At 68.1% G+C, this 56,739-nt stretch carries 53 protein-coding genes and 4 tRNA genes (2 of these 57 running past the window's edge); 24 read left to right on the top strand and 33 right to left on the bottom strand.

The window, feature by feature from the left end:
- Both thrS and RS85_RS07255 read right to left on the bottom strand, forming a co-directional pair.
- A protein-coding gene (gene thrS, locus RS85_RS07260; protein ID WP_046012850.1) for a threonine--tRNA ligase crosses the window boundary here: on the bottom strand, nt 1–1,907 show its 5' portion. It extends 40 nt beyond the left edge of the window; only the first 1,907 of its 1,947 coding nucleotides appear in the window; it begins with the start codon at nt 1,905–1,907; the stop codon falls past the left edge of the window.
- 158 nt (nt 1,908–2,065) lie between these two features.
- Nucleotides 2,066–2,839 carry a GIN domain-containing protein gene (locus tag RS85_RS07255; RefSeq protein WP_046012763.1) on the bottom strand — a complete coding sequence of 258 codons (774 nt, stop codon included), beginning with the start codon at nt 2,837–2,839 and terminating at the stop codon, nt 2,066–2,068.
- 119 nt (nt 2,840–2,958) lie between these two features.
- On the opposite strand from RS85_RS07255, the gene RS85_RS07250 reads away from it, so the two are divergent.
- Both RS85_RS07250 and RS85_RS07245 read left to right on the top strand, forming a co-directional pair.
- Complete coding sequence (locus RS85_RS07250) at nt 2,959–3,354, top strand: DoxX family protein (protein ID WP_046012762.1); 396 nt, start codon at nt 2,959–2,961, stop codon at nt 3,352–3,354.
- 49 nt (nt 3,355–3,403) lie between these two features.
- Nucleotides 3,404–4,747 carry a cryptochrome/photolyase family protein gene (locus tag RS85_RS07245; protein WP_046012761.1) on the top strand — a complete coding sequence of 448 codons (1,344 nt, stop codon included), beginning with the start codon at nt 3,404–3,406 and terminating at the stop codon, nt 4,745–4,747.
- A gap of 9 nt (nt 4,748–4,756) precedes the next feature.
- Here the strand turns inward: RS85_RS07245 and RS85_RS07240 are convergent, their stop codons facing one another.
- The 4 genes from RS85_RS07240 to RS85_RS07225 all read right to left on the bottom strand — a co-directional run bounded on the left by RS85_RS07240 (nt 4,757) and on the right by RS85_RS07225 (nt 6,495).
- On the bottom strand, nt 4,757–5,215 hold the full coding sequence (locus RS85_RS07240; protein ID WP_046012760.1) for a BLUF domain-containing protein: 459 nt from the start codon (nt 5,213–5,215) through the stop codon (nt 4,757–4,759).
- Complete coding sequence (locus RS85_RS07235) at nt 5,212–5,472, bottom strand: hypothetical protein (RefSeq protein WP_046012759.1); 261 nt, start codon at nt 5,470–5,472, stop codon at nt 5,212–5,214. Before RS85_RS07235 ends, RS85_RS07240 begins: the two co-directional genes overlap by 4 nt.
- Nucleotides 5,473–5,553: 81 nt before the next feature.
- Nucleotides 5,554–5,826 carry a hypothetical protein gene (locus RS85_RS07230; protein WP_046012758.1) on the bottom strand — a complete coding sequence of 91 codons (273 nt, stop codon included), beginning with the start codon at nt 5,824–5,826 and terminating at the stop codon, nt 5,554–5,556.
- Nucleotides 5,827–6,177: 351 nt separating this feature from the next.
- Entirely contained in the window at nt 6,178–6,495 is a 318-nt protein-coding gene (locus RS85_RS07225) for a hypothetical protein (RefSeq protein WP_052703471.1), read from the bottom strand.
- 99 nt (nt 6,496–6,594) lie between these two features.
- On the opposite strand from RS85_RS07225, the gene RS85_RS07220 reads away from it, so the two are divergent.
- The gene (locus tag RS85_RS07220; protein WP_046012757.1) at nt 6,595–6,957 is read left to right on the top strand and encodes a hypothetical protein; all 363 of its coding nucleotides are present in this window, start codon (nt 6,595–6,597) and stop codon (nt 6,955–6,957) included.
- A 55-nt stretch (nt 6,958–7,012) separates the two neighbouring features.
- Here RS85_RS07220 and RS85_RS07215 read toward each other — a convergent pair.
- The 3 genes from RS85_RS07215 to RS85_RS07205 form a co-directional block, all read right to left on the bottom strand.
- Nucleotides 7,013–7,084, bottom strand: a tRNA-Val gene (locus RS85_RS07215).
- Nucleotides 7,085–7,113: 29 nt separating this feature from the next.
- Nucleotides 7,114–7,184 (bottom strand) — tRNA-Cys (locus RS85_RS07210).
- 53 nt (nt 7,185–7,237) lie between these two features.
- Nucleotides 7,238–7,309 (bottom strand) — tRNA-Gly (locus RS85_RS07205).
- A gap of 150 nt (nt 7,310–7,459) precedes the next feature.
- Here RS85_RS07205 and RS85_RS07200 point away from each other — a divergent pair.
- Nucleotides 7,460–7,535, top strand: a tRNA-Val gene (locus RS85_RS07200).
- A 31-nt stretch (nt 7,536–7,566) separates the two neighbouring features.
- Here RS85_RS07200 and RS85_RS07195 read toward each other — a convergent pair.
- From RS85_RS07195 to RS85_RS07185, 3 genes are read right to left on the bottom strand one after another with little or no spacing between them, the layout of a single operon-like run.
- Nucleotides 7,567–8,661 carry a PQQ-dependent sugar dehydrogenase gene (locus RS85_RS07195; RefSeq protein ID WP_046012756.1) on the bottom strand — a complete coding sequence of 365 codons (1,095 nt, stop codon included), beginning with the start codon at nt 8,659–8,661 and terminating at the stop codon, nt 7,567–7,569.
- Nucleotides 8,662–8,686: 25 nt separating this feature from the next.
- Nucleotides 8,687–10,351: an alpha-amylase family protein gene (locus tag RS85_RS07190; RefSeq protein ID WP_046012755.1), complete on the bottom strand. Its 1,665-nt coding sequence runs from the start codon at nt 10,349–10,351 to the stop codon at nt 8,687–8,689.
- Nucleotides 10,348–11,313 (bottom strand): TIGR03885 family FMN-dependent LLM class oxidoreductase, encoded by a 966-nt coding sequence (locus RS85_RS07185; RefSeq protein WP_046012754.1) that lies wholly within the window; start codon nt 11,311–11,313, stop codon nt 10,348–10,350. Before RS85_RS07185 ends, RS85_RS07190 begins: the two co-directional genes overlap by 4 nt.
- A 65-nt stretch (nt 11,314–11,378) precedes the next feature.
- On the opposite strand from RS85_RS07185, the gene RS85_RS07180 reads away from it, so the two are divergent.
- From RS85_RS07180 to RS85_RS07170, 3 genes are all read left to right on the top strand, one after another.
- Nucleotides 11,379–12,023, top strand: a complete 645-nt coding sequence (locus tag RS85_RS07180) for a Pr6Pr family membrane protein (RefSeq protein ID WP_046012753.1) — start codon at nt 11,379–11,381, stop codon at nt 12,021–12,023.
- Between the two features lie 53 nt (nt 12,024–12,076).
- Nucleotides 12,077–12,511: a hypothetical protein gene (locus RS85_RS07175; RefSeq protein WP_052703470.1), complete on the top strand. Its 435-nt coding sequence runs from the start codon at nt 12,077–12,079 to the stop codon at nt 12,509–12,511.
- 102 nt (nt 12,512–12,613) lie between these two features.
- Nucleotides 12,614–12,805 carry a hypothetical protein gene (locus RS85_RS07170; RefSeq protein ID WP_152642357.1) on the top strand — a complete coding sequence of 64 codons (192 nt, stop codon included), beginning with the start codon at nt 12,614–12,616 and terminating at the stop codon, nt 12,803–12,805.
- 98 nt (nt 12,806–12,903) lie between these two features.
- Here RS85_RS07170 and RS85_RS07165 read toward each other — a convergent pair whose 3' ends face one another.
- Nucleotides 12,904–13,290: an SPW repeat domain-containing protein gene (locus RS85_RS07165; protein ID WP_046012751.1), complete on the bottom strand. Its 387-nt coding sequence runs from the start codon at nt 13,288–13,290 to the stop codon at nt 12,904–12,906.
- Between the two features lie 217 nt (nt 13,291–13,507).
- Between RS85_RS07165 and RS85_RS07160 the strand changes: the two genes are divergently transcribed.
- Nucleotides 13,508–14,671, top strand: coding sequence for a DUF1611 domain-containing protein (locus tag RS85_RS07160; RefSeq protein WP_082087526.1), 1,164 nt, complete (start codon nt 13,508–13,510; stop codon nt 14,669–14,671).
- Here the strand turns inward: RS85_RS07160 and RS85_RS07155 are convergent.
- From RS85_RS07155 to zapE, 3 genes are all read right to left on the bottom strand, one after another.
- Nucleotides 14,637–15,224, bottom strand: a complete 588-nt coding sequence (locus RS85_RS07155) for a type II toxin-antitoxin system PemK/MazF family toxin (protein ID WP_046012750.1) — start codon at nt 15,222–15,224, stop codon at nt 14,637–14,639. The two genes, RS85_RS07160 and RS85_RS07155, sit on opposite strands and share 35 nt — an antisense overlap.
- 19 nt (nt 15,225–15,243) lie before the next feature.
- On the bottom strand, nt 15,244–16,482 hold the full coding sequence (locus RS85_RS07150) for an ammonium transporter (RefSeq protein WP_046012749.1): 1,239 nt from the start codon (nt 16,480–16,482) through the stop codon (nt 15,244–15,246).
- A 134-nt stretch (nt 16,483–16,616) separates the two neighbouring features.
- Nucleotides 16,617–17,654, bottom strand: coding sequence for a cell division protein ZapE (zapE, locus tag RS85_RS07145; RefSeq protein WP_046012748.1), 1,038 nt, complete (start codon nt 17,652–17,654; stop codon nt 16,617–16,619).
- A 146-nt stretch (nt 17,655–17,800) separates the two neighbouring features.
- On the opposite strand from zapE, the gene RS85_RS07140 reads away from it, so the two are divergent.
- Both RS85_RS07140 and RS85_RS07135 read left to right on the top strand, forming a co-directional pair.
- Nucleotides 17,801–18,694 (top strand): sulfurtransferase, encoded by an 894-nt coding sequence (locus RS85_RS07140; protein ID WP_046012747.1) that lies wholly within the window; start codon nt 17,801–17,803, stop codon nt 18,692–18,694.
- A 19-nt stretch (nt 18,695–18,713) separates the two neighbouring features.
- Nucleotides 18,714–19,145 (top strand): SufE family protein, encoded by a 432-nt coding sequence (locus RS85_RS07135; RefSeq protein ID WP_046012746.1) that lies wholly within the window; start codon nt 18,714–18,716, stop codon nt 19,143–19,145.
- Here the strand turns inward: RS85_RS07135 and RS85_RS07130 are convergent.
- Nucleotides 19,129–20,283, bottom strand: a complete 1,155-nt coding sequence (locus RS85_RS07130) for an alpha/beta hydrolase family protein (protein WP_046012745.1) — start codon at nt 20,281–20,283, stop codon at nt 19,129–19,131. The genes RS85_RS07135 and RS85_RS07130 overlap by 17 nt on opposite strands.
- 25 nt (nt 20,284–20,308) lie before the next feature.
- Between RS85_RS07130 and RS85_RS07125 the strand changes: the two genes are divergently transcribed.
- From RS85_RS07125 to RS85_RS07110, 4 genes are all read left to right on the top strand, one after another.
- Nucleotides 20,309–20,890 (top strand): DUF3000 domain-containing protein, encoded by a 582-nt coding sequence (locus tag RS85_RS07125; protein WP_052703469.1) that lies wholly within the window; start codon nt 20,309–20,311, stop codon nt 20,888–20,890.
- Nucleotides 20,883–22,076, top strand: coding sequence for a ribonuclease D (locus tag RS85_RS07120; RefSeq protein ID WP_046012743.1), 1,194 nt, complete (start codon nt 20,883–20,885; stop codon nt 22,074–22,076). The genes RS85_RS07125 and RS85_RS07120 overlap by 8 nt, the downstream gene beginning before the upstream one ends.
- A 73-nt stretch (nt 22,077–22,149) precedes the next feature.
- Nucleotides 22,150–23,355 carry a thiolase family protein gene (locus tag RS85_RS07115; RefSeq protein WP_046012742.1) on the top strand — a complete coding sequence of 402 codons (1,206 nt, stop codon included), beginning with the start codon at nt 22,150–22,152 and terminating at the stop codon, nt 23,353–23,355.
- Nucleotides 23,355–25,496 (top strand): 3-hydroxyacyl-CoA dehydrogenase NAD-binding domain-containing protein, encoded by a 2,142-nt coding sequence (locus RS85_RS07110; protein WP_235282367.1) that lies wholly within the window; start codon nt 23,355–23,357, stop codon nt 25,494–25,496. Before RS85_RS07115 ends, RS85_RS07110 begins: the two co-directional genes overlap by 1 nt.
- Nucleotides 25,497–25,584: 88 nt before the next feature.
- Here the strand turns inward: RS85_RS07110 and RS85_RS07105 are convergent, their stop codons facing one another.
- From RS85_RS07105 to RS85_RS07095, 3 genes are read right to left on the bottom strand one after another with little or no spacing between them, the layout of a single operon-like run.
- A complete protein-coding gene (locus RS85_RS07105; RefSeq protein WP_046012741.1) occupies nt 25,585–27,219 on the bottom strand; it encodes an FAD-dependent oxidoreductase in 1,635 nt (544 codons plus the stop codon).
- A complete protein-coding gene (locus RS85_RS07100; protein WP_046012740.1) occupies nt 27,216–28,121 on the bottom strand; it encodes a diacylglycerol kinase family protein in 906 nt (301 codons plus the stop codon). Before RS85_RS07100 ends, RS85_RS07105 begins: the two co-directional genes overlap by 4 nt.
- Before the next feature lies 1 nt (nt 28,122).
- On the bottom strand, nt 28,123–29,757 hold the full coding sequence (locus RS85_RS07095; protein WP_235282366.1) for an FAD-binding oxidoreductase: 1,635 nt from the start codon (nt 29,755–29,757) through the stop codon (nt 28,123–28,125).
- A gap of 20 nt (nt 29,758–29,777) precedes the next feature.
- On the opposite strand from RS85_RS07095, the gene RS85_RS07090 reads away from it, so the two are divergent.
- The 3 genes from RS85_RS07090 (at nt 29,778) to RS85_RS07080 (ending at nt 32,646) form a co-directional block, all read left to right on the top strand.
- Entirely contained in the window at nt 29,778–30,386 is a 609-nt protein-coding gene (locus RS85_RS07090; RefSeq protein WP_046012739.1) for a TetR/AcrR family transcriptional regulator, read from the top strand.
- Nucleotides 30,383–31,852: a glycerol-3-phosphate dehydrogenase/oxidase gene (locus tag RS85_RS07085; protein ID WP_046012738.1), complete on the top strand. Its 1,470-nt coding sequence runs from the start codon at nt 30,383–30,385 to the stop codon at nt 31,850–31,852. The genes RS85_RS07090 and RS85_RS07085 overlap by 4 nt, the downstream gene beginning before the upstream one ends.
- Before the next feature lie 95 nt (nt 31,853–31,947).
- On the top strand, nt 31,948–32,646 hold the full coding sequence (locus tag RS85_RS07080) for an SPFH domain-containing protein (RefSeq protein ID WP_082087525.1): 699 nt from the start codon (nt 31,948–31,950) through the stop codon (nt 32,644–32,646).
- A 3-nt stretch (nt 32,647–32,649) separates the two neighbouring features.
- On the opposite strand, the gene dxs is transcribed toward RS85_RS07080, so the two are convergent.
- From dxs to dut, 5 genes are all read right to left on the bottom strand, one after another.
- Nucleotides 32,650–34,590, bottom strand: coding sequence for a 1-deoxy-D-xylulose-5-phosphate synthase (dxs, locus tag RS85_RS07075; RefSeq protein WP_046012737.1), 1,941 nt, complete (start codon nt 34,588–34,590; stop codon nt 32,650–32,652).
- A 156-nt stretch (nt 34,591–34,746) separates the two neighbouring features.
- Nucleotides 34,747–37,611, bottom strand: a complete 2,865-nt coding sequence (locus RS85_RS07070; RefSeq protein ID WP_046012736.1) for an aconitate hydratase — start codon at nt 37,609–37,611, stop codon at nt 34,747–34,749.
- 153 nt (nt 37,612–37,764) lie between these two features.
- Nucleotides 37,765–38,499 (bottom strand): DUF3159 domain-containing protein, encoded by a 735-nt coding sequence (locus RS85_RS07065; protein ID WP_046012735.1) that lies wholly within the window; start codon nt 38,497–38,499, stop codon nt 37,765–37,767.
- On the bottom strand, nt 38,496–39,083 hold the full coding sequence (locus RS85_RS07060; protein ID WP_046012734.1) for a DUF3710 domain-containing protein: 588 nt from the start codon (nt 39,081–39,083) through the stop codon (nt 38,496–38,498). Before RS85_RS07060 ends, RS85_RS07065 begins: the two co-directional genes overlap by 4 nt.
- A complete protein-coding gene (dut, locus tag RS85_RS07055) occupies nt 39,080–39,550 on the bottom strand; it encodes a dUTP diphosphatase (protein ID WP_046012733.1) in 471 nt (156 codons plus the stop codon). The genes RS85_RS07060 and dut overlap by 4 nt, the downstream gene beginning before the upstream one ends.
- 12 nt (nt 39,551–39,562) lie before the next feature.
- Between dut and RS85_RS07050 the strand changes: the two genes are divergently transcribed.
- Nucleotides 39,563–40,024, top strand: coding sequence for a DUF3093 domain-containing protein (locus RS85_RS07050; RefSeq protein ID WP_046012732.1), 462 nt, complete (start codon nt 39,563–39,565; stop codon nt 40,022–40,024).
- Between the two features lie 94 nt (nt 40,025–40,118).
- Here the strand turns inward: RS85_RS07050 and RS85_RS07045 are convergent, their stop codons facing one another.
- Nucleotides 40,119–40,412: a DUF4193 domain-containing protein gene (locus RS85_RS07045; RefSeq protein ID WP_046012731.1), complete on the bottom strand. Its 294-nt coding sequence runs from the start codon at nt 40,410–40,412 to the stop codon at nt 40,119–40,121.
- A gap of 198 nt (nt 40,413–40,610) precedes the next feature.
- Between RS85_RS07045 and sepH the strand changes: the two genes are divergently transcribed.
- Nucleotides 40,611–41,669 (top strand): septation protein SepH, encoded by a 1,059-nt coding sequence (gene sepH / locus RS85_RS07040; protein WP_046012730.1) that lies wholly within the window; start codon nt 40,611–40,613, stop codon nt 41,667–41,669.
- Nucleotides 41,670–41,688: 19 nt separating this feature from the next.
- Here the strand turns inward: sepH and RS85_RS07035 are convergent, their stop codons facing one another.
- Nucleotides 41,689–42,810, bottom strand: a complete 1,122-nt coding sequence (locus RS85_RS07035) for an alkaline phosphatase family protein (RefSeq protein WP_046012729.1) — start codon at nt 42,808–42,810, stop codon at nt 41,689–41,691.
- Nucleotides 42,811–42,854: 44 nt separating this feature from the next.
- On the opposite strand from RS85_RS07035, the gene RS85_RS07030 reads away from it, so the two are divergent.
- Nucleotides 42,855–45,296, top strand: a complete 2,442-nt coding sequence (locus RS85_RS07030) for a DNA gyrase/topoisomerase IV subunit A (protein WP_046012728.1) — start codon at nt 42,855–42,857, stop codon at nt 45,294–45,296.
- 182 nt (nt 45,297–45,478) lie between these two features.
- Here the strand turns inward: RS85_RS07030 and RS85_RS07025 are convergent, their stop codons facing one another.
- On the bottom strand, nt 45,479–47,623 hold the full coding sequence (locus RS85_RS07025) for a DNA gyrase/topoisomerase IV subunit B (protein WP_082087523.1): 2,145 nt from the start codon (nt 47,621–47,623) through the stop codon (nt 45,479–45,481).
- 181 nt (nt 47,624–47,804) lie between these two features.
- On the opposite strand from RS85_RS07025, the gene RS85_RS07020 reads away from it, so the two are divergent.
- Nucleotides 47,805–48,023, top strand: a complete 219-nt coding sequence (locus RS85_RS07020) for a DUF7455 domain-containing protein (RefSeq protein WP_046012727.1) — start codon at nt 47,805–47,807, stop codon at nt 48,021–48,023.
- Between the two features lie 87 nt (nt 48,024–48,110).
- On the opposite strand, the gene RS85_RS07015 is transcribed toward RS85_RS07020, so the two are convergent.
- Together RS85_RS07015 and RS85_RS07010 are read right to left on the bottom strand one after the other, a co-directional pair.
- Entirely contained in the window at nt 48,111–49,148 is a 1,038-nt protein-coding gene (locus tag RS85_RS07015; RefSeq protein WP_046012726.1) for an alanine racemase, read from the bottom strand.
- On the bottom strand, nt 49,145–49,849 hold the full coding sequence (locus RS85_RS07010; protein ID WP_235282365.1) for an alanine racemase: 705 nt from the start codon (nt 49,847–49,849) through the stop codon (nt 49,145–49,147). The genes RS85_RS07015 and RS85_RS07010 overlap by 4 nt, the downstream gene beginning before the upstream one ends.
- A gap of 81 nt (nt 49,850–49,930) precedes the next feature.
- Between RS85_RS07010 and RS85_RS07005 the strand changes: the two genes are divergently transcribed.
- Nucleotides 49,931–50,947 (top strand): sugar-transfer associated ATP-grasp domain-containing protein, encoded by a 1,017-nt coding sequence (locus RS85_RS07005; protein ID WP_046012725.1) that lies wholly within the window; start codon nt 49,931–49,933, stop codon nt 50,945–50,947.
- A gap of 84 nt (nt 50,948–51,031) precedes the next feature.
- Here the strand turns inward: RS85_RS07005 and RS85_RS07000 are convergent, their stop codons facing one another.
- From RS85_RS07000 to RS85_RS06990, 3 genes are all read right to left on the bottom strand, one after another.
- Nucleotides 51,032–51,727 carry a coenzyme F420-0:L-glutamate ligase gene (locus tag RS85_RS07000; protein WP_046012724.1) on the bottom strand — a complete coding sequence of 232 codons (696 nt, stop codon included), beginning with the start codon at nt 51,725–51,727 and terminating at the stop codon, nt 51,032–51,034.
- Nucleotides 51,724–52,959 (bottom strand): RNA polymerase sigma factor, encoded by a 1,236-nt coding sequence (locus tag RS85_RS06995; protein ID WP_046012723.1) that lies wholly within the window; start codon nt 52,957–52,959, stop codon nt 51,724–51,726. The genes RS85_RS07000 and RS85_RS06995 overlap by 4 nt, the downstream gene beginning before the upstream one ends.
- A 168-nt stretch (nt 52,960–53,127) precedes the next feature.
- Nucleotides 53,128–54,069, bottom strand: a complete 942-nt coding sequence (locus tag RS85_RS06990; RefSeq protein WP_046012722.1) for a proteasome assembly chaperone family protein — start codon at nt 54,067–54,069, stop codon at nt 53,128–53,130.
- Nucleotides 54,070–54,182: 113 nt separating this feature from the next.
- Here RS85_RS06990 and RS85_RS06985 point away from each other — a divergent pair, with 113 nt between their 5' ends.
- Together RS85_RS06985 and lpdA are read left to right on the top strand one after the other, a co-directional pair.
- Nucleotides 54,183–55,670: a leucyl aminopeptidase gene (locus RS85_RS06985; RefSeq protein ID WP_046012721.1), complete on the top strand. Its 1,488-nt coding sequence runs from the start codon at nt 54,183–54,185 to the stop codon at nt 55,668–55,670.
- 3 nt (nt 55,671–55,673) lie between these two features.
- Nucleotides 55,674–56,739 carry the 5' portion of a dihydrolipoyl dehydrogenase gene (lpdA, locus tag RS85_RS06980; RefSeq protein ID WP_046012720.1) on the top strand. 308 nt of this gene lie beyond the right edge of the window, so only the first 1,066 of its 1,374 coding nucleotides appear in the window; it begins with the start codon at nt 55,674–55,676; the stop codon falls past the right edge of the window.

Below are 56,739 nucleotides of genomic sequence, written 5' to 3'. Positions count from 1 at the left end.
TCGATGGCGACGCGGATGCGGGCGACGGCATCCGCGATCGGTACGCCGTTCTCCTGCGTGCCGTCGCGGTAGCGGAACGAGACGGTGCCGGCGGCTCGGTCCTGCTCCCCCGCGATCAGCAGCAGCGGAACCTTGCCGGTGGTGTGATTGCGGATCTTCTTCTGCATCCGTTCGTCTGACGTGTCGAGCTCGGCGCGCACGCCGGAGTCCCGGAGCGTGGAGATGATCTCGCCCAGGTAGTCGGCGAACTCCTCGGCGACGGGGATGCCGACGACCTGCACGGGCGAGAGCCACACCGGGAAGTCGCCCGCGTAGTGCTCGAGCAGGATCGCGAAGAACCGCTCGATCGAGCCGAACAGCGCGCGGTGGATCATGATCGGGCGCTTCTTCTGCCCGTCCTTGTCCATGAACTCCAGGTCGAAGCGCTCCGGAAGGTTCGGGTCGACCTGCACGGTGGAGAGCTGCCAGGTACGGCCGATCGCGTCCTTCGTCTTGAGGTCGATCTTCGGGCCGTAGAACGCCGCCTCGCCGGGGACCTCTGTGAGCTTCAGACCGGATGCCACGGCGACGCGGCGCAGCGCATCGGTCGACGACTCCCAGAACTCGTCCGAGCCGATCCACTTCGACTTCTCGTCATCCTTCATCGACAGCTCGAGCTCGAAGTCGCTCAGACCGAAATCGCGGAGCATCGAGAGGATGAACTCGAGGACCTTCGCGACCTCGCCTTCGAGCTGGTCGGGAGTCACGAAGAGGTGCGAGTCATCCTGCGTGAAACCGCGCACGCGGGTGAGTCCGTGCAGCGCCCCGGACAGCTCGTTTCGGTAGACCGTGCCGTTCTCGGCGAAACGCAGCGGAAGATCGCGATAGCTGCGTGCGCGCTCCTTGTAGATCAGGATGTGCATCGGGCAGTTCATGGGCTTCAGGTAGTAGTCCTGGCCCTGCTTGGTGATCTCGCCGTTCTCGTCGCGCTCCTCGTCCATCACGATCGGCGGGAACATGCCCTCCTTGTACGTGACGAGGTGGTTCGAGGTGAGGAAGAGATCTTCCTTCGAGATGTGAGGCGTGTACACGTAGGTGTAGCCGCCCTCGATGTGGCGCTTGCGCGCGTGCTGCTCCATCTCGCCGCGGATCATGCCGCCGCGGGGATGCCAGACCGACAGACCCGACCCGATCTCCTCGGGGAACGAGAAGAGATCCAGCTCCTTGCCGAGCCGGCGGTGGTCGCGTTTCGCGGCCTCTTCGAGCCGGTGCTGGTAGGCGCGCAGCTCGTCCTTGGTCGGCCAGGCCGTGCCGTAGATGCGCTGCAGCTGCGGGTTCTTCTCGCTGCCCCGCCAGTAGGCGGCGGCGATGCGAGTGAGGTCCCAGCCGTTGCCGATCATGCGGGTGTTCGGCAGGTGCGGTCCGCGGCAGAGGTCCTTCCAGACGACCTCGCCGTCGCGGGTGGTGTTGTCGTAGATCGTGAGCTCGCCCTCGCCGACCTCGACAGAGGCGCCTTCCGCGATCTCTTTCTGGGTCCCTGAGCCTGTCGAAGGGCCCTTGAGTCCGATCAGCTCGAGCTTGAACGGCTCGTCGGCGAGCTCTGCGCGCGCCTCCTCGTCGGTGACGACACGACGGACGAAGCGCTGACCCTCACGGATGATGCGCTGCATCTCCTTCGTGATGGCCTTGATGTCCTCGGGGGTGAATGGGGTCTCCACGCCGAAGTCGTAGTAGAAGCCGTCGGTGATGGGCGGGCCGATGCCCAGGTTCGCCTGCGGGTTGATGCGCTGCACCGCCTGCGCGAGCACGTGTGCCGCCGAGTGGCGGAGGATGTTCAGCCCGTCCTGGCTGTCGATCGTGACCGCCTCGACCTCGTCAGTCTCGGTGACGGTCGTGGCGAGATCCTTGAGATCGCCGTTGACGCGCATGGCTACGACGTTGCGGTCGGTGAACAGGGCGAAGCCATCGTGCGGCCGGGCGTTTTCAGGCACAGAAACTCTCCATCTGGGTCGGTACCCAGGTTACCCGTACGACCGCCGGCTCCGGACCGTCAGCCGACGACCACGATGCCATCAGGCTCGCTCGCTCAGCGTCGGGCGACGTCGCCCGATCCGGAGACCTCTTGGGTCACGCGGGCGCTTCCGCCGTAGGAGATGTCTGCGGAGCCGTCGATGATCGCTTCGAGCGTCTTCTCCGCGGTCACGGTGGCGCTGCCCGGGCCGCGGATGGTGACGGACGTATCGCTGCTGCGCAGGCCCTCGGCGTCGTATCCGCCGGCCCCGCCGATCTCAACCCTCTGTGTCGTCGTCGTGCCGTCGATCTCCACCTCCCCCGATCCGTCGATGCGTACCGTGAGCGTCTCCAGGACGGCGTCGCGCACAGCGATCTCACCGGAGCCGTCGATCGTGAGCGCGGCACCCGACGCATCGATGCCACGGGCTTCGACATCGCCCGATCCCCGGATCGTGATCGTCGGCGCACTCGCACCGGTGAAGTCGACCGAGGCGTCTCCGGACCCGAACACCGCGAGCGACTCGAGCGACGACACCGTGAGCTCGTACCGGATGTCGCCGGACCGGAGCGGCGGCTCGCCGTCCATGCCCAGCCGCAGCACCCCGTCGTCGACCTCAGCGGTGAGGCTGTCGATGATGCGCTCGCCGGCGGTCACCCGGAGGGACGGTGTCGCTCCCGATGTCACCGTGAGGTCGCCGGAGGTGTCGAGCTCCACGCCCGTGACGTCGGTCACCTCGCGGTCCTGACTGACGGCGGGACCGGGACCGAACGCTGCGCACCCGGTGAGCGCGGAGGCGGCGATGACGACGACGGTGATGACGGAAACAAAGAGGAGACGTGAGCGCATGGCCTCAGCGTAAGGAGGGGGGCGACAGCCCCGACAGCTACGCCGGTACTGACTTCGTCTGCCTCCCCGGTATGAGTCCGGAGACGGCGAAAGCGCGTGCCATCACGTAGCGTGAAGACATGAGAGCAGTCGCCCGATGGATCCTCGCGATCGCCCTCGGCGCGATCGGCGTCATGCACTTCACCTCGACGCGCGGTTTCCGCGTGGTCGTCCCCGACTGGGCCGTGGAGATCACGAAGCTCGACAAGAACGACATCGTCCTCGCGTCCGGTGCGGCGGAGATCGCGCTCGCGACAGGGCTGATCGCGCTGCCACGCGAACGGCGACGGATCGGCTGGGCGACGGCCGCATTCTTCGTCGCCGTCCTCCCCGGGAACATCCATCAATGGCGCACCCAGCGCTCGACGCCCGGGCTCGATACTGATGCGAGGCGACTCGGACGCCTCTTCCTGCAACCGGCGCTCGTGGTCTGGGCGCTCTGGGCGACGAGCGAGAAGCGTCACCGACGTCGCTGACGATCGCCGCGTCGCGCGCCGGGCCTCTCCGTGTCGGAGAGAATGGGGCATGGCCTCCCCCTCGATCGTCTGGTTCCGCGATGACCTGCGGCTGGCCGACAACCCCGCCCTGCGCGCCGCGATCGACCGCGGCGAGCCGATCATCGCGCTGTACGTGCTCGACGAGGAGTCCGAGGGCGTGCGGCCGCTCGGCGGCGCGGCGCGCTGGTGGCTGCACCACTCGCTCGCGTCCCTCGGCGAACGTCTGCGTGAGAAAGGGGCGGCTCTCGTCCTGCGCCGCGGCCCGGCCGATCGCGTCGTCCGAGACGTCGTGGCGGATGCCGGAGCAGGTGCCGTGTTCTGGAATCGTCGGTACGGAGGAGCAGGTCGCGCCATCGACACCGGACTCAAGTCGGCGCTCCGCTCCGACGGGGTGACCGTTCAATCGTTCGCGGGATCTCTGCTGCACGAGCCATGGACCGTGACGACGGGCAGCGGCACGCACTATTCGGTGTTCACGCCGTTCTGGCGCGCCTGCCGCGCGCTCCCCGCTCCACGGGGACCGCTCGTGGAACCGAAGGAGATTCCCGGCGCCTCTCAGCCGCGGGCATCCGATCGACTCGATGACTGGGAGCTGCTGCCGACGCAGCCCGACTGGGCCGGCGGGTTGCGCGAGACCTGGGAACCGGGTGAACCGGGCGCTCGGCGGCGGCTGCGCGAGTTCCTCGACGACGACCTCTCCGCCTACGACCGAGCACGCGACGAGCCCTCGGCTGGGGCGACATCGCTGCTCTCCCCGCGCCTGCGTTGGGGCGAGCTGAGTCCGTTCACCGTGTGGCATGAGGCCGTCGGCGTCGACGGCGCCGGCCGCTTCCTCTCCGAGCTCGGATGGCGCGAGTTCGCCTGGCACACGCTCTATCACTTCCCGGACCTCGCGACGAAGAACCTTCGCCGGGAGTTCGACGCCTTCCCCTGGCCGCCGCTCGACCCCTCACAACTCGACGCCTGGCAGCACGGCGAGACCGGTGTGCCACTGGTGGATGCGGGCATGCGCGAGCTCTGGCACACCGGCTACATGCACAACCGCGTACGGATGGTCACGGCATCGTTCCTGATCAAGAACCTGCTGATCGACTGGCGACTCGGCGAGGAGTGGTTCTGGGACACGCTGGTCGATGCCGACGACGCCAACAACCCGCTCAACTGGCAGTGGGTCGCCGGCTCCGGAGCGGATGCCGCGCCCTACTTCCGCGTGTTCAATCCCGAGCTGCAGGCGAAGAAGTTCGACCCGCAGAGCCGCTACATCTCGCGGTGGGCAGCGGATGCTCCGACGGAACCGATCGTCGACCTCGGCGAGACCCGGAAAGCGGCTCTCTCGGCCTACGAGCAGGTCAAGCGAGCGCCGCGGGCCTGATCCCTTCAGTCAGGCGTGCACTTCCTGGTCGGCGCGCACCCGGAACCACATGGTGAGCTCGGCCAGGGCGCGCAACGTCGTGGAGCGCTCGGAGCTGTCCTCCAGATCGGCGAACGAGTCGCGGAAGCCGTCGGGGACGTGCGCTGCCTCGCTCTGAAGAGAGCGATATCCCATCGTCCAATCCGCGAAACGGCGTTCGTCGAGCGGCTCCTCGAGGAGGACGCGCATGCTGTGATGACGCGGATCCCTCTCGATGGTGCGCGCCAGCCGACGCACGACGTCGGCAGGGCCCTCGAGCACCTGGATGAAGCGCTCGCCGCGATACAGCAGCATCCCGGTCAATTCCTTCGCTTCGTTGAGCGCACGGCACTGAGCCAGCAAGTGGTCGAGTGCCGTCGCCCGGAACGGCGCGGATGCTGTGCTCGTGTAGACGAGGGAGGTCAGCTCGGTGCTCTCGGTCGAGGTCACTGGACAGCTCCCTTCAGCTGCGCTTCGGCATCCGCGTCCGGTGATCCGGCTGCGGGAGCGGTCGAGACGGCCGTCGTCGCACCATCGAGCGTGAGGAAGCTTCCGAGAGGACGCGACCGCGCGTCGAATGCGGAGTAGCTGCCATCCGACTGGCGATCGACGTACCCGAGGAAATCGCCACCGCGGCTGCCGACATGGAATCCTTCCTCGACGCACGCCCAGAGGACGTCGGAGGAGAATGTGTGGGGATCGTTCACTCGTGAACACTATGAGAGCGACGCGATATTCTGCTTCCCCCTTGCGCGGCGGCCGTTCGCTGTGCGACGCCGCAGGAGCGGTCAGACGTGTCGGACCGAGAGCATCTGCCAGCCTTCGGGGACCTTGGCTTCAAGGGCAGCCATGTCATCCGCTTCGATCTCTCGGGGCTCCTCGCGACGCTGAAATCGGCCTTCGACGATGCGGATGCCGCCCGGCTTCATCTCGACGTGGGCGGAGGCCATCTCCCATCCGGCAGGAGCCTGCGCGAGGAGCTGAGCGCGGAGCTCCGGGATCTCGGTGCCCTCGACGGTCGCGGTCTGCTTTTCGGCGGGGCGGATGAGGGCGACGAGCATGAGACAAGACTAGGCGACCGTGGAACGAATCAGCGTTCCGGAGGGGGTGGTCCCGACAGGTCTGGGGAACCCTCGGGACCACCTGCCGGTGTTGCTGGGGACTTCACCGGACCGTGGATCGCCTTTTCGTGCGATCTGAGCGCCAACATACCGGTTCGGTGCGGAGCGCGACAGGCCCGAGGGCGCGGTGCTGCCGTTTCTTGCACTCCGTCGAGATCTAGACGCCCGCCCGGCGAGAGCGTAGCCTTCGTGCCAGAGCGGCGGGGATGCGGGAACTGGGGACGATCCGCACCTGAGCTCTTGCCTTCCGCCTCGCGAGTTCTGGGGTGCTCGCGGGTGGAAGGCACCTCATCACTCCCCCGGTGCCCTGCCGGCGCTGTCCTGTGCAAACTCGAAATCGAAGAGGCCGCCCCAAGGCGTGCGCTCGTCTCCCGTGTCGCGAGGGTCGTACTGGACGGTCGAGGTAGAGATGACCACACGCGATCGCGGCGTCACCAGCACGCGCATGCGTCGGTTCCCGACGACGATGAAGTCTATGAACCGCGCCGGACCGTTGGCCGCCTCGGAGATCCGATCCAGCAACTCGTCCAGGTCTTGTTCCTGTGCGAGGTGCGCGGCAACGCCGTCGATGAGGATCTCGGTCCTCTCCATGGTCTGCATTTCGTCCATCCCAGCACGTTAGTACGATCCGCTGGAGAGAGAACGGGGTTGCATCGCGAACGTCGATTTGCGCCATGACATCCTGATCCGAGACAGAGAGGCACTTTCATGAACCCGATGTTCCCGAGCGGGAGCGATGCGCTTGCTCCGCCCTTGCAGGACGTGCGCGGCTCAGCCAAGCGCGCTATCAACTACTTCCACGTGCTCGTCGACGAGCCAACGGGGAGCGGCGCCCCGGGTCGGCATCATGTGCAGTTGATCGGCGCAGCGGATGCCGATTCGCTCCGCGAGCCGCTGTCGTACGACGCGTTCGAGATCGAGAGTGACACCGTCGCAGAAGGTGGCACGTTGCGGGTCCGCTCGATGATCGCGGAACTCGTTGCTCGTTTCGGCCTCTACCTCGACCCCTCTTCCTGGTCCAACGAGGAAGGCGACGAGGAACAGGTGGCGGCGGTCAGGCGCGCCGATTGAAACGGCCGTCCGGCCCGAACACGAAAAAACCCCCGGGATTCCGGGGGTTTCAGTGTGCGCGATACTGGGATCGAACCAGTGACCTCTTCCGTGTCAGGGAAGCGCGCTACCGCTGCGCCAATCGCGCCTGTACAGGCTTTTCAGTTGTGTGCGACGAGGTGGCGACGGGATTCGAACCCGTGTAAACGGCTTTGCAGGCCGGTGCCTAGCCGCTCGGCCACGCCACCGTGTGGATTGACCCCACGTGCTTCGAGTCTCCAAGAGAAACTCACTGCACTCGAGCGGATGACGAGATTCGAACTCGCGACCCTCACCTTGGCAAGGTGATGCGCTACCACTGCGCTACATCCGCATTTGCTCCCGGTCGACCCGGGCACTCATGAAACATTAGCCGAAGATCGGCGAGGGTCCAAACCGGAATCGAATCCCGCGCGTGTCCGCCGGAGTGGTCCTCGCGGCGTCCGAGCGTCGGGTAGTATCTGTTGACGTACCCCGCGGGTATGGGCGATTGGCGCAGTTGGTAGCGCGCTTCCTTCACACGGAAGAGGTCATCGGTTCGAGTCCGGTATCGCCCACCACATCTCGGTCTTTCCCCGCCGCCGCCGTGAGTCACTCAGGCTTGTCGAGCGGAACCCGGATGACGCGATCGTCGTCGTCGGACGGCGATCCGCGGCCGTCACGGTTGTTCGTCAGCATCCACAGGGCACCGTCAGGCGCGACGACGACGTCCCGCAGACGGCCGAACTCACCGACGTTATGCTCCGACGCGACGGTGAGATCCTCGATGGGCACCTCGCGGAGCCGCTCGCCCCTGAGATTCGCGATGAAGATCGCTCCGCCGGTCACGGCGATGCCGCTGGGACTCGCCTGATCAGGGCGCCACTGCTGCACCGGATCGACGAAGCCGTCGCGGTCGGCGATGCCTTCGACCTCCGGCCAGCCGTAGTTGCCACCCGCTTCGATGATGTTCAGCTCGTCCCAGGTGTCCTGCCCGAACTCGCTCGCGTAGAGGACGCCGTCCTGGCCCCAGGCGATCCCCTGCGGGTTCCGGTGCCCGTAGCTGAACACCACAGAACCCTCGATGGGGTTGTCGTCCGGCACATCGCCGTCAGGCGTGAGGCGGAGGATCTTTCCGGACAGAGAGTCGAGGTCCTGCGCTCGCGAGGGCTGTCCGGCGTCGCCGACCGTGGCGTAGAGCATCCCGTCCGGGCCGAAGGCGATGCGCCCGCCGTTGTGATTTCCGGCGACGTCGAGTCCGCTCAGCACGGCTTCGGCCTCTCCCAATCGCAGCGCCCCTGCAGCACCCGAGATCTCGTACCGCTCGATGCGATTGTCCGACGACGTCGTGAAGTAGGCGTACAGGTACCCCTCCCCCACGGCGATCCCGAGCAGACCGCCCTCGCCGCGTGGAGCGACACCATCGATGACGCCGACCTCGCGCACGATACCGTCTTCACTCACCTCGACGATCCGTGCAGTGTCGCGCTCGCTGAACAGCGCAATGTCACCGTGGAACGCGATCGACCACGGCACGGCGAGGTTCTGCGCGATCACCGTCGCCTCTCCCGTCGCCACGATCGAGGAGCCGGATCGCGCGGGTGTCGGCGCGCCCCCGCTCGAGGGTGGCTCGCTCGCGCAGGCGGTCAGCGCCAGCAGGAGCGCGGCGCCGCCCGCTATCGCACTTACCTTCCGTCCTACATCCACAGCGCCCCCTGCGGTCCGCGACGGCTCACGTGACACGCCCGTCCCCCGGTCGCGAGACCCGCAACCAGCGATAGCCGTACCCCGGGACCTCGAGTTCGACGTCGCCGGTCGGGCTCACCTCGACCCGCGCCGAGTCGAGAAGGTCGACGAGGGTCGTGCCTTCCGGCTCGTCGGCAAGGCGGAACGCGGCATCGACGGGAACCTCCGAGAAGTTGTGCAGCGCGATCATCCGCCCCACGTCCGCTGCGAGCGAGTGCACCAGCAGCCCGGGCGCCGACTGCTCGATGATCTCCAGCCGTCCCCAGCCGAGCTCCGGCGAGATGCGGTATCGGGAGGTGAGATCACGGAAGAAGTGCAGCATCGAACCGCGATCCTCCAGCTGGGCCGCGACGTTCACGTGCTGCGGGGCGTAGCCGTCGGCGGGCGGGCGGGCAACCAGTCGTGAAGGCGCAGCGTCCGAGAATCCGCCGTTGCGATCCGCCGACCACTGCATGGGAGTCCGCACGGATTGCCTGTCCGGAATGTCGACGTTCTCCCCCATCCCGATCTCCTCGCCGTAGAACAGCACCGGGGTGCCGGGCAGGGTGAACAGCAGGCTGTACGCCATCCGGATGCGTCTCGGGTCTCCCTCCAGCATGGTCGGGAGCCGGCGCGTGATGCCGCGCCCGAAGACGCGCTGCTTCTCATCGGGCGCGAACGCCTCGAACACCTCCTGCCGCTCACTGTCGCTGAGCTTGTCGAGGGTGAGCTCGTCGTGATTGCGGAGGAAATTCGCCCACTGCACCTCGACCCCCAGCTCGGGACGGGAGGTCAGCGCCTCGATGAGCGGAGCCGGATCGCGGCGCACGAGAGACAGGTAGAACGCCTGCATGCCGACGAAGTCGAACTGCATGGTCAGCTCGTCACCGGCTTCACCCCCGAAGTACGCGACCTGCTGGTCATACGGCAGATTCACCTCGCCGAGCAGGATCGCCTCGCTGGATCTGCGCTGCAGGAAGCGGCGGATGTCGCGCAGCAGGTCGTGCGGCTCCGGGATATCAGCGCCCTGAGGAACCTCGAGCAGGAAAGGCACCGCGTCGACGCGGAATCCCGAGATGCCGAGCTGCAGCCAGAAGCCGATCACCTTGGCGATCTCGTCGCGCACCTGCGGGTTCGCGACGTTGAGGTCGGGCTGGTGCTCGTAGAAGCTGTGCTGGTACCACTGCCCCGACTTCTCGTCCTTCTCCCAGATGCCGTCGGCCTGCCCGGGAAAGACCGCGTTCTTCTGCCCGCGGGGCGGCGCATCATCTCGCCAGATGTAGTAGTCGCGGTAGGGCGAGTCCACGCTGCGTTTCGCCGCCAGGAACCACGGATGCCGATCAGAGGTGTGATTGACGACGAGGTCGACGATCACGCGCATGCCCCGATCACGGGCCGTGCGGATGACCTCGACGAGGTCGCCGTGGGTTCCGAGCCTCGGGTCGACACCGTAGAAGTCGCTGACGTCGTACCCGTCGTCCCGGTCGGGAGTCGGATAGAACGGCATGAGCCAGAGGCAGGTGACCCCGAGCTGGGAGAGGTAGTCGATCCGCTGCGCGAGGCCCTGCAGATCGCCGACGCCGTCTCCGTTCGAATCGAGGAAGGTCTCGACGTCGAGGCAGTACACGACAGCGGTCTTCCACCAGAGGTCGCTGGTATCCGTGATCTTCACAGTCGCTCCTTCAGTGCGGGGATGAGGTCGGATGCCGCCGTGCGGAGGAACCCGGATTGATCGGTGCCGACATGGTGCAGATAGACGCGATCGAACCCGATGCGCACGAGATCGGCGATGCGCGACGCGAGGGACTCGGGGTCGTGATCGATCAGGACCGCCTTTCCGAGCCCCGCGTCATCGACCACGCCGACGGCCTCGTCGAAGTCCTCCGGCTGCTCCAGGTCCCAGGTCGTGGGCGGGGAGAGCAGGCCGTTGCGCCACTGGTCGCGCGCGATCACGAGTGCCTCCGCGTCACTCCGCGCCCAGCTGAGATGCACCTGCAGCGTGCAGGGGCCGACGCCGCCCGCCGAGCGGTACCGGTCCACGACGCGGCGCAGGGCGTCGGGCTCCTGGGCGACCGTGGCGAGACCGTCTGCCCAGGACGCGGCCCATCCCGCTGTCTCGGCGCTGACCGCGGTCGCGAAGAGCGGCGCTGGCTCGGCTGGCCGGCTCCACACTCGGGCGCGGTGCACTCTCACCAGACCGTCATGGTCGACCAGCTCCCCGGCGATCAGACGGCGGATGACGTCCACGCTCTCGAGAAGGCGTTCGTTGCGCGTCGCCTTCTCAGGCCAGCCGTCGCCCGTCACGTGTTCGTTGACCGCCTCCCCGCTGCCCATGGCCGCCCAGAAACGGCCGGGGAACATCTCCTCGATCGTCGCGAACGCCTGCGCGATCATGACCGGATGGTAGCGCTGACCGGGAGCGTTGACCATACCGATCGAAAAGCTGGTGCGCGCCAGGGCGGCCGCGATCCAGCTGAGGGCGAAGCCCGACTCGCCCTGTCGTGGGCTCCAGGGCGCGAGGTGGTCGGAGCACATCGCGCCGTCGAACCCGGCCTGTTCGGCGGCGACGACGGCGTCGAGGAGCGCGCTCGGCGCGATCTGCTCATGGGAGGCGTGGAATCCGATGAAGACCATGACCCGAGTGTGCCAACTTTCGCTCGTTACCGAGAGGGGGTGGCGAGCACCGCTAGGTTTATGCCATGAATTCGCGCACCGCCGCCATCGTGTATCGGCTCCTCTTCGCTGCCCTGTCGCTCACGGCCGTGGGCGTGCAGTTCTTCGCCGTGACCATTCCGCTCGGACACAGCATCTTCAACTTCTTCTGCTACTTCACGAATCTGTCGAACATCATGATCTCCATCGTGTTCATCGTGAGCGCGCTCCGGCTGATCTCCGCGCGGAAGGACCCGTCCGACTCCGATGTCGCGATCCGCGGCGGCGCCGTCGTCTACATCGTCTTCGTCGGCGTGGTCTTCAACACGATCCTCGCCGACACGGATCTCGGATCCCTGATCCCCTGGGTGAACGTCGTCCTGCACATGATCATCCCGATCGCGGGCATCGTCGACTGGCTGATCTGGGCCCCGCGCCGGAATCTGCCGTTCCGCGTCGCGCTCTGGTGGATGGTCTGGCCGGCGGCCTACTCCATCTTCTCGGTGGTGCGCGGAGCGATCGACGGGTTCTACCCCTACCCGTTCTTCAACCCGAACGTGTCCGGCGGCTACGGCGGAGTCGCACTGTGGTGCCTCGTCCTCGTGGTCGCGTTCTTCGTTCTCGCGGTTCTCGTCCGATGGCTCGGCAACCTGCGTCATCGCTCGCTGGCACGAGTCGGAGACACCCGGTAGCGCACTGATCGCTTCACGGCTCCTTGTCCCAGGCTGCGCGTAGCATCCCTGGCATGCGGTCGACCGACATCCTGCCCGGCCCCTGCCATCTCTGCGGCGGGCACTCCGGTGTGCGCACCGGGGAGGCCTGGATCTGTGCGGTCTGCAGCTGGAGGTTCGGAGACGTGCCGGACGACGGCCTCCCTCTCCCCCGGGTCGACGTCGTCTATTACCTGCGATTCGATCGCCGCGTGAAGATCGGCACCAGCCACAGGCCACGCCAGCGACTGTCGCGCATCCTGCACCACGAGCTGCTGGCGTTCGAGCGCGGAGGGAGAGAGATCGAGCAGAGCCGTCATCGTGAATTCGCCGAGGACCGCGAAGGCGGCGAATGGTTCACGCTGACCGACGGCTTGCGCTCCCACGTGTCCGGGCTGCGCGCCGTCGGCGATCCGTGGCAGCTCTACGCCCGGTGGCTCAGCGAGGCGCTGCAGCGTCATCACGGCTAGCATCGCGGACGATCCGATGCCAGCCCCGTGCGGCGGAGCGGCCGCACCCGGAAACTGCGGGTGAGGGATGCCGCCGAGGCATCCGCAGCGAAAGGAGAGCTCATGTCCGATATGGCAGACAGCACGAGCGGAAACACGGCCGACGAGATGATCGACTACAAGAAGATCCACGACGAGAGCATCCTGGGCGACGGGAGTGGCGACCCGAACGACGACCGCGAGTTCCTGCAGGATCTTCCGCCCGCCCAGGCCGACGAGACGGCATCGGAGTCCGACGGCTCCGACGCTCCCTGACGCCCGAGCCCGGCCCGGCCCGGCCCGAGACGCAGAATGCCGGGCTGCCAATCCGTTCGGACGGCAGCCCGGCATTCTCGACCGGGCGAATCAGGCGATCAGGCGGTCGCGGCCCGGGCGCGGGTGGTCGCCGGCTGCGGCTGCGAGAAGAGCACGACCACGATGACTGCGGCACCCACGACGACGTGAGGGAGCCAGACGTTCAGGGCTTCACCCGAGAATCCGAAGATCCACGGCGAAAGCGCGAGGAACAGGCTCGCGACGATGTCGAACACGAGGTGGACGGGCATCGGGATGAAGCCGAAGGGGCCCCACTCGTACTTGGTGAACAGGCTGTAGACGATCAGGCCGACGCCCAGGACGATCGGGATGACGACGGCGGGACCGCCCACGTCCGCGAATCCGAAGAGCCACGGTGCCGCTATGAGTGCCACGCCGACGATGTAGTCGAGAATTCCGTGAACCTTGGTGGGAATGAAACGCATGATTCCTCCTTGTGCTTCGCCGCGGTCGCGGCTCACACATGGTTCGGCGCACCCGCCTGATCGGATTGCTCTCGGCTCGCGGCTGGGTCTCAGGCCACCCTGCTACGGTGGGCGAGTCGGCATCTTGCCGGCGTCAGGGAAGACTTCTCGTCGACCAACGGGCCGTATCGGCCATTTCGTTCTCCGTCGCCTCCTCTGTGCGAGTCCGAGGAGAGCCATGTCTCACCCATCCCTGCCCGCTGATCCGAACGCCTCTTCCGCGCACGCATGGGCGGCGCCGATCGCCCTCCCCGCTGGCACGACCGCGGTGATCTACTGCGAGGGTCAGTTCGGCGAGCAGGACGGGAAGACTGCCAACGGGCTCGTGCGTCACTCCGAGCGATACGAGATCCTCAGCGTCATCGACAGCACGCATGCGGGCGCGGATGCCGGGATGCTGCTCGACGGAACCGTTGTCGGCATTCCGGTTCTGAACGACCTCGCGTCGGCGATCGCGCACGCCGGGCACGTCCCCGACTACCTCATCTGCGGCGTGGCCCCGGCAGACGGATTGCTCTCCCCCGACCAGCGCACGGTGCTGCTCGACGGTATCGCCCGGGGTATGCACATCATCAATGGCCTGCACGAGTTCCTGACGGATGATGCCGAGTTCGTCGCCGCAAGCCTGCTCGCCGGCGTGACGATCACCGACATCCGCCGCCCGAAGGAGAAGAAGGACCTGCACCTCTTCTCCGGCCGGATCTTCGATGTCACCTGCCCGCGAATCGCGATCCTCGGCACCGACGGCGCCATCGGCAAGCGCACCACGGCCACGCTGCTGGTCCGCGCGCTCAACGAACACGGCATCCATGCCGTGATGGTCGGAACCGGTCAGACGACGATCATCCAGGGTGGCAAGTACGGTGTGGCGCTCGACGCGCTCGTCCCGCAGTTCTGCTCGGGTGAGGTCGAGAACCAGGTCGTCGCGGCCTTCGAGGGCGAGGATCCCGACGTGATCATCGTCGAGGGTCAGGGCGCACTCAGCCACCCGGCCTACATCACGTCGGCGCACATCCTGCGGGGCAGCCAGCCCGAGGCGGTCATCGTGCAGCACGCGCCCGGCCGCAGGGTGCTCGGCGACTTCCCCATGGTGGACATGCCGACCGTCGAGAGCGAGGTCGCGCTGATCGAGGCGTTCGCGAAGACACGGGTCATCGGGATCACGGTGAATCACGAGAACCTGTCCGACGAGGAGCTCAGCTCATCGATCGACGAGATCGAGCTGAGCCTCGGGCTTCCGGCGACGGATCCTCTGACGCGACCGCTCACCGAGCTCGTCGACATGGTGCTGCAGGCGTTCCCCGCGCTCAGCCCTCGACAGCCCAGCCGTAGCGGCGTGTAAGAGCCGCAGCGATCAGGTCGTAGAGTCTGCGGTCGAGGACTGCCGCCTCTCGGCGCAGCCCTCGCTCGTGCACGCTGTAAAGCTGCTCGATGTCGACCCACGACTCTCGTCCCTGCGAATCCCAATCTCCGGATCCGATGGAGAGGAAGTCGCGGTCGCCGTCGTGAGCCTTGCTGGTCAGGCGCACCGCGTAGACGCGATCTCGCGACTCACGCCCGATCACGAGGACCGGTCGATCCTTGCCCCGCCCGTCGTTCTCCTCGTACGGCACCCAGGTCCACACGATCTCACCGGCATCCGGCGCGCCGTCGCGCTGCGGAGCGTACGCGACCTGCAGCCTCCTGATGCCCTCCGGGTCGATCCGCGTGGTCTGAGCCGACGAGGTACGTCCCGGATCACGTGGCGATCCGACGGGTGGCCTCGTCTCCGCCGTGGTCTGCAGACGCGCGACCGGGCGCCTCGGCCGGTGTTCGGTCCGAGGCGCCCGGTCTGATCCCACTACTTTCTGAAGGATCCTCGCGAGTGCTGTCAGGATGCCGTCCGAGTTGCTCACACGGTCACCCTAACCGCTGTCATGCGTCGGCGAGTGCGTAGCCCTCCTCGCCGTGGACGACCTGGTCGACTCCGGCGATCTCGTCCTCGTTCGTGACGCGGAACCCGATCGTCTTCTGGATCGCGAAGCCGATGATGAAGGCCACGACGAACGAGTAGATGAGCACGCCCAGTGCGGCGATCACCTGCACCGCGAGCTGGCGGGCGTCGCCGCCGACGAACAGCCCGGTCTCGGAGGCGAAGAAGCCCAGGTAGACGGTTCCGAGGAGTCCGCCGACGAGGTGGATGCCGACCACGTCGAGCGAGTCGTCGAAGCCGAGGCGGAACTTCAGTTCGATCGCCAGCGCGCAGATGACTCCGGCCAGCAGCCCCAGCAGCAGTGCCCAGCCCGGCGTCAGGTTCGCGCACGCCGGGGTGATGGCGACGAGACCCGCCACCGCACCGGAAGCGGCGCCGACCGAGGTGGGCTTTCCGTCCTTGATCTTCTCGATCAGGATCCAGCCGAGGATGGCCGCAGCCGTCGCGCCGAGCGTGTTGATACCGATGAGGCCGACCTTGCCCATGTCTTCGGCGAGCCACTCGGCACCGGCGTTGAAGCCGAACCAGCCGAACCACAGCAGCGCGGCGCCGAGCAGCGTCAGCGGCACGTTGTGCGGCTTCAGGATGCCCTTCTGGAAGCCGATGCGCTTGCCCAGGACGATGGCCAAGGCGAGGGCCGCAGCACCCGCGTTGATGTGGACGGCCGTGCCACCGGCGTAGTCGATGACGCCGATGCCGCTGTCCTCACCGAACAGGGTCGTGCCGAGGTTCATGATCCAGCCGCCACCCCAGACCCATGCGGCGACCGGGAAGTAACCCACCGTGGCGAAGACGCCGGCGAAGATGAGCCAGCTGCCGAACTTCGCACGATCGGCGATCGCCCCCGAGATCAGGGCGACCGTGATGATCGCGAAGGTGGCGCCGTACGCGACACCGAGCAGGGCGACGTTCGATCCCTCACCCGAGGCGAGGCTCGAGAGGCCGATATCGGCGAAGGGGTTGCCGGCGAAGGCGGTCGGGCTGTCGACGGCGCTCATCGAGAAGCCGAAGAGAATCCACAGCACGGCGACAAGGCCGATCGAGCCGAAGCTCATCATCATCATGCTGACGACGCTCTTCGCCTTGACCAGACCGCCGTAGAAGAAGGCGACGCCAGGCGTCATGAGCAGGACCAGCGCTGTCGCGGTGATCGCCCACGAGATGTTGCCGGGAGCATCCATAGGAAAACCTCACATCCGAAGTAATTGAGAGCTTCAGTGTGACGACGCGCCGTTTCGCGCATGCGTGAGGTTTGTTTCCCCGGTGTTACAGGACGGCCCCGGGTGTGAACATCGCGTTACACCGGCCTGCGGGGTCACGCAGAATGCGTCAGAGCATTCAGTCGAGAGATGGCGCGGAGGTACTTCTTGCGGTATCCGCCGGCGAGCATCTCGTCGGAGAAGACGGAGTCGAGACCGAGCCCCGTGGCGATGATCGGGAGTTGCGCGTCATACACGCGGTCGACGAAGGCGACGAAACGCAGGGCCTCGGACTGGTCCGTCAGCTGGTGCACCCCGCGGAGCCCGACCTGACCGACACCGTCGATGACTCGGATGTAGCGAGACGGATGCACCTGCGCCAGGTGGCTGATCAGATCGTCGAAACGGTCATCGGATGCCGCGCCATGGGCGCCGGCGGCGTCGCGCGCAGCGTCGTAGGCGTCGTCCTCGAGGACGACGGCGTGCCCGTCGAGCGCGCGCTGACGGAAGTCGACGCCGTCGATGCGGATCGTCCGGAAGCTGTCCGACATCGCGTGGATCTCGCGGAGGAAGTCCTGCGCCGCGAAACGGCCCTCTCCGAGCGCGTTCGGCGGGGTGTTGGATGTCGCGGCGAGGCGGGTGCCCGTGGGGACGAGTTCACCGAGCAGACGCGTCATCACCATCGTGTCACCGGGATCGTCGAGTTCGAACTCGTCGATGCAGAGGAGATCCGCTCCCTTGAGCAGGTCGACCGTGTTCTTGTAGCCGAGCGCGCCGACCAGCGCCGTGTACTCGATGAACGAGCCGAAGTACTTCCGACGGGCAGGCATCGCATGGTAGATCGACGCCAGGAGGTGCGTCTTCCCGACGCCGAATCCGCCGTCCAGGTACACGCCCGGCTTGACCTCGGGCTCCTTCTTCGCCCGGCTGAAGAATCCGCCGCGCTTCACCGGACCGCCGCGACCCGCAAACCGCATCAGTGTCTCCTTGGCCTCCTCCTGGGAGGGGTAGGCGGGATCCGCGCGGTAGCTCTCGAATGTCGCCGTGTCGAACTGCGGCGGCGGCACCAGACTCGCCAGCATCTCGGGTCCGCTGACGGCGGGCTGGCGCTCGGTGAGGTGCACGATTCCCGTGCGGCTGGTCGTGTCGGTCATCACGGTCCTGAATCGGGTGCCGGCCTGTGTCGAACTCTTACGAATCGGGTGCAGGGCGCACTGCGGGGATCTATCGTCGAAAGGGACGGCTCAACACTACGCCGTCCGCACCCGCACCCTCGTCCGCTCAATGCTTCGGAGACCCCATGGCCATCGAGATCGATTCCTCCTCCCCCAAGTTCGCCGAGTACGCCGCACCCGGCCGCCTGGTGACCACCGCATGGCTCGCGGAACGACTCGGTGCCCCGGGACTCGTGGTCGTCGAATCGGATGAGGACGTGCTGCTCTACGAGACCGGGCACATCCCCGGCGCAGTGAAGGTCGACTGGCACACGGAGCTCAACGATCCCGTGGTCCGCGACTATGTCGACGGTGAGGGCTTCGCCGACCTGCTCAGCCGCAAGGGCATCGAACGCTCCGACACCGTCGTCATCTACGGCGACAAGAACAACTGGTGGGCGGCGTACGCCCTCTGGGTCTTCTCGCTCTTCGGCCACGAGGACGTGCGTCTGCTCGACGGCGGACGTGACCGCTGGATCTCCGAGGGACGGGAGCTCACGCGCGACGCGACCACGCGTCCCGTGACGGAGTACCCCGTCGTCGAGCGAGATGACTCCGTCATCCGGGCGTACAAGGAAGACGTGCTCGCCCACATCGGAAACCCGCTGATCGACGTCCGCTCCCCTGAGGAGTACAGCGGAGAGCGCACGACGGCCCCCGCCTACCCCGAGGAGGGCGCTCTTCGCGCCGGACACATCCCGACCGCGCAGAGCGTGCCGTGGGCGAAGGCCGTGGCCGAGGACGGCGGTTTCAAGAACCGCGCCGAGCTCGAGGCGGTCTATCTCGAAGGCGCGGGACTGAAGGAGGGCGACGACGTCGTCGCCTATTGCCGGATCGGCGAGCGATCGAGCCACACCTGGTTCGTGCTCAAGCACCTGCTCGGCTTCCAGAACGTGCGCAACTACGACGGCTCGTGGACCGAGTGGGGCAGCGCCGTGCGCGTCCCGATCGTGACCGGCTCCGAGCCCGGATCGCGCTGATCGTGGGAGGATGGCAGGGATGAACGCCAGCGAACTCCCCGACATCCTCGCCGACATCCGCGACGGCTTCCTCGAGACTCCGGAAGCGGATCGACTGCTCCTGCTGCTGGAGTACTCCGACGAGTTGCCCCCGGTCTCCGAGGAGGTCGCGAATCACCCGGAGATGTGCGAGCGCGTCGCCGAGTGTCAGTCGCCCGTCTACATCTACGTCGAGGTGAACGACGACATCGTCACGATGCACGCCACCGCGCCGGAGGAAGCACCGACGACCCGTGGTTTCGCGAGCATTCTCGTCCAGGGCCTCACCGGACTCACGTCGGACGAGGTGCTCGCGATCCCGGACGACTATCCCCAGTCGATCGGCCTGACCAAGGCCGTGTCGCCGCTGCGCATCGGCGGCATGACGGGGATGCTGATGCGCGCGAAGACGCAGGTCAGGCAGAAGCGCTGAAGCCCTGGTCCTGAAGCCACTCGGTGATCGCCGCGCTCCAGCCGTTCTGGTCGTAATTCCAGATCTTGGTATGCCGCGCGATGCCGAACTCCGGCATCGTGACGAGATCGGGTCGGGCCTGTGCGAGCGCGAGCGAGGAGGCGATCGGCACGAAGCCGTCGTCGGCGCTGTGCAGGATCAGCATCGGCGCCCTCAGCTCCGCAGCCCGCGTCACCATGTCGAGACGGTCGAACGAGATCGCGTCGTCCGCGCCGCTGATGCGCGCCATGAGCGGACGCTGCAGAGCGCTCATCGCGAGATCGGGCAGAGGCGCTCGGACGCCCGCCTTCCGCGCCTGGTACCGGAGCACGGTGCGCCAGTCGACGACCGGCGACTCGAGGATCAGGCCGACGATGCGCTCGCGATGACTGGAACTGACCGCGGCCTGCAGGACGACCGCGCCGCCCATGGACCAGCCCATCAGGACGACGCGTTCCGCGCCGTGTCGCAGCGCGTAGGCGATCGCAGCATCGAGGTCGCGCCATTCCGACGTGCCGAGCGCGTACCCTCCGGATCGGCTGCGAGGCGCCTCCCCGTCATTCCGGTACGACACCACGAGATTCGGGAACCCCGCAGCGTGCAGCACCGGCACGGCGCGAAGGCATTCGACCCGCGTCGCCCCGCGCCCATGGACCTGGATCACCCAGGTGCTCGACTCGGCCGGGAAGAACCAGGCAGGGCAGGGCCCTGCCGGCGAGCCGATGACGATGTTCTGCCATGACAGATGCAGCTCGCTCGGCGACGCGTAGTAGTAGCCGCTGAAGGATGCACCGCCGTCGACGCGCGCCCCGGTCTCGATCTTCGTCAGCAGCTTGCGCCGTACGCTCGTCGCGTCGGCACTGAGCACGGCGCCGATCTTCACGTAGCCGTACGTACCCGTGGTGAACAGGCCATAGCGCCCGGGCAGTTCGGTGTCGTCGGTCCTCTCGAGCTCGATCGTCTGCGCACCGGTGTCGATCGCGAGGATACGGGTGTCCACAGGTCGCCGCATCGGTGTGACGACTCGCCTCGCGACGCCGAACACCAGGAACGACAGGGTGGCCCCGAGTGCGAGCAGTGCGGGGACAAGGAGTGCAACGGCGTGCCTGAGACTCTTCATCGCCTCCTGACTCTAGCCTGTTGCCGTGACCCCACACCCCGATGCCGGGACCCCTTTCGACAGCGCGACAGCCGAATTGCGCGAGACCGCGTTCCGCGATGACATCACGGTGCGCGAGATCCCGACGCCTCAGGGCCTGGCCCCCTTCGCCGTCGCGCTCGCCGCGGACGTGCGCCCCGACGGGGACGGCGAGTCGATCTACGGCACGGGGCGCTTCGTCCTGCTCCATGACCCTGAAGAACCTGGTGCGTGGGGCGGAGCGTGGCGGATCGTCATCTTCGCCCAGGCGCCGCTGGAGAACGAGATCGGCACCGATCCTCTGCTGGCGGACGTCACGTGGTCGTGGCTGGTCGATGCTCTGGACTCGCGCGACGCGACGTATCACTCGCCGTCCGGCACCTCGACCAAGACGCTGTCCAAAGGATTCGGCGGCCTCGCCGTCGAAGGCGACGGCGCCCAGATAGAATTGCGGGCGTCCTGGACACCAGAGGGCCCGTTCCGACCGCACGTCGAAGCATGGGCCGAGCTGGTCGGAATGCTGGCGGGACTTCCGCCGGGTTCCGAGGGCATCGCCGTTCTCGGCGCGCGAAAGGCTGTACGTGACTGAATACTCCGTGATCTCGGATGCTGAGGAGTTCCGCGCGGCGTGCGTCGCGCTCGCCGCGGGCACCGGACCGGTGGCCGTCGATGTCGAGCGGGCGTCCGGCTTCCGATACTCGCAGCGCGCCTACCTGGTCCAGGTCTTCCGTCGAGACGCGGGCGTCTTCTTGTTCGATCCTCCGGAACTCGGCGACTTCTCGCCGCTGCAGGAGGCAATCGGCGACACGGAGTGGGTCTTTCACGCAGCGAGCCAGGATCTTCCCTCGCTTCGGGAACTGCACCTCGAGCCCCCGTCGATCTTCGACACGGAGCTCGCCTCACGGCTGCTCGGACACGAGCGGGTCGGCCTTGCGGCGGTGGTCGAGGACACTCTCGGGATCACGCTCAAGAAGGAGCACTCGGCATCGGACTGGTCCACGCGTCCGCTCCCGGCCGCCTGGTTGGACTACGCGGCGCTCGACGTGCTGCACCTCGTCGATGTGCGCGACGCTCTCGTCGCCGAACTCGAGGAGCAGGAGAAGACGGAGTTCGCCGCGGAGGAGTTCGCCGCGACCCTGTCGCGCCTGCCCAAGCCTCCGCGCGAGGACCCGTGGCGCCGGCTGAGCGGACTGCACCAGGTGCGTGGGTCTCGGAACCTCGCCGTCGCCCGGTCGCTCTGGCAGGCTCGCGAGTCGTTCGCGCAGGACCAGGACGTCTCGCCCGGCCGTCTCGTTCCCGACCGCTCACTGGTCGCCGCAGTGATGGCGAACCCGCAGTCGAAGCAGGCACTGGCCGGCATCAAGGAGTTCCAGGGCCGCGCGAGCCGCACCCAGCTCGATCGCTGGTGGCAGGCGATCGTCGACGGACGCGCCAGTGAAGAGCTCCCGCGCGAGCGGGTGCCCAGCGACACCCTCCCGCCGCCGCGCGCCTGGTCGGACCGGAACCCCGAGGCGGATGCGCGCCTGAAGGCAGCACGTCCCGTCGTCGAAGCTGTGGCCGAGGAGCTCGGCATGCCGACCGAGAACCTGCTGACGCCCGAGTTCCTGCGCCGCGTGGCCTGGGATGTGCCCGGTGAGACCGCGGAAGACATCGGTTCGGCCCTCATCGCCCTCGGCGCACGCCACTGGCAGGTTGAACAGACCGCACAGAAGATCGCGGATGCCTTTGTAGAGGCGGCGCAAACGCCCGACACCGCCCCCGCACCCGCTTCGTAGGTTCGATCCAACCGATTCCTCCGGGTTTCTGCGCGTTCCTAGACTGAGTGGACCGCACAAACTTGGAGGCAGAGTGGCCGAGATCTCGGACGTCTTCTTCGTCGATGGAGTGCGCACCCCCTTCGGGCGCGCCGGCGAAAAAGGCATGTACTGGAACACCCGCGCTGATGACCTCGCCGTCAAGGCGACCATCGGCCTGATGGAGCGGAACGCGGCCGTCCCGGCCGACCGCATCGACGATGTCGCGATCGCCGCGACGAGCCAGACCGGCGACCAGGGCCTGACCCTCGGCCGATCCGTGGCGATCCTCGCAGGCCTTCCCCAGACCGTTCCCGGCCTCGCCGTCGAGCGCATGTGCGCCGGAGCGATGACCAGCGTCACCACCATGGGCGCCTCGATCGGCGTCGGGATGTACGACCTCGCCCTCGCGGGCGGCGTCGAGCACATGGGGCACCACCCGATCGGCGGCAACGCCGATCCCAACCCGCGCTTCGTCGCGGAGAAGATGGTCGATCCGGGCGCCCTGAACATGGGCGTCACGGCCGAGCGCATCTTCGATCGGTTCCCGCACCTCACCAAGGAGCGCTCCGACCGCTACGGCATGCTGAGCCAGCACAAGGTGCAGGCCGCCTACGACGCCGGCAAGATCCAGCCCGATCTGGTTTCTGTGGCCGTCAAGGGTGCTGATGGCGCGTGGGGCCTCGCCACGGAGGACGAGGGTCGCCGCCCGCAGACGACGATGGAAGACCTCGCCGCCCTGAAGACGCCGTTCCGTCCGCACGGCCGCGTCACCGCCGGTACGTCCTCGCCGCTCACCGACGGTGCGACCATGTCGCTGCTCGCCGGTGGCGGTGCGGTGAAGGAACTCGGTCTCGCGCCGAAGATGCGCATGGTGTCGTTCGCCTTCGCCGGCGTCCAGCCGGAGATCATGGGCATCGGACCGATCCCCTCCACGGAGAAGGCCCTGAAGAAGGCCGGACTGCAGATCTCCGACATCGGCCTGTTCGAGCTGAACGAGGCGTTCGCCATCCAGGTGATCTCGCTGCTCGACCACTTCGGCATCGCCGACGACGATCCCCGGGTCAACCAGTGGGGCGGCGCGATCGCCGTCGGACACCCCCTCGCGGCATCCGGCGTGCGTCTGATGATCCAGCTCGCGGCGCAGTTCGCCGAACGCCCCGATGTCCGCTACGGCCTGACCGCCATGTGCGTCGGCCTGGGCCAGGGCGGCTCGGTCATCTGGGAGAACCCGTACTTCGACGGAAAGAAGAAGAAGTAGTGAGCTACGACGACGTCGATTTCTCGCCCATCCAGGCACTCACCGAGGGAGAGGTCGTCACGCACTCCCCCGTGCGCGACATCCGTCTCGCCTCCGGCAAGGTCCTCGCCCTGATCACGCTCGACAACGGGCGCGACCACAACCGGCCCAACACCCTGGGTCCCGCGACACTCACCGAACTCGGCGAGACACTCGCCGGGCTCAAGGCGCGTGCCGCCGCCGGAGAGATCCAGGCGGTCGGGATCACCGGCAAGCAGTACATCCTCGCCGCAGGCGCCGATCTCTCCGACATCAGCAAGGTCGGCTCGCGCGACAACGCACGGCTGATCGCGCAGCTGGGTCACAAGGTGCTCGGCACGCTCAGCGAGCTCGGCGTTCCCTCGTTCGCCTTCGTCAACGGCCTGGCTCTCGGCGGCGGCCTGGAGATCGCGCTGAACTCGTCGTACCGCACGGTCGACGCCTCGGCCGCGGCCGTCGCGCTGCCCGAGGTGTTCCTCGGCATCATCCCCGGCTGGGGAGGCGCCTACCTGCTGCCGAACCTGATCGGCATCGAGAACGCCCTCGAGGTCGTCATCTCGAACCCGCTCAAACAGAACCGGATGCTGAAGCCGCAGCAGGCGTTCGAGCTCGGCATCTTCGATGCGATCTTCCCCGCGGCCACGTACCTCGAGAACTCGCTCGCCTGGGCCGACGCGGTGCTCGGCGGCAAGAAGGTCGAGCGCAGGAACGAGCCGGGCAAGCTCGAGCGTCTCACCAAGTGGCCGATCGCCATCAAGATGGCGCGCGGGATGCTGGAGTCGAAGATCGGCACCATGCCGAAGTCTCCCTACGCGGCTCTGGAGCTGCTCGACAAGGCGAAGAGCGGCACCAAGGCCGAGGGCTTCGCACGCGAGGACGAGGCTCTCGCGGACCTCGTCACGGGCGACCAGTTCGCCGCGTCGATGTACGCGTTCGATCTGGTCCAGAAGCGGGCCAAGCGGCCTGTCGGCGCCCCCGACAAAGAGCTCGCGAAGAAGGTCACGAAGGTCGGCATCATCGGCGCAGGCCTCATGGCCAGCCAGTTCGCGCTGCTGTTCGTGCGCAAGCTCCAGGTTCCGGTGCTCATCACCGACCTCGACCAGGCGCGCGTCGACAAGGGCGTCGCCTACATCCATGAGGAGATCGGCAAGCTCGAGGCGAAGGGTCGCCTCGACTCGGACACGGCGAACAAGCTCCGCGCGCTCGTCACCGGCACGACCGACAAGAGCCTCTACGCAGACTGCGACTTCGTGATCGAGGCGGTCTTCGAAGAGGTCGGCGTCAAGCAGCAGGTCTTCGGCGAGATCGAGAAGATCATCGCCGAAGACGCGATCCTCGCGACGAACACCTCGTCGCTCTCGGTCGAGGAGATCGGGTCGAAGCTCGCACACCCCGAGCGGCTCGTCGGCTTCCACTTCTTCAACCCGGTCGCGGTCATGCCGCTCATCGAGATCGTGAAGACCTCGGCAACGGCGGATGCTGCGCTCTCGACCGCTTTCGTCGTCGCGAAGAACCTCGGCAAGAACGCGGTGCTCACCGCCGACGCACCGGGCTTCGTCGTGAACCGCCTGCTGGCGAAGGTCATGGGCGAGGCGGCACGAGCCGTCTACGATGGCACCCCGATCGCCGATGTCGAGAAGGCCTTCGGACCGCTCGGACTGCCGATGGGCCCGTTCCAGCTCATCGACCTGGTCGGCTGGAAGGTCGCCGCGCACGTGCAGGACACCATGGTGCACGCGTTCCCCGACCGCTTCTACGCCAACGAGAACTTCCACGCTCTCGCCGAGCTGAACGCGGTGGTCGAGAAGGACAAGGGCGGCCGTGTCACCGGCTGGACCAGGCAGGCGGAGAAGCTGCTCAAGCCGGCGGTCGGCAAGGCTCCGGCCTCGGCCGCCACGATCCTCCAGCGGGTCCAGGACGGGCTCGCCACCGAGATCAAGCTGATGCTCGACGAGGGTGTCGTGCCCGAGGTCGAGGACATCGACCTCTGCCTCATCCTCGGCGCCGGCTGGCCGTTCATCGATGGCGGCGCGTCGCCGTACCTCGACCGCGAGGGCGCGTCGGAGCGCGCGTTCGGCGGATCGTTCCACACCCCGCAGATCCGCGGTATCGAAAACCGCTGATCGCTGATCGCTAATCGCTCGACGAAACGCCCCACCTGACCTCCCGCGTCAGGTGGGGCGTTTCGGTTCGGTCGACGCGCTCCTTCGCTCAGTGCCCCGTGGATTGCGTCGGCCTCCGATCGGACTGCCCCGCGCGCGGCCAGTACGACAGCGCCCGCTCCGCGAGCGCGGTGATCGTCAGCGACGGGTTCACGCCAGGATTCGCCGGGACCGCGGCACCGTCCACGACGTGCAGACCCGGATGACCCCAGACCCGGTGATACTGATCGACGACACCTTCCTCCGGTGACGCGGAGATGACCGCCCCGCCGAGGAAGTGCGCGGTGAGTGGGATGCCGAAGACCTCGGGCCAGGACCCACGCGCCTCGGCCGGCACCCCGCTCTCCCGCTGGATGCGTGCGGCGATGGCGGTCGCTGCCCGGTGCGCCTGCGGCAGGTGGCTCGGATTCGGCGCTCCGTGCCCCTGCGCGCTGGTCATCACGAGGCGTCCGAATCGTCGTCGCAGCGACAGGGTGAGCGAGTTGTCGGCCGTCTGCATGACCAGCGCGATGATGCCGCGCTCGCTCCATCGGCGCAGCGTCGCCAGGCGGAACTGGCGGATCGGTGAACGCAGGACCCGGCCGATCACCGCGCTCAGTCTGCGGCCCAGCGAGCGATCTCCGGGGACCATCACCGTCGCCAGCGCGCCCATGAGGTTGGAACCCGGTCCGTATCGCACGTTCTCGACGTGGGTGCGGTCATCGATGTGGAAGGACGTCGTGATCGCGACCCCCTGAGCGAGCTGCAGGGAGTCCGGCACGATCGTGGCGACCGCACCGTCCAGCGCCTCGGAGTTCGTGCGGGTGAGTCGGCCGAGGGCGTCGGAGACGCGGGGAAGGGCACCGGAGTGCTTCATCCGGTGCAGGAGCTGCTGCGTGCCCCACGTGCCCGCGGCGAGCACCACCTGACCCGCCGTCACGGTCTTCCGGTCGTGGCGCAGCCAGCCGCCGCTCCGCACGGTCGTGACGGCGAAGCCGCCGTCGTCCAGCGCGCGCACCTCGGTCACCGTGCGCAGGGTCTCGATCGCCGCACCGCGCCGCTCCGCGAGCGCGAGGTAGTTCTTCATCAGAGTGTTCTTCGCGCCGACGCGGCATCCGACCATGCAGTTGCCGCACAGTGTGCATCCGGTGCGATCCGGTCCCTCCCCGCCGAAGAACGGATCAGCGGTCCGCTCCCCCGGACGGCCGAACCAGACGCCGACGGGAGCGTGACGGAAGGTGCCGCCGACCCCGAGGTCCTCTGCCGCACCGGCCATGATCCGTTCCACCGGCCCGCTGTGCGGGTAGTGCTCGACGACTCCCAGCATCCGCTTGGCTGTGGCGTAGTGCGGGCCGAGCTCGGCCTCCCAGTCCGTGATCTCGGCCCACTGCCTGTCCGAGAAGAAGGCGGAACCCGGCTGATAGAGCGTGTTCGCGTAGTTGAGTGAGCCGCCACCGACCCCGGCCCCCGCGAGGATCATGACGTGCGGCAGCCGGTGGATGCGCTGGATGCCGAAGCATCCGAGCGCCGGCGCCCAGAGGTAGCGCCGCACGTTCCAGCTGGTCTTCGCGAAGTCCTCGTCTTCGAAGCGGCGACCTGCCTCGAACACGCGCACCCGGTAGCCCTTCTCGCTCAGCCGGAGCGCAGCGACCGAGCCTCCGAACCCGGAGCCGACGATGACGACGTCCTCATCGAACGCGGTCACGACGGGTCCCGAACGGCCGAGGTCATCACTCTTAGGGCGGCTGGCCGCAGCGTGATCGTGCACTCGTCCTCGCCGAGACGCTCCCCGTCGGCGTAGACCACGAGTCCCGGGGCGCTCACCGTCACCGTCTGCACGCGACGATGACGCACCTCGCCACGTGAGAGGTGCGTCCCGCTCAGCAGCAGCGGGAAGAGCCGCAGGAGACGCGCCCGCCCGATCTGAGCCACCTCGACGAGGTCCAGCATCCCGTCATCCGGCAGGGCGCCCACGCACACCGGCATGCCGCCGCCGTAGCTCGCCGTGTTGCCCACGGCGACGAGCGTGCCGAGTGCGGTGACAGCCGTTCCGCCGTCGACGGCCACCGTGAACGGCAGCGGCCGCAGGCGCACGAGTTCGATGACGAGGGCGAGGTAGTAGCGCAGGGCGCCATGCGGCCAGCGGAGCCGATTGGTGCGGTCGCTCACTCTGGCGTCGAAGCCCAGCGCGGCCACGGTCAGGAAGCGCGCGACGCGGTCACGGGTGCGCACCTCGCCGACATCGATGAGCCGGACGATTCCGGTGAGTGCCACCTCCGCCGCGGCGCCCGGGTCGTGGCGCGGTAGACCCAGCGCCCGTGCGAGGTCGTTCCCCGTTCCCGCGGCGACGAGAGCCAGGGGGACGGAAGATCCACACACCACGTCGAGAATGGCGGAGAGCGTCCCGTCTCCACCGATGACCACCAGCACGTCCGGTTCCTCCGCCAGAGCCTGCGTCGTGAGTGCGAGGGTCTCCGCCGCGGAGTGCCCGGCGTACGCGCGCACGTCGGCTCCCCGAGAACGCAGGTGGGCGATGGCGCGCTCCGCTGCGACGCGGCCCCGCCCTTTCCCGGCGAACGGATTGGCCAGCACGGCGATGTGCCCCATGTCAGCCGCGCCCCGCCCTGGCGCCCGCCGTCTCGATGACGGCCCCCGGGTTCATGATCCCGTGGGGATCGAGCTCGCGCTTGATCGCGGTGAGGATGCGGATGCCGGTGTCGCCGATCTCCTGCGCGAGCCACGGCGCGTGATCGCGTCCCACGGCGTGGTGATGACTGATCGTGCCACCCGTCGCAATGATCACGTCGTTCACGCGGGACTTCACGGCCCGCCAGGTCGTCAGCGGTTCCGACCGGATGCCGGCGAGCACGGTGAAGTACAGCGACGCTCCCGTCGGATAGATGTGGGAGACGTGGCACATCACATACGACTTCGCACCGGCATCCGCGAAGCCCGCCCGGAGGGCCTCCTGCACGGCGGCCCGCAGAGTCTGCAGATTCGCCCAGGTGGTCGCCGTCTCGAGCGTCTCGCAGAAGACGCCGGCGTCGAGCAGGGAGTCGCGCAGGTACGGGCCGTCGAAACGCCCCTTCAGCCACTCCTCCGCACCCGTCTCACCGGATGACGTGCCGCCCGCCGCCGAGAGCAGCTCCGCGGTGCGCTGCCGTCTCTCGGCGATGCCGGGCCCTTCGTACACGGTGACGACGCTCGCCCCCTTCGCCAGCGCTCTGCCGATCCGTCCGACCTGCGCGAGGCTCACCGCCGTCTCGGCCTCGTCGGAGAGCCGGATGACCGTGGGGCCGCCCCCACCCTGAGCCACGGCACGCAACCCGGCGGAGCCGCTCGCGAAGTCGGGGAAGGACCACGATTCGAAGACGCGATCCTGCGGTACCGGATGCACGCGCACCCGCACCTCGGTGATCACGCCGAAGATGCCCTCCGAGCCGAGGAAGACGCGGAGCAGATCGGGACCGGCTGCCGAACCCGGCGCCCGACCGAGATCGATGTCGCCGGTCGGCGTGGCGACGCGGATGCCGGTCACCATCGAGTCGAACCGACCGTGACCCGCAGAGTTCTGTCCTGAGGATCGCGCGGCGGCGAACCCGCCGATCGTGGCGTAGCGGAAGCTCTGGGGATAGTGGCCGAGTTCCCAGCCCCGTGCGGACAGCAGCGCCTCGGCCTCGGGGCCCGACGTCCCCGCGGCCAGCACCGCCTCCCCGCTCACCTCGTCCAGTTGGAGGAGCCCAGAGAGGCGACGCAGGTCGAGGCTGACGACGGCACGATGTTCCCCGCGCTCCGGATCGAGCGCGCCGACCACGCTGGTGCCGCCGCCGAACGGGATCGTGGCGATGCCGCGAGCCGCCGCGACCGCGAGGCAGGCACCGACCTCGTCGTGGCTGCCGGGGCGGATCACGGCATCAGGCGCCTGCTGATCGGTTTCACGTCGACGCAGAAGATCGGGGGTCGAGCGCCCGCCGGCGTGCCGGATCCGTGCCTCGGCGGTGACGTCGGCGTGTTCGCGGCCGACCGCGTCGCCGAATGCCGAGAGATCGTCGGCCGTCAGAGCGCTCTCCGGGATCCGGATGCGGTCGAGCGGAGCGGCCGGATCCGGACGCCGGATACGCCCCAGCAGAAGCGGCAGCAGAGTGCGCACGGCGAGCGGCAGATCGTGCGCCTCGGCCGGATCGCCCCAGCCGTTCCAGCGCATCGGTGGATCGTCGGCGACTCTGCCGTTCGGTTGCTCCATGCGTTACAGTGTGACATATCATGGAAGAACGTCAACCAAGAACGGCATCCGAGGTCACGGAGCGCCCGCAGTGGGACACGACGCAGGCTCGCGTCCTCGATGCGGCGGACAGCCTGATCGGCCGGCGGGGCGTGCACGGTGTCACGATCGCCGAACTCGCCCGGCGATCCGAGCTGAGCCGACCCACGATCTACCGGAACTGGAGCGACGCCGACGATGTGGTCCGTTCCGCTCTGCTGCGCCGCGTCGTCAGCCTGATCGACCAGTTCCCTTCTCCCCCGCGGACCCGCGCGGACCTCGTCGACGACGTCATGGGCTTCATCTCCCTGTTCCGGAACGACGACGTCTACGGCCGCCTTCTTGCGGACGAACCGGAGGCGTTCACGCGCTACACGCTTCAGCGGGTCGGCTCCAGCCAACGGATGATCCTGCACTGGCTGGCATCCGCGATCCGCGCGGCGCAGGGCGACGGATCGGTACGCGTCGGAACGCCTCAAGAGATCGCCGTGATGCTGCTTCTCGTCGCACAGTCCGCCGTGCTCTCGCACGGCACCGTCGCCGAGCTCATCGATGAGCAGGCGTGGGAACGCGAACTCCGGACAGCCCTCGACGGGCACCTGCGGCCGTGATCCCGTCATCCTCCGACCTGGACGCCCGCCGCCGCCGGAGGGAGTTGGAGGATGCTGCTGTCGACACGACCGACGTGCTCGTCGTCGGCGGAGGGATCACCGGCGTCGGTGTCGCCCTGGACGCGGCGTCCCGGGGACTCGCCGTCACGCTCATCGAGGCCGAGGACCTGGCGTTCGGCACCAGCCGGTTCAGTTCGAAGCTGGTGCACGGAGGCCTGCGCTACCTGGCGACGGGAGATGTGGCCACCGCGAGGGAGAGCGCCAGAGAACGCCACCTGCTGATGACGGTGATCGCGCCGCACCTGATCCGTCCGCTCCCCCAGCTGCTGCCGTTCCGCCCGGGAGTGACCTGGCGCCAGCGCGGCGCCGGTGCCGTCGGCATGACGCTCGGTGATCTGCTGCGCGTGGAGGCGCGCACACCCCGGTCGGTCCTTCCAGCACCTCGCCCGGTCTCCGCGCGGACTGCCCAGCGACTCTTCCCCGCGCTCGATGCACGAGGGCTCCGTGGGGGAATGCTGTCGTACGACGGGCAGCTGGTCGACGATGCGCGACTCGTCGTCGCGGTGGCGAGGACCGCGGCGGGTATGGGTGCCCGCATCCTGACCCGCGTCCGCGCCGAGGAGCTGAGGGCGGACGGCGCCAGCGCGGTGGACGCGCTGACCGGAGAGAGGTTCTACATCCGGGCACGCAGCGTGATCAACGCGACGGGTGTCTGGGCCGGCACGCTCGACGAGGCGATCGCCGTGCGGCCGAGCCGCGGGACTCACATCGTGCTGGACGCCGCAGATCTCGGCCATCCGACGGCTGCTCTCACCGTTCCGCACGAAGGATCTATCAGCCGTTACGTCTTCGCGCTTCCTCAGCGCGGAGGACGCGTGATCGTCGGACTCACCGACGAGGACGCTCCCGGGCCCGTTCCGCGCGTCGCTCAGGCCACGGAGCCGGAGGTCGACTTCCTGCTGAGCACGCTCAACCGCGTCGTCACGAGGCCCCTGACGCGGGCGCAGGTGCGGGGTGCCTTCGCGGGGCTGCGCCCCCTCATCGACAACGGAGCGGATGCGACAGCCGATGTCTCACGTCGCCACCTGGTCGCGTCGGCGGACGCCGGGTTCATCAACGTGCTCGGCGGCAAGCTGACCACGTACCGGCGCATGGCGGAGGATGCCGTCGACCTCGCTGTGCGCGTCCGCGCTCTCGATGCGGCGCCCAGCCGCTCGTCCTCCCTCCGGCTGATCGACGATCATGCCGCCGACCGCGCCGAATTCGCCGACGCCGGGGACGCGGTCGCGGAGGGCATCGCGGTGACTCGCGCGGAGATCGAGTTCGCTGTCCGAGCCGAGGGAGCGCTGACCGCCGAGGACGTGCTGGATCGACGGACGCGGATCGGACTCGTCGACGCCGACCGGGAACGCAGCCAGGTGGCCGTGGAGACGATCGTCGCCTGGACGCTCGCCGAAATCGGTTGAGACGACCACCGGAGGAACCGACCGGGAAATCCACGTGAACATCGCGTGCGCGAGGTGCTCCGCGTGCCCCGCGGCGGTGCAACGGCGTGCAGAGTATGAATGTGGACACGATCTTCAGCATGTTCAGCAGTGGTGGCGCGATGGGTGGCCTGGTCAAGACCGGAACGGCGGTGCTCACAGTCCTGCTCGTGGTCCCGGCGATGCTGAAACTCTTCATCGTCACAGTGGACGAGGGCTGGGCGGCCATCCGCACCCGAAACGGCAAGCCGATCATCCGCCGGGCGCGACTTGGGAAGGCAGGCACACCCGGCGTCGGCGAGGTGGTCGTGCTCACCCCGGGTTCCCACGGCGCCTTCCCGCTCTTCTACTGGTACAAGCTCATCGACGTGCGCTGCCGTGCGACCGATCTCCCGGCGCGGCACCTGACCGCGGCCTCCGGCCATCAGCACCTGGTGCACGCGTCCTTCGAATGGCGACCCGTCGTGACCGGACGAGACCTGCGCGTGTTCGAGCTCGACGTGGTCAACGTCACGGAGCGGGCTGCGAACATCATCTCGGCAGCTCTACGCGACGCCATCCGCACGCTGGAGGGCGCCGAGCTGCCCGGAAACGACATCCTGAGCACTCAGGTCCGGGAGGCCTGCGCCGAGAAGGTCCTGCGGGCCTGTGGTGTGGAAGTCGTCGACGTGCTCATCACGGGCGATGCCCTCACCGACGGCTACCTGCTGTCGCAGGCGATCCGCGGTGCAGACAACGCGCCGGAGGTCGTCGCAGCGCTGCACGCCCTGAACTAGGACTCAGCGGCGCTCGCGGAGCGGCAGATCGATCGCGTCGGTCTCGCCGGTCTGACGAGCCACGGGGATGCGGGTGCCGAGCACCTGCGAGACGATGTCCTGCGCGATCTTGGAGGCGGTGAGCCCGGCATCCGCGAGGATCTCGTCACGCGAGGCGTGGTCGATGAACTCGTCGGGCAGACCCAGCTCGTCGACCGCCGTGTCGATGCCGGCTTCGCGCAGCACCTGCCGCACACGCGTGCCGATGCCGCCGACGCGGATGCCATCCTCCAGCGTGATCACCAGGCGATGCTGTGCCGCGAGACTCACGACGGAGGGCTGCACGGGGATTGCCCAGCGCGGATCGATGACGGTGGCGCCGATCCCCTGCGCGCGGAGTCGATCCGCGACATCCATCGCCAGAGCCGCGAACGGACCGATCGCGACGATCAGCACATCCTCGGACTCGCCGCGGGCGAGCACGTCGACGCCGTCATCCAGACGCTCGATGGCGGGGAGATCGTCGGCCAGCGCGCCCTTGGGGAACCGGATCACCGTGGGCGCGTCGTCCACCTCGACGGCTTCGTCGAGCGCTTCGGTGAGGCGTGCGCCGTCACGCGGCGCGGCGATACGGATGTGCGGCACGATCTGCAGCATCGCGAGGTCCCACATGCCGTGATGGCTGGGGCCGTCCGGTCCGGTCACGCCAGCGCGGTCGAGGACGAAGGTGACTCCCGCGCGGTGGAGGGCGACGTCCATCAGCACCTGATCGAAGGCGCGGCCCATGAAGGTCGCGTACAGCGCCACGACCGGGTGCAGCCCACCGAAGGCGAGCCCGGCGGCGGAGGCCACGGCGTGCTGCTCGGCGATACCGACGTCGTACACGCGATCGGGGAAGCGCTCGGCGAACGGGGCGAGGCCGGTCGGACGCAGCATGGCTGCGGTCATGGCGATCACGTCGCTGCGGCGCTCTCCGACCGCCACGAGGGCATCCGAGAAGACGTCCGTCCATCCTCGGCCGCCGGAGGACAGCTCCTCCCCGGTCAACGGGTCGATGCGACCGACGGCATGGAACTGGTCCGCTTCATCGTCGCGGGCCGGCTGGAAGCCCCGGCCCTTCTCTGTGATCGCGTGCACGAGGACCGGGGCGCCGTACGACTTCGCGAGCTCGAGGGTCTCCAGGAGCGCGGGAAGGTCGTGCCCGTCGACCGGCCCGAGGTACTTGATGTCGAGATTGGAATACAGCGCCTCGTTGTTCGTGAAGCGCGAGAGGAACCCGTGCGTGCCGCCACGGACACCGCGGAACACCGCACGCCCCACGGGACCGAAGGCACGGAAGAGGCGGTCGGACCTGTGGTGCAGCTCCTTGTAGGCCGCTGCCGTGCGCACGCGGTTCAGGTACCGCGACATGCCACCGATCGTGGGGGCGTACGACCGTCCGTTGTCATTCACCACGATCACCAGATTGCGGTCGTTGTCGTCGGAGATGTTGTTCAGCGCCTCCCACGTCATGCCGCCCGTCAGCGAACCGTCGCCGAGCACGGCGACGACATGACGATCTGCACGGCCGGTCGCGGTGAGCGCGCGGGAGACCCCATCCGCCCAGCTGAGTGAGCTCGACGCATGGGAGGACTCGACGACGTCGTGCGCGCTCTCGCTGCGCTGCGGGTAGCCCGCGAGTCCGCCACGCAGGCGGAGGCGGGAGAAGTCCTGGCGACCCGTCAGGAGCTTGTGCACGTACGACTGGTGGCCGGTGTCGAAGATGAAGGGATCGTCCGGCGACGAGAACACGCGGTGCAGCGCGATCGTCAGCTCGACCACTCCGAGGTTGGGACCGAGGTGGCCTCCGGTGCGGGAGACGTTCTCGATGAGGAAGGCGCGAATCTCCGCGGCCAGATCCTCCAGCTGATCGGCGGACAATGCGTCCAGATCACGGGGTCCTGAGATGCTCGGAAGAATGGGCATCTGCACCTCCTCACAGGCTCCGTCTGCAGCATCCGACAGGAGCCGGACGTCCCGACGATCCTACCCCGCGCACCCCGGGAAACCCTGGAGTGCGCCGACCCCTTGACATGCAGGAAGGGCCCGGGTCCGAAGACCCGAGCCCCTCTCGCACGACGCTCAGACGAGCGAACGCAGCACGTACTGCAGGATGCCGCCGTTGCGGTAATAGTCCGCCTCACCGGGGGTGTCGATGCGGACGACCGCGTCGAACTCCACGGTCTGCTTGCCCTCGGGCGAGTGCTCGCTCGGGGTCGCGGTGACGCGCACCGTCTTGGGCGTGACGCCGTTGTTCAGCTCCGTGAGGCCCGTGATCGAGACGGTCTCGGTGCCGTCGAGACCGAGCGACTCCCAGCTCTCCCCCGCGGGGAACTGCAACGGGACGACGCCCATGCCGATGAGGTTCGAGCGGTGGATGCGCTCGAAGCTCTCGGTGATGACCGCCTTGACGCCCAGGAGGCTCGTACCCTTCGCAGCCCAGTCACGAGACGACCCGGAGCCGTACTCCTTGCCGCCGAAGATGACGAGGGGGGTGCCCTGCTCCTGGTAGTTCATGCTCGCGTCGTAGATGTACGACTGGGGGCCGCCGGGCTGCGTGAAGTCGCGGGTGAATCCACCCTCGACGACCTGACCGTCGTTGACCGCAGAGACCATCGCGTTCTTCAGGCGGATGTTCGCGAACGTGCCGCGGATCATCACCTCGTGGTTGCCGCGACGCGAGCCGAAGGAGTTGAAGTCCTTGCGGTCGACACCGTGCGCCGTGAGGTACTCCGCCGCGGGCGTACCGGCCTTGATGTTGCCGGCCGGCGAGATGTGGTCGGTCGTGACCGAGTCGCCGAGCGTCGCCATCACGCGCGCATCATGGATGTCGGTGACCGGGGTCAGCTCCATCGTCATGCCGTCGAAGTACGGCGCCTTGCGCACGTAGGTGGAGTCCTCGTCCCACTGGAAGATCGCGTCGTCCGGGGTGGGGAGGCTCCGCCAGCGCTCGTCGCCGTCGAAGACGGTGGCGTACTGCTTGATGAACTGCTCACGCGAGATCGACGAGTCGACGAGCTCCTGCACCTCGGCGGGCGTCGGCCAGATGTCCCGGAGGAAGACGTCCTCGCCGTCGGTCCCCTTGCCCAGAGCGTCGTTCTCGAAGTCGAAGTGCATGGAACCGGCCAGCGCGTAGGCGATGACCAGCGGCGGGCTCGCCAGGTAGTTCATCTTCACGTCAGGGCTGATGCGGCCCTCGAAGTTGCGGTTGCCCGAGAGGACGGCCGTGACGGCGAGGTCATGCGAGTTGATCGCCTCGGAGACCTCCTCGATCAGCGGACCGGAGTTGCCGATGCAGATCGTGCAGCCGTAGCCGACGGTGTAGAAGCCGAGGCCCTCGAGGTCTTTGTCGAGACCGGACTTCTCGTAGTAGTCGGTGACGACCTTCGAGCCGGGGCCGAGCGTGGTCTTGACCCACGGCTTCTGCTTGAGGCCCTTCTGCCGCGCCTTGCGCGCCACCAGACCCGCCGCGATCATCACGGAGGGGTTGGAGGTGTTCGTGCACGAGGTGATGGCCGCGAGCGTGACGGCGCCGTTGTCGAGCATGTAGCGCTGCCCGTCGGGGGTGGCCACCTCGACAGGCTTGGAGGCCGGGTGCGGTCCTCCGCTGAAGAGCAGCATCGACTCGGCGTGCTCGGCCTCGTGCTGGTGGGAGACGCCGTTCTCCGCGACGTGCTCGCGCTCCACGCCGGGCGCCGTGCCGGGGTCGGACGCCGGGAACGTTCCCTCGACCTCGACGGTCTCTTCGCCGATGGACGCGTAGTTCAGGATGTCCTGCTCGAACTGGGCCTTGGCCTCGGAGAGCAGGATGCGGTCCTGCGGGCGCTTCGGGCCGGCGATCGACGGCACGACCGTACCGAGGTCGAGCTCGAGGTACTCGCTGAACGTCGGCTCGACGCTCGCATCGTGCCAGAGCTTCTGCTCCTTCGCGTACGCCTCGACGAGCGCCACGGCCTCATCGCTGCGGCCGGTGAGGCGCAGGTAGTCGAGCGTGACATCGTCGATCGGGAAGATCGCGGCGGTCGAACCGAACTCGGGCGACATGTTGCCGATGGTCGCGCGGTTCGCGAGCGGCACGGATGCCACGCCCTCGCCGTAGAACTCGACGAACTTGCCGACCACGCCGTGCTGACGCAACTGCTCGGTGATCGTGAGCACGACGTCGGTCGCCGTCACACCTGCGGGGATCTCGCCGCTCAGCTTGAAGCCGACGACGCGCGGGATCAGCATGGACACGGGCTGACCGAGCATCGCGGCCTCGGCCTCGATGCCGCCGACGCCCCAGCCCAGTACGCCGAGGCCGTTGACCATGGTGGTGTGCGAGTCGGTGCCGACGCAGGTGTCCGGGTAGGCGCGGAGAACGCCGTCGACGTCCCGGTCATAGATGACCTTGGCCAGGTGCTCGATGTTCACCTGGTGGACGATGCCGGTTCCGGGCGGGACGACCTTGAAGTCGCTGAACGCCGTCTGGCCCCAACGGAGGAACTGGTAGCGCTCGCCGTTGCGCTCGTACTCGATCTCGACGTTGCGCTCGAGAGCGTTCTCCGAGCCGAACAGGTCGGCGATGACGGAGTGATCGATGACCATCTCGGCGGGCGAGAGCGGGTTGATCCTGTTCGCGTCGCCGCCCAGGGCGGTGACGGCCTCGCGCATGGTGGCGAGGTCGACGATGCACGGCACACCGGTGAAGTCCTGCATGACCACGCGGGCCGGCGTGAACTGGATCTCGGTGTTCGGCTCAGCCGCGGCATCCCACGATCCGAGCGCCTCGATCTGCGCCTTCGTGACGTTCGCGCCGTCTTCGGTGCGAAGGAGGTTCTCCAGGAGCACCTTGAGGCTGAAGGGGAGCTTGTCGAAACCGGGCACCGTGTCGATGCGGAAGATCTCGTAGTCGGTGCTGCCGACCGTCAGGGTGCTCTTGGCACCGAAGCTGTTCACCGTGGACACGGATCCGTCTCCTTCTTCTCGAATGGGAGCGACAGGCGCCTCCATCTTGCTCGCCGGTGAGCCCCTGCGGCTAGCAAGGCGGACCTAACCAGTCTGCTCCCCGCACGGCGCCGGCGAAAGCCTGCGATTTATCTTGATGTCAAGATAAATCTATCACGCCTCGACAGGTCGGTCCTGCGCCGGCTCGCGCGGATACAGCGCGCGCACGACGAGCCACGTGACGGCGATCAGCGGCGCGAACAGAGGGAGACCCATGATGAGTTTCAGGGTGCCGAGCGCCGTGACCTGTTCGGTCAGGTACAGCGGGAGCTGCACCGCGAGGCGCGCGAAGAACAGGGCGGCCCACGCGATCCCGAGCCAGAAGAACGCCCGACGTTTGCGCCGATCGCCGCGCCAGGCCATGCCCTCGCCCATCAGGAAACCCGCGGCGATACCGATCAGCGACCAGCCGATCAGGGCGGAGATCAGGATCACCGTGCCGTACGCCGCATTCGTGATCAGGCCGGGGACGAAGTTGTCCTGCCCGCGTCCGGTCCACAGTGCCAGAGCGGCGGCCGCCGCAGCGGCGATCAGGCCACCGAGGGCCGCCGACGGAGGCGACTTCTGCACCAGCCGCACGATCGTGAAGACGGCGGCGAGGCCGACCGATACACCGAGCGCGAGGATGAGGGGTTCAGGGCTGATCGTGAAGAGGATGACGAACGCGAGGCTGGGGAGCACCGATTCCAGGATGCCGCGCCATCCGCCGATGGCGGACCAGACGACCTTCTGCGTGCTGGCACCCTCCGCCGGGTGGAGGCCCGCTCGACGGGCCGCGCCGCCCAGTGCCGCTCCCAGGATCTCGGACGCGCGCTGCTCGCGCTCGGCGCCCGGCTCCGGATCGCTCACGCGGATCCCGGTGTCGCCGGCATCTTCAGCGGGATCAGGTCTCGCGGAGGCATGGGCGCACTGCCGCGCACGACGACGATCGAGCGGAAGAGGTCTTCGACCTTGGCGGCTGCCTCGGGGTCGGACGCACCCGCACCGCCGATCACGCCACGAAGGAACCAGCGCGGTCCGTCGATGCCGATGAACCGCGCCAGCCGGAGGCCCGACCCTTCGTTCGCAGTCGCGGGCACCTCGGCGAGCAGCTCCTTGCCGAGTGCGCCCTCGCGCTCCTCGACCCGGCCGCCCTGCGCCTTGACCTGATCGCGCAGCTGCACACGGGTCTCGTCCCACAGGCCACCCGTGCGCGGCGCGGCGAAAGGCTGCACCTGCAGCGAGGAGTCCGCATAGTCGAGGCCCACCGCGACGATGCGCTTGGACTGCTCCTCCACCTCGAGGCGCAGGTTCAGGCCTTCGCGGGGCAGGATCTTGATCCCGCCGAGGTCGATGTACGGCCGGACCGGGTTCGCCTCCGAGTCGTCGAAGGGGCCTTCGGTGGCGCGATCGTCGGGTGCGGACTTCGAGGGTGTCGCGTTGTTGTCAGTCATGAGGTCTGTCCTGCTTCGTTCTGGTGGAGCCCTGCCTGATATCCGGTGGAGCCGAAACCGCCGTCGCCGCGGACGCTGTCCGGAAGCTCGTCAACCGGGATGAACGCGGCGCGAGTCACGGGCATGACGATCAGTTGCGCGATGCGGTCGCCGACGCCGACATCGTACGCGTTGCGGATGTCGGTGTTGATCAGGCTCACCTTGATCTCGCCGCGGTAACCGGAGTCGACCGTCCCCGGCGAGTTCACGATGGAGATGCCGTGCTTCGCCGCGAGGCCGCTGCGCGGCACCACGAACGCCGCGTAGCCGTCGGGCAGTGCGATACGCACGCCGGTGCCGACGAGCGCGCGCTCCCCCGGCTCGAGACGGACGGCCTCCGCGGCCACCAGGTCGGCACCGGCGTCGCCCGGGTGAGCGTACCCGGGGACCACAGCGGCGATAATGGGGACATCAACGGAATCGGTCACCCCATGAGGCTAATGCAGAACACCCCCACAGACGCACGCCCGCGCTATCGCGAACGGCTCGCTCCCAGCCTCCGGCTGCTCGTCACCGTCGCACTCGCCGGGCCCATGGTCTCGCTGATCTTCGTGCCAGTCGGCTCGACCGTCGCACTGATCGTCGGTGCAGCCGTCTCGGCGCTCCTGGTCGCGGGTTGCATCGCGGCCACGCCCGTCATCTCCGTGGACGGGTCGACGTTGCGCGCCGGCCGCGCGCACATCGATGTCCGGTTCCTCGGCGAACCGGTGGCACTCACCGGCGACGACGCCCGCCAGGCACGCGGCCCCGGGCTTCCCGCTCGCGGCTGGCACCTGATCCGCGGCGGTATCGACGGCCTTGTCGTCGTCCCGAACACCGACCAGGGCGACCCGGTCCAGGCGTGGACGATCTCCAGCCGGACGCCGGACCGTCTCGCCGCCGCCATCCGCGCCGCGCGCTGAGACATCCTCCGCACTCACACGAAGCGGCCCTCAACGACAGCGCGCCCCTGATCGCGATGATCGGGGGCGCGTGAGACGTCGCTCAGAGGACTGCTTACGCAGCGCACTCCTTGCAGATGGGCCCGGATGCGCCCTCGTGGTCGAGCTGTGACTGGTGCTTCACGAGGAAGCAACTCATGCACGTGAATTCGTCCTGCTGCGCGGGCAGCACGACGACGTCGAGTTCGAGGTCGGAGAGGTCGGCACCCGGGAGATCGAAACTCGACGGGTTGTCGGAGTCCTCGTCCCCGCTCGAGCCGGAGAGCTTGTCCGGCACACGCTCCTTGAGAGCTTCGATCGACTCGGAGTCGTCTTCAGTCTTTCGGGGAGCGTCATAATCGGTTGCCATGCGGTAAATCTCCACTTTCATGGTGCGAGTGGGTGGTGCGCCGTGGGGTGATCGGCGGCCATAGTTTGCACGACCCGAACGCAATAAGCAAATGCCGGTCCGTGCGACATACCAAACTGACGGCACGCCCAGGGTATTCCCGCTCGCGGCGGCCGTCGCGTGACACCATGAACGCACACCCATCAGAGGGGCATTCGCATGGAAAACGTCACCATCGTCGGCACAGAGGCAGGACTGCTCGTACTCGCCACCGAGTCGGGCGAGCGCTTCGCGCTGCCCATCGACGACATGCTGCAGCGCGAGATCCGACGCGCCACTCGCCAGGCCGAACCCGCCGGTCACCGACTCGCCGCGAGTCCTCGCGACATCCAGGCTCAGATCCGTGCCGGACTCACCGCCGTCGAGGTGGCCGAGCTCCTGGGCATCAGCGTCGACGACGTGGCGCGGTTCGAGGGTCCGGTCCTCGCGGAGCGTGAACACATCATCGGGCAGGCGCTCGCCGTTCCCGTCCTCATCGGCAGCGAGGTCGAGCCCGACGCGCAGCCCACCTTCGGTGCCGCAGTGCGCGACAAGCTCGCTGAGGTCGCCGCCTCCTCGGAGCGCTGGGCGAGTTGGAAGGAGGACTCCGGCTGGGTCATCAAGCTGGAGTTCACCGCGAACGACGTCGAGCACGATGCACGGTGGAGTTTCGACCCGCGCCGCAGCGCCCTCTCGCCGCTCAACGCCGACGCGACCCAGCTCTCCCGTCAGGGTTCTCTTCCGGAAGGGCTCATCCCCCGCCTTCGCGCGGTCGATCACGAGCGCACGACGTCGCCGTACAAGGACGAGAGCAGGTTCGATTCCGGTGCCTTCGGTCCTCGACTGCTCCCGAACCCCGAGAGCAGCGCGGAAGAACCGTCGCTGCCGGAGCGCTCGAATGCCGCGGCGCAGGATGCGGCGATCAACCGCGCGCCCGAGTCCCAGAAGACGAATCCGGAGACCGCCGACCTGCTCGAGGCGCTCCGTCGCCGGCGCGGACAGCGCGAGACCGCACCCCTCGTCGACGATGTCGATCACGAGGAGCGGGCGGACCGGGACGATCAGACCCCGATCGCGCTGTTCGAAGGGTTCGATCAGCCGACCGACGAGCCGCAGTCTCCCGAACCCGCACCGCAGACTTCATCGTCGGATTCTGCGGAGTCCGGCGGTCGCCGTCGACGCCGGAACGCCATGCCCACGTGGGACGAGATCGTGTTCGGGGCGCGCACCGACGAATGACCGGCAGCGCCGGCGCGGCTCACCGCGCGAAGGTTCCGAGCCTGACCAGCGGAACCTGACGCTCCTCCGGGGTGAGGGCTCCGTGCTGACCGACCATGCCTCGTCCGCGCTGATCGGCCGCCGTGCCGTCGTACACCGCGCCCGCGCCTCGGGCTACAGCCATGATGTCGCCGATCCGCGAGGAAGCCGCGGCGGTGACCATGGGGCCGAAGAGTCCGAGACGGATGGCGTCCTCGCGGGTGATGACGTCCGCGAGGCCCTCGAGGTCGGCGCGCCAGCGCGCGGTCACGGCCGCGGCGTCGGCATCCGCATGCAGGTAGGCGTGCAGCATCCGCGGCTCTCCGCCGACATGCCGGATGCCGACGAGGTGCTCCTCCTCCAGCACGACCTGCCGATTCGCCGGCACATCGACCATTCCGTGATCTGACGTGACGAGGACGCCGACGCCGGGCGGCACGCGTGCTGAGAGCGCCGCGTCGATGTCTTCCAGCGCGGTCACCCACTCGCCGGAGTCGACCCCGTGCTTGTGTCCGGCCTTGTCGACCTCCGGCAGGTAGCAGTAGACCAGGGATCCCGGATGCCGCTCCGCGAGGTCGTACGCCGTCGCCACTCGATCTGCCGGCGTCGTCGCGGCCACGAACTCGGCTCCTCGCAGCGTCGCTTTCGTGAATCCGCTGCGGGCGTAGGCGGCCACCCCCACGGCGAAACTCGCGTGGCCGCTGGCCGCGGCGCGCTCGAAGATCGTCGACGCGGGTTGCCAGGTGAGCGGGTCGATCCCGTCGGTCTCCCAACCGCTCAGCTGATTCACGAGTACGTCGCGGCTCGGATCGAGCACGCGATACCCGACCAGGCCGTGCTCGCCCGGCCACACGCCCGTGACGATGCTGGTGAGCGCGGCCGCCGTCGTCGATGGGAAGACCGAGTACGCGACATCGCGCTTCGTCATTCCCATCGTCAGCGCGCGGGCGTGGCCGGCGTGTGCGCGCAGGCTGATCGCACCGAGCCCGTCGATCACCACCAGAACGACTGATTCGGCACGCGGCAGCGTCTCGGACTCGCCTCGGAGCGCGGCGAACAGGTCGCCCGCCACCCCGACGACGCTCCGGGCACTGGGCGACTCGGAAGGTAGCATGAGTGACATCCGAGCCAGTCTGACACAGGCTCCTTCACGCCCCCAGGAAGTCCATGCCGAAAACCCCGCCGCCCGAGCTCGCCCCGGAACGCATCCAGGACATCGACCTCTCCAGCGAGATGCAGGGCTCGTTCCTCGAATACGCGTACTCGGTCATCTACTCGCGCGCTCTGCCCGACGCGCGCGACGGCCTGAAGCCCGTGCAGCGCCGCATCCTGTACCAGATGTCGGAGATGGGCCTGCGGCCCGACCGCGGGCACGTGAAGAGCGCCCGCGTCGTCGGCGAAGTCATGGGAAAGCTGCACCCGCACGGCGACACCGCCATCTACGACGCGCTGGTGCGTCTCGCGCAGGAGTGGGCGCTGCGCGTGCCGCTCGTCGACGGACACGGCAACTTCGGCTCTCTCGACGACGGTCCCGCCGCCGCGCGCTACACCGAGGCCCGCCTCGCCCCGCCCGCGATGGCCCTCACCGAGAACCTCGACGAGGACGTCGTCGACTTCATCCCCAACTACGACGGTCAGTTCCAGCAGCCCGCCGTCCTGCCCGCGGCGTTCCCGAACCTCCTGGTCAACGGCGCCAGCGGAATCGCCGTCGGCATGGCGACGAACATGGCGCCCCACAACCTCATCGAGGTCGTGGCTGCGGCGACGTATCTGCTCGAGAACCCCGATGCTACGACGGAAGAGCTCATGGAGTTCGTCCCGGGACCGGACTTCCCCTCCGGCGGCATCCTGATGGGACTCGACGGGGTCAAGGACGCCTACACGAACGGTCGCGGTGCCCTCAAGGTGCGCGGCAAGGTCTCTATCGAACCGCTCGGCCCGCGGCGGACCGGCATCATCGTGTCCGAGCTGCCGTACATGGTCGGCCCCGAGCGCCTCATCGAGAAGATCCGCGACGCGGTGCAATCGAAGAAGCTGCAGGGCATCAGCGACGTCACCGACCTCACCGACCGCAACCACGGTCTGCGCGTGGCCATCGGCATCAAGACGGGCTTCGACCCGAACGCCGTGCTCGATCAGCTGTACCGGCTGACTCCGCTGGAGGACTCCTTCAGCATCAACAACGTCGCCCTCGTCGACGGCCAGCCGCGCACGCTCGGGCTCAAGGAGATGCTGAGCGTCTACGTGGGCCACCGGCTCGAGGTCATCACTCGACGCAGCCGCTACCGGCTGGCTCGCCGCGAGGAGCGCCTGCACCTCGTCGAGGGCCTGCTGGTCGCGATCCTCGACATCGACGAGGTCATCCAGGTCATCCGCTCGTCCGACGACTCCGAGCAGGCCCGCACGCGGCTGCGCTCGGTATTCGACCTGAGCGAGCTGCAGGCCGAGTACATCCTCGAACTTCGACTTCGGCGGCTCACCAAGTTCTCCCTGATCGAGCTGGAGGCCGAGCGCGACTCCCTGCTGGCCGAGATCGCCGCCCTGCGCGAACTGCTCGACAGTCCGGTGCTCCTCCGCGCCGTCGTCGCCCGGGAGCTGGACGCCGCCGCCGACGCCTACGGCACGCCGCGCCGCACGCTGCTGATGAACGCCGCGCCCCCGAAGCCGCGAGCCGCGAAGGGAGCCGTCGACCTGCAGATCGCCGACGCTCCGACGGTGCTGGTGCTGTCGACGACGGGCCGAGCCGTGCGCATCGACCTCGGCGAGGGCCAGGAGCTCAGCGTTCCGGCGCGCCGAAGCAAGCACGACGCGATCCTCGCGACCGTCGAGACCACGGTCCGTGCCGAGATCGGTGCGCTGACCAGCGCGGGGCGCGTCATGCGCTTCTCCCCCGTCGACCTTCCGTCGGTCCCGCCGTCGTCCGTGCAGCTCGCTGCCGGGACGCCGCTGCGCGACTACCTCGGCCTGCTCTCCAAGAACGAGCGGATTCTCGGCTTCGTCCGCTTCGACAGCGAGACCCCGATCGCGCTCGGCACGGCGCAGGGCACGGTCAAGCGCATCGTCCCGGCCGGCCTGCCGGTGAAACCCGAGCTCGAGGTGATCGGCATGAAGCCCGGCGACACCGTCGTCGGCGCCGCCGAGGCGCCGGACGACTCCGAGCTGGTGTTCCTGACGACCGACGCGCAGCTGCTGCACTTCACGGCATCCGCCGTCCGTCCGCAGGGCGCGCCCGCGGGCGGCATGGCCGGGGTCAAGCTCGGCGCGGGTGCCTCCGTCCTGTTCTTCGGCGTGGTGGCCCCCGGTGCCGACGCCGTCGTGGCGACGGTCTCGGGTGGCGACAGCATCCTCCCCGGCACCGACCCTGGACGCGCGAAGGTCACCGCGTTCACGGAGTACCCCGCGAAAGGTCGCGCCACCGGCGGAGTGCGGGCGCACTCGTTCCTGAAGGGCGAGGACCGGCTTACGGTCGCCTGGGTGGGACCGAATCCTGCGCAGGCCGTCGATCCGACCGGCGCCGTCCGAAAGCTGCCTGAGGTCGGCGCCCGCCGCGACGCCTCCGGTCAGCCCATCGACGGAGTGATCGGGAGCATCGGTCGCACCATCGTCTGAGGGTGCGGCGGCTGATCTCGTCAGACGCTGCGCGAGCACGTTCGCGGTGAGCCCGGCGGCCGTGCCGCAGAGATTCACGGTGTCTCCGCGACACCCGCCCGGTGGACGTCGCGCAGACGACGCACCGCGCCGCCCCGGTCAGCGTCTACGAGGCGGCACTCGCCACCGTCCGCTGAACCGGATCAGGCGTCGATCGCCTCGCGCGACAGCCGTCCGGAGGAATCGATGATGAACTCGCGACGGGGCGCGACCTCATTGCCCATGAGCAACTCGAACACGCGGGCGGCCTCTTCGGCCGCCTCGGCATCCTCCATCCGCACCCGGCGCAGCAGACGGCCGGAACGGTCCATGGTCGTGTTCGCCAGCTGCTCGGCATCCATCTCGCCGAGGCCCTTGTAGCGCTGGATCGGCTCGTGCCAGCGCTTGCCGGACTTGCGCAGCTTGGTCAGCAGAGCGTGCATCTCCTGCTCGCTGTAGGTGTAGATCGTCTCGTTCGGCTTCGAGCCGGGGTTCATCACGATCACCCGGTGCAGCGGCGGCACGGCGGCGAAGACGCGGCCGTGCTCGATGAGCGGACGCATGTACCGGAAGAACAGGGTGAGGAGCAGGGTGCGGATGTGCGCGCCGTCGACGTCGGCGTCGCTCATCAGGATCACCTTGCCGTAGCGTGCGGCGTCGATGTCGAACGTGCGGCCGGAACCGGCCCCGATCACCTGGATGATCGACGCGCACTCGGTGTTCGACAGCATGTCGCTCACCGAGGCCTTCTGCACGTTGAGGATCTTGCCGCGGATGGGCAGCAAAGCTTGGAACTCGCTGTTGCGCGCGTTCTTGGCCGTGCCGAGCGCCGAGTCGCCCTCGACGATGAAGAGCTCGCTGCGCTCCACCTCGTTGGTGCGGCAGTCCACGAGCTTGGTCGGCAGCGTCGAGGACTCGAGCGCGTTCTTGCGGCGCTGCGTCTCCTTGTGGGCGCGGGCTGAGACGCGCGCCTTCATCTCGGAGACGATCTTGTCGAGCAGCTGCGACGCCTGGTTCTTGTCGTCGCGCTTGGTCGAGGTGAAACGCTGCGCGAGGTCCTTGCGGATCACCTGCGCGACGATCTGGCGCACCGCGGGAGTGCCGAGGATCTCCTTGGTCTGTCCCTCGAACTGCGGCTCCGGCACGTTGACGGTGAGCACCGCCGTGAGACCGGCGAGCACGTCGTCCTTCTCGAGCTTGTCGTTGCCCACCTTCAGGCGACGTGCGTTCTGCTCCACCTGCGCACGCAGCACCTTGAGGAGCTCCTGCTCGAAACCCTGCTGGTGCGTGCCGCCCTTCGGCGTCGAGATGATGTTCACGAAGGAACGCACCGTGGTGTCGTAGCCGGTCCCCCAGCGCATCGCCAGGTCGACCGCGCACACGCGCTCGACCTCCGTGGCGACCATGTGTCCGTCTGCCTGGAGGACGGGCACGGTCTCCTTGAAGGTGCCTTCGCCCTGGATGCGCCAGTTGTCCGTCACCGGCGGGTCGGTCGCGAGGTAGTCCACGAACTCGGAGATGCCGCCCTCGTAGCGGTACGAGATCTCTCGCGGAGTCTCCGCGACAGCGCCGCTGTCGCCCCCTTCGACGAGCGCAGACGCGGCCTGACCTTTCAGCGCACGGTCATCGCGGACGACGATCTCGAGCCCCGGGACGAGGAACGCGGTCTGACGAGCCCGTGTCTCGAGCTCGCCGAGCTGGAAAGCCGCGTCCTTCGTGAAGATCTGACGATCCGCCCAGTAGCGGATGCGCGTACCCGAGGTGCCGCGAGGCGCCTTTCCGACGACCCGCAGCTCGCTCTTGTCCTCGAAGGGGCGGAACGGCGCGTCCGGCCGCTTCTCCCCCGAGTCGCTGAAGATCCCCGGCTCGCCGCGGTGGAACGACATCGCGTAGACCTTCCCGCCGCGGTCGACCTCGACGTCGAGCCGCTCCGAGAGCGCATTCACGACAGAAGCGCCCACGCCGTGCAGGCCTCCCGACGCCGCATAGGACCCGCCGCCGAACTTGCCACCGGCGTGCAGCTTGGTGAAGACCACCTCGACGCCGCTCAGCCCCGTGCGCGGTTCGATGTCGACCGGGATGCCGCGGCCGCGGTCGTGCACCTCGACACTGCCGTCGTCATGGAGGATCACATCGATCTTGTCGCCGTTGCCGTCGACGGCCTCGTCCACGGCGTTGTCGATGATCTCCCAGAGGCAGTGCATGAGCCCCGCGGATCCGTTCGATCCGATGTACATGCCGGGGCGCTTGCGGACAGCCTCGAGTCCTTCAAGCACCTGGAGATGATGGGCGGAATACTCGGCGGTCACAATCTCCGAGTCTATTCTCGCCGCCCACTCGGGAGCCGCAGACACTCCCCACCGGGCCGCAGCCCGCGCCGATCGCGTACGCGCTGAGCGAAACACGCCGTGATCCGGGCATGCCTACAGGTGCAGCGTGGTTGTATTGAGCACGACCCACAGCGAGGCCGACACCCGAGGAGGCACCGAGATGAATGCAACAACCGAACGTGAGGCCACCGCCTTCGAGTTCCGTCTGACGGCGATGGATCGCTGTGATTCCTGCGGCGCTCAGGCGTACATCGCCGCAGAGGTCAACGGATCCGAACTCCTCTTCTGCGCCCACCATGGCCGCAAGTACGAAGAGAAGCTCCGCAGCATCGCGACGAGCTGGCACGACGAGAGCGCTCGCCTCGTCGAGACGGTCTGACCGACAGCTGTCGTCCGACGCCGGCGGATATTCGATTCCGGCAGACTTCCGACTCCGGGTTGCGCTCTGGCGCAGCCCGGAGTCTTCTCATTCCTGGATGACTCTGCGGACCCGCGGACTGAGCCGGGTGAGGATCTCCTCGCCGACGGTGTCGATCCGCTCCGCCAGGGCAGTCGCACCCACCTCGCCCGAGTCGCCCGCGCCGAAGAGCGTGACCTCGTCGCCGACGCTCATCCCCGGCCATCCCTCGACCCTGGCGGTCGTCTGACCGATGTCGAGGAGTGTGCGCCTGCCGCCGGGCGTGCCGACCGGCGCGCCGGAGAGCGTGGAGGGCAGACCATCGAAGCTCCCGATCGACAGCATGGCCGCACCGTCGACGAGTTCCTCCACGACGGCGGTCAGCGACGCCACCGGACGCAGACCCTCGAGTTCCGGACCGTCGGCGGAACGGATGCCGTAGCAGAACGCGCCGATGCGTGACACGGTGCCGCGCAGCTCCGGACGCCACCACGAGGCGGCTGAGGCCGTGAGGTGCAGGAGGAGAGGCGCCGCCCCGAAGCCCCCCGCGATGCGCACCGCATCCAGGAAGACGGCCTGCGCCTCGTCGTCCTCCGCGTCGCTGGCCTCGGCGATGTGACTCCAGATCCCGACCAGGACGACGTGACCGAGCTGCTCGGCGTCTCTGGCCTCGGAAACGGCCGACTCCCAGTTCTCCGGCAGCACGCCGTTGCGATGGAGGCCCGTGTCGATCTTCAGGTGCACGCGGGCGCTGACGCCGAGCACCGCAGCCCGGGCGATGATCCGCCGCAGATACTCGACGCTGCCGACGCCCAGGTCGACGTCCCGCGCGAGCGCCTCGTCGATCTCGTCGTCGGTCGAGGTGGCCCAGGCGAAGATCCTCGCCTCCCCCGCGATGCGGCGCACGTCCAGGGCGCTGCGGATGTCGTAGCTCCCGAACCACTCGACGCCGGCATCCAGGGCTGTCTCGACGGCCCAACGCAGCCCGTGCCCGTAGGCGTCGTCCTTCAGCACGAGCATCAGGGCGGACGGGGTGATGCGTTCTCGGACCGCCTGGATGTTCGCGCGGAAGATCGCGCTGCTGATCCGCAACTCCGGCCGAGTCATGACTCCCACCCCCGGGCAGCGTGCGCGCCGGCCACCGTGACCAGCTCCGGCACGGTCATACCGGTGATCGCGGCCCAGCGAGCGAGAGACGGCGCAGCAGGACCGGTTCCCCCGAAGTAGGTGACCTCGGCGCCCGGCGCGACGTCTTTCCCCGCGAGGTCGACGACGCACACGTCCATGGCCACACGGCCGACGATGGGCCGGGAGGTGCCGTCCACCTCGACGTGCGCCCGATTGCCGAGAGCACGGACGATGCCCTGCGCGTACCCGCCCGTGACGAGCGCGACGACGGTGTCCTTCGGTGCGCGATAGGTGTAGCCGTATGAGACGGCATCTCCCCGTCTGAGCCTCTTCGTCGAGAGCACGCGCCCGGTCAGGCGCATGACGGGTCGCAGAGCGAGCACCCCGTCGTCGTCCGGGAGACCGTAGAGCAGCGAGGAGTCGATGTCCGGGACGCCCGACGTCACCCCGGTGATCCCCTCGAGCCGCAGCGTGTCGACCTCTCCCTCGGAATCGACGAGCACACGGTCGGCGCCCGCGCCCGTCACCGCCTGTGCGATGGAGAGCACGCCGTGCCCCCAGGCGTCTCTGCGCAGATCGGCGGTGTATCCTCCGGCAGCTACGGCGGCGGATGCCGCTGCGGCGAGAGCCGAGCGGGAGATCACGGCACGCGGCAGGGCGCTGGAAGTCGTCTCACACACGCTTTCCACCCTAGCTTCCGCCTTCCCAGGTTGTTCTGCGAGCCCCCGTAGACTGGTCGGGACCCCTACCCTCGGAGCCTCATGTCACGTCTTTCCCTCGCGCCCCGCATCCGCTATCTGCTGGGACGCGCCCGCCGCATCGATGTCGGATCGGTGATGGAGCGAGCCAAGGAGGCGTCGGAGCAGCACCACAAGGCGGTTCCCGCGATCGTCGTCGACATGCTGTGGTCGGCCGCTCGGCACAACGTCGGCTTCCAGGACTACATCGACTACGACTTCGCGATGCTCACCAAGACGGAGCGCGAGACGTTCATGACGCACCCCGTCTCGAACCAGCTCTCGCAGCGGTACGACCACCCCGACTTCCGCTGGATCTTCCAGGACAAGATCGAGTTTAACCGGCACTTCGCGCAGCATCTCCACCGTGACTGGCTGGTCGTCGAGGAGGGCAATGCGGATGCCGTGCGAGAGCTCACGCAGCGACTCGGGACGATCGTCACGAAGGAGCCGGTCGGCCAGGCCGGCACCGGAGTGCACCGCTATCACGCCGCAGAGATCACCGACTGGGACGAATTCCACCGCGGACTGCTGAGCCGCGGCGAGCTGCTGATCGAAGAGGTCATCCGTCAGCACGACGCCCTCGCCGCCGTCTGCCCCGGAACCGTGAACACCACCCGCATCACCGCGTTCTTCGACGGCGAGAAGGCGCACATCCTGGCGATGGCCCAGAAGTTCGGCCGCGGAGCGGTGAGCGATCAGATGACGTTCGGTGGCTTCTACACGATGCTCGACGAGAACGGCCGCTCCGTCGGGGCCGGATACGACTCCCACGGTCACGTGCACGAGACCCACCCGGATTCCGGCTTCCGGATCGCCGATTTCCAACTCCCCTACATCGACGAGGTGCGCGCGTTCATCGACGAGGTCGCCCGCGTCGTGCCGCAGGTCCAGTACGTCGGGTGGGACGTCGTGGTGACTCCCGACGGCCCTGTGCTGGTGGAGGGCAACTGGGGCGCCGGCGTCTACGAGAACAAGCCCAGCGTCACCGGCATCCGCACCGGTCACAAACCGCGCTATCGCGAGGTCATCGGGTTCTGACTCCTCAGCTCGACGCGAAGAAGGCCCGGATGCTGAGCATCCGGGCCTTCCTCGATTCAGTCCCTGAGCCTGACGAAGGGCGCGTCAGACCGCGCGGACGATGCCGAGCGGAGTGGACTCCAGGCCCTGGCCGAGCGGGTTGTCGCCGAGGATCTTCACCAGACGACGTTCGCCGTCCTTGTCGAGCGTCGAGCCGAGGATGTTGCCGCCGAGGTCGTTGATGTCGACCACGGCCACCTCGAGTGCGCCGCCGAGCAGAGCCTTCAGGTGCGTCGCGACGCCACGGGGATCCTTCGGCCCGAGCACGACAGCCTCGTTATAGGGAGGGATGGTGTGCTTGGTCGGGCCGTCGATCGCGCGCGCCTTGTCACCCGCGATGCGGTAGAAGTCGCCCTTTCGACCGAGTGACTTGGTCACGGCGGCGACCGCGGCGGCCAGCAGGATCCGAGGAGTGCCGCACTCGCGGAGCGCCATTTCCATCGTCTCCGGCATCCCGAGCCCGATACCGTACGGCGTGCGCGTGACGTACTTCGACAGGAAGAGCGCCAGCTTGCGCGGCGTGATCTCGTCGAGACGGTACGACCGGCCCTGCGTGATCGCGACGATCTTCTCGGTCACGAACAGCAGGTCGCCCGGCTGCACGGCGTCCTTCGCGTACTCCGTGATGATGGCATCGAGATCGTCGTCGGGCATCACGACGCGAGTGCGCAGCGGAATCCGTGCGAAGCTCTTTCCGTCGACGCTCGTCTCGAGCGCCTTGCCGTCGTTCGCCTGGCTCATTCGAGGTAGTCCCGCAGCGACTGCGAACGACTCGGGTGACGCAGCTTCGCCATCGTCTTCGACTCGATCTGACGGATCCGCTCACGGGTCACGCCGAAGGTGTCGCCGATCTGGTCGAGCGTCTTGGGCTGACCGTCGCCGAGGCCGAAGCGCATGCGGATCACGCCGGCCTCGCGCTCCGACAGCGAGTCGAGCAGCTGCTCGAGCTGACGCTGCAGCATGGTGAAGCCCACGGCGTCTGCCGGCACGACCGCCTCGGTGTCCTCGATGAGGTCGCCGAACTCGCTGTCGCCGTCCTCGCCGAGGGGCGTGTGCAGGGAGATGGGCTCGCGGCCGTACTTCTGCACCTCGACGACCTTCTCCGGCGTCATGTCCAGCTCGCGGCTGAGCTCTTCCGGGGTGGGTTCGCGGCCCAGGTCCTGCAGCATCTGGCGCTGCACGCGGGCGAGCTTGTTGATGACCTCGACCATGTGCACCGGGATGCGGATGGTGCGGGCCTGGTCGGCCATGGCGCGCGTGATCGCCTGACGGATCCACCACGTCGCGTAGGTCGAGAACTTGAAGCCCTTGGTGTAGTCGAACTTCTCGACCGCGCGGATGAGACCGAGGTTGCCCTCCTGGATCAGGTCCAGGAACTGCATGCCGCGGCCCGTGTAGCGCTTCGCGAGCGAGACGACGAGGCGGAGGTTGGCGCCGAGCAGGTGGCTTTTGGCACGCTGACCGTCGCGGGCGACCCACTGCAGGTCGAGACCGAGCTGGCCGGTTCTCTCGGCCGCGGTCATCGCGGAGAGCTTCTCCTCGGCGAACAGACCGGCTTCGATCCGCATCGCGAGCTCGACCTCTTCGGCCGCGTTCAGGAGCGCGACCTTACCGATCTGCTTCAGGTAGTCCTTGACGGGGTCGGCCGTCGCGCCGGTGATCTGCGTCGAGTAGACCGGGACGTCTTCGTCGTCGTTCGACGAGATGACGATCGCGCCGGTGGGCAGCGGCTCGGTGAACTGGGGCTTGGAGTCCTCGTCCTCGTCGTCCTCCACCGCGGCGACAGGGGTCTCGTCCTCTTCGACGACGTCATCCGACTTCTTCTTCTTCACGGGGGCGCGCTTCGCGGCCGCGCGCTTCGCTGCGCTCAGCGGCGCGGGCTTCTCAGGAGCGTCGACCTCGACCTCGGTGTCGACGGCGGTCTCTTCGGCCTTCTTCGTCGTCCGGGTTTTCTTCGTCGTGGCAGGAGTCACGTTTCGCCTTTCACGGGGCTATGGGACCACCCCGGGACATTTCGGACACTAGTAAGACCCTTGTCAAGTCCGGTGTTCGAAAACACCGATTGACAACGGGTCGGACTCCTAGTATCGCACACGTGTGGCGATGCGGATGCATTCCGGCGAAGTTGTCGGATATTCGTCTCAGCGGCGTCCGGGCTTGTCGTCGTCGCCGGACGGACGCGACGCCAGGTAGCGCTCCAGCTCCGCGGCGAGCTCGTCGGCGCTGGGCAGATCGCGTTCGCTGAACCCGCCCTCGTCGTACGTGTCGTCATCCGGGTTCCGTCCCGCCATGTACGCGTCGTAGCGGCGCTCGAGGTTGTGCACCATCTGCTGCAGCTCCTCGTTGCCGGCGACCTGCTCGTCGACGCGGGTGAAATAGTCCTCGCGGCGCTCCTGCACGGCATCCAGAAGCAGGACGAGACCGGTCGAGGCCATCAGCTTGTCGGCGGCCGCGATGACGGCATCCGGGTTCTCGGTCTCCGCCAGGTAGTGCGGCACCAGGAGCACGAAGCCCACGGCGCGATGACCCGCCTCGACGAAGCGGAACTCCAGGAGGTGTCCGGCTGTCGCGGGCACCTGCGTCCGCGGGCGCCACACGGAGTGCGCGACTGTCAGCTCGCGGCGGTTCCCGCTGACGGTCGTTCCGATCGGCCGGGTGTGCGGCACGGGCATCGCGATCGAGTGCACCCAGTTGAGCCCGGAGACCTCGAATTCAGCCGCGAGATCGAGCACGGTCTGCGCGAAGGCGTTCCACGCGAAGTCGGGCTCGTACCCTGCGAGAAGCAGGAACGGCTGGCCGAGTGCGTCGGTCGCGAGCGAGAGTTCGAGACGGGAGGGACGGAACTCCGTCAGGTGGTCCTGATCGAAGGAGATGATCGGGCGACGAGCGCGATAGTCGAGGAGCACGTCGTTGTCGAACACCACGACGGGTTGCGGCGACGCCGTCTCGCGCAGGTGATCGATGAGGCCGGAGACCGCGCTTCCCGCGTCGGTGAAGCCGGTCAGCAGCACCACCAGGGGAAGGCCATGGGGTACCGCCGGGGCGTTCGCGACTCGTTCGTGGATCTCACCGGAGAGGGGCATGACTCCATGCTACGAGCAGGTCCGGATGCCCGGGCTGGGGTCGTCATGCTGAGAGCGAACACGCGGACCGCGCCCACGCACCGGTGCCGCGGAGGGGATCCTAGGATGGAGGCATGACGCTTCCCGTGCTCTCGCACACCACTGATCAGTTCCCCGGAAGCGCTGCAGATGCCGCAGTGCTCGTCGTCCCCGATCTCTCCGGATCGGCCGAGTCGCTCGACGGCTACCCCGGCCTCGCCGACGCTCTCGCCGGGATCGGCTTCACCGGATCGTCGTCCTCCTTTGCCCGCGTCCACGTACCCGAGGTGACCTCCCTCCCCTTCGCGGTCGTCGGCACCGGCAAGGCCGTGGGCGAGACGGCCGTGCGGAACGCCGTCGGGACCGCCCTCCGGTCGCTCACGGGTTTCGATCACGTCGCCGTCGCCCTCGCAGGCGGGCTCGAGTCGTACGCGACCGCAGCCGCCGAGGGAGCCGTGCTCGGCGGCTACCGATTCGACACCTACCGCTCTGAGAAGGGCAAGACCCGGGCGACCGCCGTCACGCTGCACGCTGCGATCAGCGATGAGTCGATCGCGCGGGCTCAGGCCACGGGCGACGCGGTCGCGCTGATCAAGAACCTCGTGAACGTGCCGGCCGAGTGGCAGAGCCCCGAGCAGCTCGCGCAGAGTGCGGCAGACAGCGTCGCCGACCTCGACGTCACCGTCGAGATCCTCGACGAGGTCGCGCTGGCGGCACAGGGCTTCGGGGGCATCCTCGGTGTCGCGCAGGGCTCCGACCGTCCGCCGCGCCTGGTGCGCCTCGACTACTCGCCGACCGATGCGACGCGGCACATCGCCCTCGTCGGCAAGGGCATCACGTTCGACACCGGCGGGCTCTCGCTGAAGCCGGCGGCATCCATGGTCGGCATGAAGTTCGACATGGCAGGCGCCGCCACCAGCCTCGCCGCGCTTCGCGCGATCGCGACGCTCGGACTCCCCGTGCGCGTGACGGCGTGGCTCGCCATCACCGACAACATGCCGTCGGGTCGCGCTCTGCGCCCCGGTGACGTGGTGCGCATCCTCGACGGCACGACGGTCGAGGTGCTCAACACGGATGCCGAGGGCCGGCTGGTACTGGCCGACGGGCTCGTCGCCGCGAGCCGCGAGCACCCCGACGTCATCATCGACGTCGCCACGCTGACGGGCGCGATCGTCGCCGCCCTCGGCCACCGCCACACCGGCGTGTTCGGCGACGACGATACTGTCGCCGAACTGCTCGCCGCCGCGGAGCAGGCCGATGAACTCGCCTGGCACATGCCCCTGCCGGAGTACATGGAGGAGTCGCTCGAGTCTCCGATCGCGGACTTGCAGAACGTCAACATGAGCGATCGCATGGGTGGTGCCTCCTACGCGGGCCTCTTCCTCCGCCGTTTCGTCGGACGCACCTCCGACGCGGACGATGCTCCGCGGATCCCGTGGGTGCACCTCGACATCGCAGGTTCCGGCGAGCACGGGGGCTCGTCGTTCGGCTTCACCGAGAAGGGCCCCACCGGGGCGATGGTCCGATCGATCATCGCCTTCGCCGCAGCATCCCCCGGCGCTGCATCCCACAAGGAGGCATGACACATGACAACCCACACCTTCGATGTCGTCGTCCTGGGCGGCGGCAGCGGCGGCTACGCGGCGGCTCTTCGTGCCAGCGAGCTCGGCAAGTCGGTCGCCCTCGTCGAGAAGGACAAGGTCGGCGGCACCTGCCTGCACCGCGGGTGCATCCCGACGAAGGCACTGCTGCATGCGGCAGAGGTCGCCGAGCACGTGCGCGACGCCGCGTCGGTCGGCGTCACGGCCACGCTGGACGGCATCGACCCCGCCGGCGTCCGTGCCTACCGGGAGGGGATCGTCGCCAAGAAGTTCAAGGGACTCGAAGGCCTCGTCAAGGCGCGCGGGATCACGACGGTCGCCGGTTTTGGGCGACTGAATGCCGATCGCAGCATCAGCGTCGGCGATGACGTCTACGTCGGAGCCGACGTCGTCCTCGCCACGGGGTCCTACAGCCGCTCCCTGCCCGGTCTGGAGATCGGCGGACGCATCCTGACGAGCGAGCAGGCACTGGCTCTCGACGTCATTCCGGAGCGCGTCCTCGTGCTCGGCGGGGGTGTGATCGGAGTGGAGTTCGCCAGCGTCTGGCGTTCGTTCGGATCCGAGGTCACGATCGTCGAGGCGCTTCCGCACCTCGTGCCGAACGAGGACATCGCGATGAGCAAGGGCCTCGAGCGCGCCTTCCGCCGCCGCGGCATCCAGTATTCGCTCGGTGTGCGGTTCCAGACCGCGAGCCAGGACGAGAACTCGGTCACGGTCACGCTGGAAGACGGCAAGGAGTTCACCGCCGACTACCTGCTCGTCGCCGTCGGGCGCGGCCCGGTCACGGCGGACCTCGGGTTCGAAGAGGCCGGCGTGAAGCTCGACCGCGGCTTCGTGACAGTCGATCAGGATCTGCGCACAGGGGTTCCGGGAGTCTGGGCCGTCGGTGACATCGTCCCCGGTCTGCAGCTCGCCCACCGCGGCTTCCAGCAGGGCATCGCCGTTGCGGAGCGCATCGCGGGCCTCTCCCCCGTGAACGTCCCCGACTCGCAGATCCCCAAGGTCACCTACTCCAGCCCGGAGGTCGCCTCGGTCGGTGTGACAGAAGACG

Source organism: Microbacterium sp. SA39 (assembly GCF_000967865.1).
In the GTDB taxonomy this organism is placed as follows: domain Bacteria; phylum Actinomycetota; class Actinomycetes; order Actinomycetales; family Microbacteriaceae; genus Microbacterium.
This window is presented reverse-complemented; position numbering and strand designations above follow the sequence as displayed.

Coding starts and splice junctions, on each gene's coding strand:
- RS85_RS07255 (WP_046012763.1), bottom strand. CDS start 2,839: ATGCGCTCACGTCTCCTCTTTGTTTCCGTCATCACCGTCGTCGTCATC.
- RS85_RS07250 (WP_046012762.1), top strand. CDS start 2,959: ATGAGAGCAGTCGCCCGATGGATCCTCGCGATCGCCCTCGGCGCGATC.
- RS85_RS07245 (WP_046012761.1), top strand. CDS start 3,404: ATGGCCTCCCCCTCGATCGTCTGGTTCCGCGATGACCTGCGGCTGGCC.
- RS85_RS07230 (WP_046012758.1), bottom strand. CDS start 5,826: ATGCTCGTCGCCCTCATCCGCCCCGCCGAAAAGCAGACCGCGACCGTC.
- RS85_RS07225 (WP_052703471.1), bottom strand. CDS start 6,495: ATGGACGAAATGCAGACCATGGAGAGGACCGAGATCCTCATCGACGGC.
- RS85_RS07220 (WP_046012757.1), top strand. CDS start 6,595: ATGAACCCGATGTTCCCGAGCGGGAGCGATGCGCTTGCTCCGCCCTTG.
- RS85_RS07185 (WP_046012754.1), bottom strand. CDS start 11,313: ATGGTCTTCATCGGATTCCACGCCTCCCATGAGCAGATCGCGCCGAGC.
- RS85_RS07180 (WP_046012753.1), top strand. CDS start 11,379: ATGAATTCGCGCACCGCCGCCATCGTGTATCGGCTCCTCTTCGCTGCC.
- RS85_RS07175 (WP_052703470.1), top strand. CDS start 12,077: ATGCGGTCGACCGACATCCTGCCCGGCCCCTGCCATCTCTGCGGCGGG.
- RS85_RS07170 (WP_152642357.1), top strand. CDS start 12,614: ATGTCCGATATGGCAGACAGCACGAGCGGAAACACGGCCGACGAGATG.
- RS85_RS07165 (WP_046012751.1), bottom strand. CDS start 13,290: ATGCGTTTCATTCCCACCAAGGTTCACGGAATTCTCGACTACATCGTC.
- RS85_RS07160 (WP_082087526.1), top strand. CDS start 13,508: ATGTCTCACCCATCCCTGCCCGCTGATCCGAACGCCTCTTCCGCGCAC.
- RS85_RS07150 (WP_046012749.1), bottom strand. CDS start 16,482: ATGGATGCTCCCGGCAACATCTCGTGGGCGATCACCGCGACAGCGCTG.
- zapE (WP_046012748.1), bottom strand. CDS start 17,654: ATGACCGACACGACCAGCCGCACGGGAATCGTGCACCTCACCGAGCGC.
- RS85_RS07140 (WP_046012747.1), top strand. CDS start 17,801: ATGGCCATCGAGATCGATTCCTCCTCCCCCAAGTTCGCCGAGTACGCC.
- RS85_RS07135 (WP_046012746.1), top strand. CDS start 18,714: ATGAACGCCAGCGAACTCCCCGACATCCTCGCCGACATCCGCGACGGC.
- RS85_RS07130 (WP_046012745.1), bottom strand. CDS start 20,283: ATGAAGAGTCTCAGGCACGCCGTTGCACTCCTTGTCCCCGCACTGCTC.
- RS85_RS07100 (WP_046012740.1), bottom strand. CDS start 28,121: ATGGGGCACATCGCCGTGCTGGCCAATCCGTTCGCCGGGAAAGGGCGG.
- RS85_RS07095 (WP_235282366.1), bottom strand. CDS start 29,757: ATGGAGCAACCGAACGGCAGAGTCGCCGACGATCCACCGATGCGCTGG.
- RS85_RS07090 (WP_046012739.1), top strand. CDS start 29,778: ATGGAAGAACGTCAACCAAGAACGGCATCCGAGGTCACGGAGCGCCCG.
- RS85_RS07080 (WP_082087525.1), top strand. CDS start 31,948: ATGAATGTGGACACGATCTTCAGCATGTTCAGCAGTGGTGGCGCGATG.
- dxs (WP_046012737.1), bottom strand. CDS start 34,590: ATGCCCATTCTTCCGAGCATCTCAGGACCCCGTGATCTGGACGCATTG.
- RS85_RS07060 (WP_046012734.1), bottom strand. CDS start 39,083: ATGACTGACAACAACGCGACACCCTCGAAGTCCGCACCCGACGATCGC.
- RS85_RS07050 (WP_046012732.1), top strand. CDS start 39,563: ATGCAGAACACCCCCACAGACGCACGCCCGCGCTATCGCGAACGGCTC.
- RS85_RS07045 (WP_046012731.1), bottom strand. CDS start 40,412: ATGGCAACCGATTATGACGCTCCCCGAAAGACTGAAGACGACTCCGAG.
- sepH (WP_046012730.1), top strand. CDS start 40,611: ATGGAAAACGTCACCATCGTCGGCACAGAGGCAGGACTGCTCGTACTC.
- RS85_RS07035 (WP_046012729.1), bottom strand. CDS start 42,810: ATGTCACTCATGCTACCTTCCGAGTCGCCCAGTGCCCGGAGCGTCGTC.
- RS85_RS07030 (WP_046012728.1), top strand. CDS start 42,855: ATGCCGAAAACCCCGCCGCCCGAGCTCGCCCCGGAACGCATCCAGGAC.
- RS85_RS07020 (WP_046012727.1), top strand. CDS start 47,805: ATGAATGCAACAACCGAACGTGAGGCCACCGCCTTCGAGTTCCGTCTG.
- RS85_RS07015 (WP_046012726.1), bottom strand. CDS start 49,148: ATGACTCGGCCGGAGTTGCGGATCAGCAGCGCGATCTTCCGCGCGAAC.
- RS85_RS07005 (WP_046012725.1), top strand. CDS start 49,931: ATGTCACGTCTTTCCCTCGCGCCCCGCATCCGCTATCTGCTGGGACGC.
- RS85_RS07000 (WP_046012724.1), bottom strand. CDS start 51,727: ATGAGCCAGGCGAACGACGGCAAGGCGCTCGAGACGAGCGTCGACGGA.
- RS85_RS06990 (WP_046012722.1), bottom strand. CDS start 54,069: ATGCCCCTCTCCGGTGAGATCCACGAACGAGTCGCGAACGCCCCGGCG.
- RS85_RS06985 (WP_046012721.1), top strand. CDS start 54,183: ATGACGCTTCCCGTGCTCTCGCACACCACTGATCAGTTCCCCGGAAGC.